Origin of the sequence: Hungatella hathewayi WAL-18680, assembly GCF_000235505.1 — a bacterium.
Lineage (GTDB): Bacteria > Bacillota > Clostridia > Lachnospirales > Lachnospiraceae > Hungatella_A > Hungatella_A hathewayi_A.
Genome location: NZ_JH379027.1, coordinates 543184 through 600854 on the forward strand (window position 1 = coordinate 543184; position 57671 = coordinate 600854).

The window sequence follows — 57671 nt, forward strand, 5'->3', positions numbered from 1 at the left end:
TTACAGAAAACTGTTTGTGGGATTTTTTGCTGTCATGCTCGTCTGCACCGTGATATCCAGGATTTATGACAGCGTAACCGTGCCTAAGGTGGTGACGGAGCGGATGAAACAGAAACCGGTGGATACCGTGGTTTACGGAAGCGGAACAATCCGGGAGAAGGAGACCGTTTCCCTGGATATCTATCCGGGAATCAAGGTGGAATCCGTGCCGGTGATACCGGGAACGGTGGTGAAATCGGGAGATGTGATAGCGTCCTACCAGCTGGAATCCCTGCTGGAAGCGAAGGCGGACTGCGCCGGGGAGCTGGAAAAGCTGAACCTGGAGCTGGAATCCCAGAAGGTTTCCGCCGAGGTGTATCCGGATGTGAGCCAGTCGGAGCTGGCGGCGTTTGAGGTACAGATGGCGGAGCGGGAGCTTTTGAAGGGGCAGCAGGAGTACACGGAGGCCCAGGCGGAGCATGACGCGGAACTTCTGCGGCTGAAGGAGGACTACGACAGGAAATCGGTTCTCACCCAGGATGAACTGTGGGAGCAGCAGAACCAGCAGTATGAAGCCGCGAGAAAGTCCCTGGCCCAGTCGAGGCGCTCCAGAGATTCCGAGGTCCGGACCGCCACCAGGAAGGTAGACGATTTGGAGAAGAAGATTGGCAAACTGACGGAGGAGGGCGGCCACGATGAGGAGGTGGCCCAGCTGGAGAGGGAACTGGCACGGGCCAGAGAGGATTTGGACGATTTGATTGACAGCTGGGACGAGGAAGTGGAGGACCAGGAGTATGAGGTGGACAGGATTGACAACCAGCAGGGGCGGATTGAAGCGGGAAAGACCACGTCCCTGGAGGCGCTGAAGGAATCCTATGACGCGGCTGTGAAACAGCAGGAGGAGAAACTGAAAAATGCGAAGAAGGAGCTGGAAAATCTGGAGACAGCCCTTGAAAAAGCCAGGTTCAGTGCGGGAAACGCAGCCAAAAGCGATGAGAATACAAGGCTGACCAACATACAGAAACAGCGCCTGTCTGACTTGACACAGAAGGGGCTTTTGCTGGATATCGAGAAGAAACAGAGGGAGCTTGCCCGCCTGGAGGAATTGATTGGGAAAGACGGGATTGTGGAGGCGGAGACGGATGGCACGGTAGTCAAACAGGAACTTGTGGCCGGAAAGAAGACCACGGGGGAGGAGCTTGTGACCATCGCCGCCGGGGCGCTGCAGTTTGAGGGCAGCTTTGTGAAGGAAGAACAGGAACTGGCGGTAGGGGATGTGCTGTCTATCGGAGTGCCTGGCACCTCCAGAAAGATAGAGGCGAAAATTGACAGACTGAATCTGCTGGGGGAGAGCGACGGCATTTTCCAGGCGGACATTGAGGAACTGGCCGGCTCTCTTGGGGCGGTGACGAGTTATGAGTGTAAAAAACAGTCGGATACCTTCAGGCAGGTGATTCCCCTTGGGGCGCTGAGAAAGGATATGAAGGGATATTACTGTCTGGCGGCCCGTGCCAGGTCTGCGATTCTGGGAGAGGAATTCCGGGCCGAGCGGGTGGATGTGCAGCTGCTCAGTAAAGGGAGTACGGAGGCGGCCATTGAGGGGCCGATTTTCGAAGAGGATGATATCATTGTGAAGAGCAACCAGGTGATCGGTGAGGGAGACCGGGTGAGGAAGGTGCCGGGGCTATGAAACGGTTTTGTGTAAAGTATGGGATGTTGATTGTGATAACTCTGTCCATGGCGGCGGCCGGATGGGGGCTGGCGTATGCCATGCTTGACGCGGATAAGACTGTCACCGTGGACTGCCGCGGCCGGAACATTGACGTGGAGGCGCTGCGCCGGATGGAAGAGCAGCAGAAGGACGGATACCTGGGCCTGGTGGGAATCGCCGGCTGGCGGGTGGAGGACCAAAGCGAGGTAACGTCTGTCAGCACCGGGAAGCGGCAGCGGACCAAAGTGACGGGGGTCTATGGCCCTATGGATATGGTGTATCCGGCGAAGATACTGTCCGGCAGCTACGGGCTGGCCGTGGAGAGAGGATACTGTGTGCTCAGTGAGGGCCTGGCCTATGAGCTGTTTGGCGACACGGATATCGCCGGGGAGCAGTGCCGGTTTGATGGGGAAATTCTGACGGTAGCCGGAGTGATTGAGAAGAAAGAAATGGTTTTGATGCGGCCGGTGACGGAGGGGCGGATGGAACAGCTGTCCCTGGAATTTAAGAGCCGGAGGAATCTGGAGAAAAAGGTGAAGGAACTGCTGGGGGAATTTTAGAATGGCGGTTCCTAAATAAGATGGGAATAGAGGTTTTAAGACAGTGCTGCCAGGAATGGCAGCATTTACTTTTAGAGGCGGTTATAGTACAATGGGACTAGTTTAAAATAAGGACAGGAGTGTTATAAGAGAATGAAACAATATGATTATGTGCTGGTTGGCGGCGGCCTTTATTCCGGTGTCTGGGCTTACAAGGCGGCCCAGGCGGGGAAGAAGTGTCTGGTTGTGGAGAAGAGGAATCATCTGGGCGGAAATGTGTACTGTGAGGATGTGGAAGGGATCCATGTGCACAAATATGGCGCCCATATCTTCCATACCAGCAACCGGGAGGTCTGGGATTTCGTCGGCAGTCTGGCGGAGTTTAACCGGTATACCAACAGCCCTGTGGCCAACTATAAAGGGGAGATGTACAACATGCCCTTTAACATGAATACCTTCAGCAAAATGTGGGGCATTTCCACACCGGAGCAGGCGAAGGCGAAGATTGAGGAGCAGCGGGCCAGCGTCACCGGGGAGCCGAAGAATCTGGAGGAGCAGGCCATCCGTCTGGTTGGAACCGATATCTACGAGAAGCTGGTGAAGGGGTATACGGAGAAGCAGTGGGGAAGAGACTGTAAGGAGCTTCCGGCATTTATCATCAAACGTCTGCCGGTGCGGTATACTTATGATAACAACTATTTTAACGATTTGTATCAGGGAATTCCCATTGGCGGTTACAATGTCATCATTGACAAATTGTTTGAGGGCTGTGATGTGGAGCTGGGTGTGGATTATCTGGCGAACCGGGAGCATTACGACAGTCTGGGTGAGACTGTGGTGTATACGGGGATGATTGACGCTTATTTTGGGTATCAGTACGGGAAGCTGGAGTACCGGAGCCTGCGGTTCGAGACGGAGGTTGTGGACACGGACAATTACCAGGGAGTGGCGGTGGTCAATTATACGGACAGGGAGACGCCTTATACCAGAGTGATTGAGCACAAGCATTTTGAGTTTGGGACACAGCCGAAGTCGGTGATAACCAGGGAGTATCCGTCAGACTGGGAGGAGGGAATGGAACCCTACTATCCGGTGAATGATGAGAAGAACCAGGAATTGTACGGCCGTTATGCCAAGCTGGCGGGGGAGGTTCCCCATGTGATATTTGGCGGACGGCTTGGGGAATACAAGTATTATGATATGGATAAGGTGATTGAGTCCGCGCTTGCGGCGGCAAAGAAGGAGTTTGGTAAATGATAACAGTTCTGGTGGCGGCGTATCAGGGGGAGAAATATCTGGAGGAGCAGCTGGATTCCATCCTGAATCAGACCGTGACGGATATTCAGGTCCTGATATCGGATGACGGCTCCACGGACGGTACCTGGGAACTGGCGAGACAGTATGCGGCTAAGTTTCCGGGGCGGGTGCATTGTATGAGGCATCCGCGGGCGGAGGAGGTCTCTGGCTTAGAACCATCGGATGCAGAGTCCCCGGCAGCGGAAAAGCTGAATCCGGCGGCCGCCAATTTCTTCTGGCTGTTGTCCCGGGCGGAGGGCGATTATATCATGCTCAGCGACCAGGATGATGTGTGGAGGGAAGACAAGGCGGAGCGGATGATGTTCCATATGAGGAAGGCGGAGAAGAAGTGGGGGGCGGATACGCCTATCTTGCTGTTCTCCGACGCGAAGGTGGTGGACAGGGAGCTGCAGGAGATTGCGCCCAGCTTTCTGAAATATCAGCATATCAATCCGTCCAGAACGTCTCTCAATGAGATACTTGTGGAGAATCCGGTCACCGGAGGCGCCGTGATGTTTAATGCGGCCCTGCTTCCTTATGTGTCGAAGGCACCCAGGCAGTGCATGATGCACGACTGGTGGATAGCGCTGGCGGCCTCCTGCTTCGGCCATGTGCAGTGCGTGAAGGAGCCGCTGTACAGTTACCGCCAGCACGGGAGCAATACGCTGGGGGCGAAACGGACCGGGAGTCTTGAAGATATGAGAGAGCGGATGAAGCGGGGAGAACAGGTGCGGGAGCAGTATGAGCGGATGTTTACCCAGGCTTCCTGTTTCTTGGAGCAGTTTGGACGCCAGCTGACGAAGCAGCAGAGGGAGGCGCTGAGAGCGTATCTCTCCCTGCCATGCCAGCGGCTTCGGGGGCGGATGAAGACGGTGAGGCGGTATCATTTTTACAAAAGCTCCCGGATTCAGACTGCGGCCATGTGTTTTACCATACCGAGGCGGTAGGGGCGCCGGCCAGGAAACATGTGCCAATCAGGAACATCACGCCAATAGAAATAATATGACAAGCAGCAACGCACAGAGAAAGGAGTCACAGGATGAATATTCTATATGCGTCGAATGACGGTTATGCGAGACATCTGGGAGTGTCACTGTATTCACTTCTGGAACATCATAGAGATACGGAGAACATTACCATCTACCTGCTGTCTGTCAACATGTCGGCTGAGAACCAGGGGCGGCTTCAGGAAATAGCCGGTCAGTTTGGGCGGAAGCTGGTGGCAGTGGAGATGGGGGACTTGAAAGAGCGGTTCCATGGCTCCGTGGACACCAGGGGATTTGATATCAGCGCCATGACCCGGCTGTTTGCGGCGGATGTGCTGCCGGAGACGGTGGATAAGATTCTCTATCTGGACTGCGATACCGTGATTCTGGGGAATCTGGAGCCGCTGTGGCGGATGGAGTTTGGAACTGCCCTGGTGGGCATGGTGCCGGAGCCCACGGTCTATGAGGAGATGAAGGCCTCCATCGATTTGAAAAAGGATGCCCCCTACTATAACTCCGGAGTCCTTCTGATGAATCTGAAGGGCTGGCGGGAGGAGAAGGTGTCGGAGAAGCTGCTGGCCTATTATGCAGCGAAGGGCGGTAATCTCTTTGCCTGTGACCAGGATACGTTAAACGGCGCATTGAGGGGAAGAATCATGACGCTGTCTCCCAAATATAATTTCTTCACCAACTATCGGTATTTCCGATATGAGACTCTGGCAGGGCTGAACGCCAGCTATGAGGCGGTGGGAAAGCAGGAGTATGAGGCGGCCAGACGCCATCCGGTTGTCATCCACTACGCGGGGGATGAGCGGCCGTGGATTGCGGGGAACCGGAATCATTACCGGAAGTATTATGAGATTTACTTGTCCCGGACCCCCTGGAAGGGAACGCCGAAGGAGACGGGGAAAGAACTCTATATGATGGTATACTGGGGGATGAACCACGTCACCTGGCTGTGTCCACCGGTCCGCATGTGGATCAGCAGGCGGTTTGGGATGAAGGTGATTGATTCGAGAAAGAAAGAGAAAAAGAGATAACGTCATGAGTCTGATGAAGATAAATTGTGTGATACTGAATTATAATGACGCGGATACCACGGGGAAGCTGGTACGGCAGATACGGGAGTATGACAGTCTGAATCAGATTGTGGTGGTGGACAACGCCTCCACGGATGATTCGGCAGAGCGGCTGAAGGAACTGGAGGACGAGAAGGTGGTGGTGCTGGCGGCGGAGTCCAACCGGGGCTACGGGGCCGGAAACAATCTGGGGGTAGAATACTCGTTTCAAATCAGCGGAGCCACCCATGTGATTATTGCCAATCCGGACACCTCCTTCACGGAGAACTGCATCCTGGGAATGAGCAAGGTCTTCTATCATGCCCCCGATGTGGGGGTGGTGGCGGCCACCATGGAGGACGCCGTGTACGGTACCCATCGAAACGGCTGGCCCCTGCGGAGTTTTACGAAGGAACTGCTGTCCATGGGGCCTGTCAGCCGGCGGCTGTTCGGGCGTCTGCTGGAATACCCGGAATCTTACTATCAGGATAAAACGGCCGTCTATGTGGACGCGGTCCACGGCTCCATGCTGATGGTGGACGGCGCTGTCTTCACGGACTGCGGCGGTTATGACGAGAATATCTTTCTGTACCAGGAGGAAGCGGTGCTTGGCTGGAAGATGAAACAGGCCGGCTACCGCACGGTCCTTCTTTTAAATTGCCGTTACCTCCACGAACATTCCGTCAGCATCGGCAAAACCTACCAGAGCCAGATTGCCAGACAACAGCTGCGCCACGACAGCACCATGTACTATTTCAAGCATTATCTTCACATCAACCGGCTCCAGGAATGGATAGCCAGGGCTTGGTTTTGGGTGATTTTATTGGAGATTCGGGTGGCAGGAATGGTGTTTCATTGAATATGGAGACAAAAAGAAAACCGGAGGCTGTCCTCCGGTTTTCCTGTTATGTAAGATTGCTTATTGTGCCTGAGCCATAATCGCTGCTGTGGCGGCTGCAATGCCCTCCGGCGTCGCATTGACGTCTGTCGGGTCCCAATTCTGTGCGAATGGTATCTCGGCAGCAATGACCGGACGTTCATAAGGTCCGGGTGTGTAATCATTGTACACGACTACCGTTGTTCCAACCGGGCAGTTGTCATAAATCCACTTGGCATCCCGGCTCAGCAGTCGGATACATCCGGCGGAGCGGGCCACGCCCATGTGGTTGTAGGTACTTGCCCATGCGGTATAGGTGTCCGGTCTGTCATAGATGATGGAGTGCATCAGGAAGGACAATCCCTTGCCAAGGCGGGTAGCGTACTGTGCGTACACGCCGCTGTTCATCAGACGCCAGCGGTATTTCTCCGGTGTGGAGAAGGTGCCAAGGGGGGTGTCATCTCCTGTGGACACTAAAAATGTCTTCAACGGGATAATAAATCCGTTGCCGCCGTCTCTGACATAGACGGTCATGCAGTTCATCTCTTTGTTAATCTTAATCTGGTAAGGTCCTTTCGCGCCGATAATCGGTTCCAAATCCTGTACCAGTTTTCCATCCTCCGCAAAATAATATTTGTACCCGTCAAGATACTGCCATCCGGTCACCGGATTGGAATCCACGAAGTAGTAACGGTCCATGTCGTCCCAGCCCCATCCCGTAAAGTTGGAGCCATCGCCGTGAATATAGCGGAGTGCGCCGTCAATGTTCTGGATGCCATCGGCATGTGCGGAAACAACCGGGTTCGCCGTGCGGTAAGGGAAAGCGTCTCCCTTGGCGAAGCAGGACATACGAAGACCTGTCAGCGCCAGCCCCTGGTTCATGGTTCCGGCTGTGCGGCCGTTCATGGCCCAGTCGGTCTCTTTCCCGTTGTTGAGAGTGGTGGTGTAATAAACATCATAGTCGTTATGTACCGGTCCGCTGAGGCGAATCTGAACGGCCTCAATCGGCGCCCACTGGGAATCCTCCAGAGTTGTAATGGTGGTCTGCTGACCGTTCATGGCCCATGGAGTCCATCCGCCTGCGGATGTGTAGGCACGGTAGTGGACATTACCGATAATCTCTGTCAGGAAAATGGAGATAGAGATAAAGGTTGTCCCCTCATTGTATATCTGCTCGTCGTTGACAAATGCTCTTGACCACTGCCCGTTCTGCAACAGGACCGTTGTCTGAAGATGAGGCAGACGCTTCGGCACGTTCATAGGATTGTTGGCCTGGGCGGCAGCTTCTGCGGCGGCCGCGGCGGCTTCCTCTGCCACATCGGCGGCAGCTTCCGCATTGCGGGCTTCCCCGTCCTCTCCGGCAGCAGCCTGGGTTCCTGTATTCTGACTGCCTGTATCCTGGCCAGCAGTGTTGGCATCGGACTGAGCATTGGCTCCGGTGTCAGCGGTATTATTCTGCGTCTGTTCCTGATATTGGACACCGGGACCGGAATCGGATGAACCTGCGAATGCAGGTACTGCGCTGCCAGCCACCATCACCGTTGTCAGAAGCAGGGCGAAACAATATCTTAATGACTTATTCATGGATAGTTCCTCCTACATTAAATACTTACCATGCTAATCTATCACATTTGTGGGGAAAATGCTATATATGATTTACAATTTATGGCTGTTATTGTAAAATGAAAGGTAATGGCAAGAAAAAAGTAAGGATTTTGTGGGAAAAGTGGGAGAAGGCATGAATCAGGGAAAACAGGAAATCATGGTCAGTATCTGCTGCATTACCTATAATCAGGAGTCCTATATCAGGGATGCGCTGGACGGTTTTCTGAAACAGGAGACGGATTTTGCATACGAGGTTTTGATTCATGACGATGCATCCACGGACAAGACCGGGGAGATTATCAGGGAGTATGCGAAGCGTTATCCTGAGGTGATAAAACCCATTCTCCAGACGGAGAACCAGTATTCCAAAGGGTTTACCAATATCAGCGGGACTTTTAATTTCCCCAGAGCGGCAGGGCGGTATGTCGCCATGTGCGAGGGGGATGACTACTGGACGGATGGGAAGAAGCTGCAGCTGCAGGTGGATTATATGGAGAGCCATCCGGACTGCGCCCTGTGTTTCCACAGCGCCGAGGTGGAGGTGCTGGAGCGGGCCATCACGGAGCGGGCTATGCGGCCCTACCGGGGGGACAAAACGGTCAGCCCGGAGGAGATTATCGGGAAACGTTCCGGTTATCCGACGGCGTCTCTTCTGTTTCGGACGGAGATGGTGAGGAATCTGCCGGAGTTTTATGTAAATGCGCCCATTGCCGACATTCCGCTGCAATTGCTGGCGGCGGCCAGAGGGTACGGGTACTATATGGACCGGCCCATGTGTGTGTACCGGCTGGGGGGAGCCGTGTCCTGGACATCCATGATGAAACAGGGCGATTATGAGGAAAAGCAGAGAAGGTATTTTACCCAGATGGAGGAAATGTACCGGGGATTTGACCGGGAAAGCGGCGGCAGATTTCATGAAGCTGTGGAACGGGCAATAAAACGCCTTTATTTCCTGACACAGGTGAATACCAGACATTATGATATCGTTCTCGCAAAAGAAAACCGGGAATTTTACCGGGAGTTAAATGGGAGAACCAGATTTTTCATCCGGCTGGAGACGGGGATGCCGTGGCTGTATCACTGGCTGCAGCGCCTGATGCACCGGGGATGAAACGAGACGGGATATGCGGCCGGGCGGCGGCTATCCTGATAGTGAGGACATGTTAAGTGGCAGAATCAGATATGAAGAGCAAGGTCGCCCACGGCCTGTTTTGGAAGCTGTTGGAAAATGGAGGCGCCCAGGGTGTGCAGTTTGTGATTGCCATCATCCTGGCCCGTCTGCTGACTCCGGCGGAGTATGGCGTGGTCGGCATTATTATGATATTTATCACCATCGCCAATGTGGTGGTGCAGAATGGGTTCAGCACGGCGCTGATTCAGAAAAAGCAGGCGGACAGCACGGATTTTTCTTCGGTGTGTTATTTCAGCCTGTTTGTGGCGCTGGTGATGTATGTGCTTCTGTATTTCGCGGCGCCGTCCATTGCGGAGTTTTACCGGATTGAGGAACTGCGGGCCATTGTGCGGGTGCTGGCGGTGGTTCTGTTTCCGGGGGCGGTGATCTCGGTGCAGACGGCCTATGTGTCCCGGAATATGGAGTTTAAGGGGCTGTTTTTCTCCACGCTGGCGGCTTCGCTGGTGTCGGGGCTTCTTAGTATCACCATGGCGTACCGGGGGCTTGGCGTCTGGGCTATGGTGGGGCAGCAGGTGGCGTACTATTTTGCGCTGATGCTGGTACTGTTCTTTACGGTATCCTGGAAGCCGAAGCTCTGTTTTGCGTTGGAGCGTGTGCAGGGAATGTTTGCGTTTGGCTGGAAGCTGCTGTGCGCCTCCCTTCTGGATACGATTTTTAATAATCTCTATGGACTTTTGATAGGAAAGATCTATAATGAAGAATTGCTTGGAAGTTATAACCGGGGGGAGCAGTTCCCGAAGCTGATAGCGTCCAATCTCGGCGCGGCGATTCAGGCGGTGCTTCTGCCTGCATTTTCGGCGAGACAGGATGATATCGGGCTGGTGCGGCAGATGGTGCGGCGGGCGATTCAGTTGAGTTCTTTTGCGGTGCTGCCCATGCTCATCGGACTGTTTGCGGTGGGGGATAACCTGGTGCTGGCGCTTCTGGGAGAGCAGTGGCTGATTTGCGTGCCGTTTCTTCGGATTATGTGTATTTCCTACTGCTTCTGGCCGATTCATATCACGAATCTCCAGGCGATTAACGCGGTGGGGAGAAGTGATATTTTCCTGAAGCTGGAGATTGTGAAGAAGGCGCTGAGTGTGCTGGCGCTGGTAATTGGGATGCAGTACAGCGTCACGGTGATGGTGGGGCTGAAGGCGTTTCAGGATTTCCTGTGTACGTTTGTCAATGCGGCTCCCAATAAGAAGCTGCTGGGATACAGCATTACCCACCAGTGGATGGATGTGATGCCGTCGGCGGCGCTGTCGGTGGTGATGGGCGTGGCCGTGTGGTTTGTGGGCAGGCTGATGCCGGGAGTGAATGTGTGGCTGACGCTGGTTGTGCAGATTGGGTGCGGCGTGGCGGTGTATGCCGGGCTGGCCTGGTTGTTTAAGATGGAGAGTTTCCGATATCTTTGCGAGATGGTGAGACGCCGGAGAGAATAGACGGTGCTGTGGCTGGAAAGGCTGGCAGATAGATGAAGACGCCGGCAGGAGGTAGATGATTGAAGACAATCCTTGTGACCGCGATTGGGTCATTTTCCGCGGGAGCGGTGATAGAGACGTATCGGAGAGAGGGATACCGGGTGGTTGGATGTGATATTTATCCGGCCCAGTGGGTGGTGAACTCCCAGGACGTGGAGGCGTTTTATCAGGCGCCTTACGCAACTTGCAGAGAGACATATGTTGAGTTTATCAGGCAGGTATGCGAGAAAGAAAATGTTGATTATGTGGTACCACTGACGGATGTGGAAGTGGATGTGTTCACGGAACTGGACAGGGATGCACTGGGGGCACGGGTGTGCATCTCCGGGCCGGAGGCCATTGGACTGTGCCGTGATAAATATAAAATGGAGCAGTTTTTAAAGCCCCTTGGCATCTGCCAGACCATTCCGGGGCAGCTGCTGTCGGAGACGGATGTGGAGCTTCTTAAATATCCGGTGGTAGTGAAGCCGTGTAATGGCAGGAGCAGCCAGGGACTCCGGATGGTGGAAAACCGGGAGCAGATGGAGCAGGTCCTTAGAGAGTGCGGGCCGGAGGCGGAGCGTTATCTGGTTCAGCCGAAGATGGATGGTTTTGTCGTCACCGTGGATGTGGTAAGAGAGCCAGGAACCGGGCGGACCGTGTGTCTGCCGAGACGGGAACTGCTGCGGACGCTGAACGGGGCCGGAACCTCGGTCTATGTGTTCCGGGAGGAACGGCTGGAGAGCCAGTGCCGGAAGATTGCGGAGGCCATCGGAGTGGAAGGCTGTGTGAATCTGGAGTTTGTGGAAGTGGTGGAGTCGGACGAAGAAAAGACCGGATGCGGCAATTCCCTGGCAGAATCAGGTCAGGAGGCAGACAACAACCGGACCTGGTATTTCCTGGAATGCAACCCAAGATTTGCCGGCGGGGTGGCATTTTCCTGCGTGGCGGGTTATGATATGGTCAGGAACCATATGCGGTGCTTTGAGGGAAAACCCATCGACGAGATGGGAGCGGTTGAATCCCAGTACATTGCCCGCAGATACCAGGAATATGTGATGAAATAGTTGGGAATAGTCGGAATAGGACAGTAAAGAAGGTAAAACAGATGAAAAAGCATGAGAATCCGATACTGGTGACGCGCTCGTCACTGCCGCCGCTTGAAGAGTACACGAAAATGCTGGAGCCGCTGTGGGAGAGCGCCTGGCTGACCAATATGGGGGCTTACCATGAGCAGTTTCGGGAGGAATTAAAGTCATATTTAGGAGTTTCCCAGCTGGAACTGTTTGTCAACGGACATATGGCGCTGGAGCTGGCGATTCAGGCTATGGGGCTTAAGGGTGAAGTGATTACGACGCCGTTCAGCTTCGCGTCGACCACCCATGCCATTGTGAGAAATGGGCTGGAGCCGGTGTTCTGTGATATCAATCCGGAGGATTACACCATGGATGTGGACCAGCTGGAAAGCCTGATTACGGAGAAAACCTCAGCGATTGTGCCGGTTCACGTGTATGGCAATCTCTGTGATGTGGAGCGGATTCAGGAGATTGCCGACAGGCATCACCTGAAAGTGATTTACGACGCGGCACACACCTTCGGGGAGGCGTTTGACGGCGTTGGCGTGGGAAAGTTTGGGGATGCTTCCATGTTCAGTTTTCATGCGACGAAGGTATTTCACAGCATTGAAGGCGGGGCGGTGGCGTTTCGGGAACCGGAGATGGCGGACCTGCTGTACCAGCTGAAGAATTTTGGAATTACCGGCTATGAGTCGGTGGAATATGTGGGCGCCAATGGGAAGATGAACGAGTTCCAGGCGGCCATGGGAATCTGCAATCTGAGACATGTGGATGAGGAGATTGCAAAGAGAAAGGTTATTATGGAGCGGTACCGGGAGCGGCTTTGCGGGATAGAAGGCATTCATATGACCAGGGAGAATCCCAGAGTGAAATACAATTATGCCTACATGCCGGTGGTATTTGACGGATACCGGTTGGACCGGGACCAGGTGTTTGACGCGCTGAAGGAGTGGAATATTATTCCCAGAAAATATTTCTATCCGTGTATTAATGCCTATGACTGCTACAAAGACAGGTTTGACGAAAACGACACGCCGGTGGCGAAACGGATATCCGAACAGGTGCTGACTCTGCCGCTTTATGCGGATTTACCCCTGGAGATTGTGGATGAAATCTGTGACGTGATAATCGGCCTTGGATAACGCCCGCAGGTAAGTTTTTCGGGTTATTTCGGTAAATGATTGACGTATGGGAGAACATATATGGATAAAGTGCTGGTGATTATTCCGGCGTACAATGAGGAACAGAATATCGAGATGGTGGTGGAGGAGCTGATTGCCAAGCACCCGGAACTGGATTATGTGGTGATCAATGACGGCTCCACCGACAACACGGCCAGAATCTGCCGGGAAAAGGGATACAATCTGGTCAATCTTCCGGTGAATTTAGGGCTGGCGGGATGTTTCCAGACAGGGATGAAATATGCCTATCAGGAGGGCTATTCCTATGCCATCCAGTTTGACGGGGACGGACAGCACCGGCCGGAATACATCGGGGATATGAGACGGAAAATGGAGGAAGGCTACGACATTGTCATCGGCTCCCGGTTTGTGGACAAGCCGAAGGATTTCAGTATGCGGATGATAGGAAGCCGTCTGATCGCATCGGCGATCCGGCTGACCACGGGAGTGAGGGTGGCGGACCCGACTTCCGGCATGCGGATGTTCAACAAAGAGATGATAAAAGAGTTTGCCCTGAGTTTAAACTATGGGCCGGAGCCGGATACCATATCGTACCTGCTGAAGCAGGGGGCGAAGGTGGCGGAGGTGCCGGTGGTGATAACCGAGAGGGCCGGCGGGGAGAGCTATTTGAAACCGATGGTGGCCGTGCGGTATATGGCCAGAATCCTGATATCGATTCTGCTGATACAGAATTTCAGGAAACGGAGCCGGTGAGCCATGAAATGACATTACAATAGAGGACAGAGATTGAGGACGCTGCATGAATAAATTGACAGGAGCGCTGCTGAAAACAGGCGGCAACAGGGAAAAACAGAATATGCTCTGGAATATGGCGGGGAGCTTCTGCTATGCGTTTGCCAGTATGGTGCTGGCATTTCTGGTTATGGGGATTATCGGTGATGAGGAAGGCGGTATTTTCTCCTTCGGATTCAGTACCCTGGGCCAGCAGATGTTTATCCTGGCCTATTTTGGCATCCGCCCGTTTCACATTACGGACGGGACCGGGGAGTATTCCTTCGGGGAATATTTACACCACAGGTATCTGACCTGCGGTGCGGCGCTGCTATGTGGAATCGGTTACCTGACGCTGTTTCACAGCCGGTATACCGGTCGTGAGATGACGGTGCTGTTTCTCCTTATCTGCTATAAGGTTGTGGATGGTTTTGCGGATGTTTATGAGACGGAATTTCAGCGCAGCGGCCGTCTCTATCTGACTGGTAAATCCAATACCTTCCGTGTGATACTGAGTGTGGGAAGTTTTCTGACGGCGCTGACAATATCTCACCGATATTACTTATCCAATCCGGTGGGGACGGACAATTCCCTTATCATCGCCTGTGCCATTGCGGTCGCGGCCCAGGTGCTGGGCGTGCTGCTGTTTGACATCCCGGTGCTTCGGGAACTGCCGACAGTGGCCTACGAGTGGGGACGAGGAAAGATAAAACCGCTGTTTTGGAATTCGAGTCTGCTGTTTGTGTCCGTATTTCTTGACTTTTATATCTTTTCCGCAGTAAAATATGCTATCTATGCCCATATGAACAAAGCGGCATCCGGCTATTTTAATATTATATTTATGCCAACATCGGTGATAAATCTGGCGGCCGGATTTGTGATTCGGCCGTTTCTCACTTATCTGACTGAATACTGGACGGAGAAACGTTACCGGGATTTCAACACAACGCTGAAAAAGCTGACGCTGGTTATCAGCGGTCTGACCGTGCTGGCGGTAGGCGCCACCTGGGCCATCGGCGGGCCGGTGCTTGGAATTCTGGAAACCATTTTGGGGGATGCTTATCAGGGGAAACTGACGGTCTATCAAATCCCGTTTATCTGGATTGTGCTGGGCGGTGGTTTCTACGCGGTGCTGAACCTGTATTACTATGTGCTGGTTATCCTGCGCAAGCAGAAGTTGATATTTGGTATTTATGTGGTAATGACGGCCATTGCGGCCGCGACGGCTCCTTACCTGGTGAAAACAGGCGGAATCCCTGGGGCCGCGGCTGGCTACCTGTTGTTGATGATATTGATGACAGCCATGTTTGTGGCAGGCGCGCTGGTGAGTTACCGTAGAGAAATGGAGAGCAATACATGAGAGAGACAGCATCATGGCGGGTAGATGTGATTATTCCGGTCTATCAGCCAGGGCGGACGTTTAGCGGCCTTCTGGAAATGCTGAAGCGGCAGACGTACCCAATCGGGAAAATCATTATCATGAATACGGACAAATCCTACTGGAATGACGGCGGCTATCAGGGCATCCCTGGGCTGGAGGTCCACCATGTGACGAAGGCGGAGTTTGACCACGGCGGAACAAGAAACCTTGGCGCCGGTTACTCCGACGCGGATATTATGGTGTTTTTAACGGACGATGCAGTGCCGAAGGACGAGCGCCTTATCGAGCGTTTGGTGGAAGCATTGTCCTGGACGGGGGATGATGGGGAGACGGTGGCTGTGGCCTATGCAAGACAGCTTCCGGCTGCTGACTGCCGCTATATTGAGCGTTACACGAGGTCCTTCAACTATCCGGAGGAGAGCCGGGTAAAGACGGCGTCGTCCCTGCCGGAGCTTGGCATCAAGACCTACATGGCTTCCAATGTGTGCTGTGCCTACCGGAGAGATATTTTTCTGAAACTGGGTGGATTTATCACCCGGACGATATTTAATGAAGACATGATTTACGCCGCCAATGCGGTCAAGGCAGGCTACGGAATTGCCTATGCGGCCGAGGCCCGGGTGATTCATTCCCATAACTTATCAGGCGGGCAGCAGTTTCACCGGAATTTCGATTTGGCCGTATCCCAGGCGGACCACCCGGAGATATTCGAGGGGGTTCCGTCGGAGGGCGAGGGCATCCGTCTGGTGAAACAGACGGCGTCCTATCTGGTGAAAACAGGTCATTTCTGGCTGCTGCCGTCCCTGGTATACGGCAGTGGCTGTAAATATGCAGGGTACTGGCTGGGAAAACGCTACCGCCGTCTTCCGTCATGGCTGGTGAGAAAATGTACCATGAATCAGGATTACTGGAACCGGAAAGGAGTTGAGGGAAAATGATGACGATGACACTTCGCGTGGCCCTTGTGCTGGTATCGTTCATGACGCTGTTTCTGATGATGAGGAAAATCCGTCAGGCAAAAGTACAGATCGAGTCTGCCATTTTCTGGATTGTGCTGGCCCTGGTGCTGGTGGTGTTCAGCATTTTCCCATCGGTGGCCGATTTTGCCGCCAGGATGCTCGGCATCTATTCCACGGCAAACTTCCTGTTCCTGTTTGCCATCTTTTTGTTAATCGTGAAAGTGTTTTATATGACCATTCATATCTCGCAGCTGGAGACGAAGGTGAAAGATTTGGTGCAGCAGATGGCGTTGGAGGAGAAGAAGCATGAAGACGAACAGCCTGAAAAATCTGGGAAAACAGAATAAAGTGACCGTTGCCGGTCTTCTGCTGCTGGTATTTCTGGGAGTGAAACACTATATGGATACCAGGGCGGGGGCCATCGGGAGCGGCGATAGCTGGCTGACCGGACAGTATATGGTCCTCTTTGTGGTCTGCCTGTTGGGAGCCCTGCTGTTTGGATATCTGCTGTACGGCGGATGGAAGCTGGAGCATGTCTTCGTGGCGGCCGGATTATTCTTCGGCGGCCTGTTTCTGTGTGTACTGCCGCCCCTCTCGGCGCCGGATGAGGTGAGCCATTACATCAGCGCCTACCAGCTGTCCAGTCACATCATGGGAAAACCGGCCAACTATAAGACCGGTCATGTGCTGGTGAGGGCCGAGGACTGGTTTTTGGAGGATGTAAACGGGGAATACCAATATGAACTGGACGGCGATGCACTGGTGGCGGTTCATCAGGAGGAGACGGACGCCACGGTTCTGGGGCAGACGCTGACGGAAGATACTTATAAAAAGATACATGAGCTGGGACTGTTTCATCACGCGGCGGTTCCTGGCGTGGAGGGAGCGGACCAGACTCCGGTCTACGCGGTGTCCACCTATCCCCCGGTAGTGACTACACCTCTGGCCTATGTGCCTCAGGCGGTCGGCATCACGCTGGCAAGGCTTCTCGGGATGAACAGTTTGGGACTGGCATATCTGGGACGGCTTTTTAATTTATTTTTTTATGTTGGAATTACTTTTTTTGGCGATGAAACGCCTGCCTTTTGGGAAAGAGGCGCTGTTTGGCGTGGCGCTTCTGCCCATGACCCTGCATTTGACAGGTTCCATGTCCTATGACGCCATGATTCTGGCCCTGGCCTTCTATTTTACGGCGGTCTGTCTGGATTTGGCGTATGAGAAGGAAAATGTCCGGGTGCGCGACATTGTGGTATTGGCGGCTGTTGTCGCTGTGATGGGACCCTGCAAGATGGTCTATGCGGTGCTGATGGCCTTCTGTTTTTTAATCCCGGTCCGGAAGTTTGGCGGCTGGCGCAATTATCTTCTGTCCGCGGCGGCGGTGCTGGCGGCCTTTGTCATCGCCATGGTTCTGGTCAACAGCCAGACGATTGCCATCTATACCTCCGAGTCAGAGACTTATGTGACCTGGGCGGAGGAAGCCGGGTACAGCTTTGGACAGCTACTGTCCAACCCGAAACTGTTGTTTCAGATGTTTTACAACACGTTTGTCTGGCAGGCGGAGTATTACCACCTGACCATGATAGGCGCTTATCTTGGAAATGTGGATGTGGTGCTGGACGTGCCATATCTGGCAGTGATGTTTTTCAGTCTCGGACTTCTTGGTTTATCCTTCCGCAAACCGGGGGAAACTCTTAAGATATCCATGGGACAGAGATGTTTTATCTGGATTGTCTGCCTGGGATGTGCCGGGGCCGTCATGTTCTCCATGCTGCTGGCCTGGACTCCTGTCAGCTCCAAAGTCATTACCGGCGTGCAGGGAAGGTATTTTCTCCCATTTCTGCCGGTGCTGCTGATGAGCCTGAAAAATAACACGGTGGTGTTGACAAAAGACGTCAACCGGACTCTGCTCTATCTGATGTGCGTGGCGGACTGCTATGTGATTTTGCGGCTGTTCAGCATTGTCAGCATGCGGCTGTAATGGGCTGATTTTCGGTTGTAGTGGAAAAATATCGCGGTTTGTGTTAGAATCTTGGTGAACTTCGTCGAAAAGGAAGGAAAACCTATGAGTTATCTGATTTCGTTAATGAAAGAAATCATTAAAAAAAGAAAATTAATTCTGGATTTGTCAAAGGCGGATTTTAAGAAACGCTTTGTCGGCTCCTATTTTGGTATTATATGGATGTTTATCCAGCCGATTGTAACCGTGCTTATCTACTTCTTTGTGTTCCAGATGGGCTTTAAGAGCGCGCCGCCGGTGCCCGGCTATCCCTATGTGCTGTGGCTGATTCCCGGTATTGTGCCCTGGTTTTATTTGAGCGAGGCCATGAACAGCGGAACCAACTGCCTCCAGGAGTACAACTACCTGGTGAAGAAGGTGGTGTTCCGGGTGGAGATATTGCCGATTATCAAGGTAATGTCCTGTCTGATGGTACACCTGATATTCGTGTTTATCATGCTGGTGGTATTTTTAATTTACGGCAGAATGCCTATGTTTTCCTGGATTCAGATTGTGTATTACACGTTTGCGGCCAGTGTGTTCTCGCTGGCGATTGTGTACTTTACCAGCGCTGTGAATGTGTTTTTTAAGGATATGGCCCAGATTGTCAACATTTTTCTGCAGTTTGGAATGTGGCTGACCCCGATTATGTGGGACCCTATCATGTTCCCCAACAGTCCGGCCTGGCTGACTACGGTTTTAAAGATTAATCCGGTGTACTACATCACCACCGGGTACCGTGACAGTATGCTGACGGGAGATGCGTTCTGGCAGAGGCCGTCGCTGACTGTCTATTTCTGGGTGGTGACAATTCTGCTGTTTTTGTGCGGGCTGAAGGTATTTAAAAAGTTGAGACCGCATTTCTCAGATGTGCTGTAAGGAGATTTTTCATGGATAGAGTAGAGACGGATTATGCAATCCGCGTAAAAGACGTGACAAAAATATACCGTTTATATGACAAGCCCATCGACAGGCTGAAGGAATCGCTGCACCCGCTGCACAAGGAGTATCATAAAAAGTTTTATGCGCTGAACAGCATTTCCTTTGATGTGAAAAAGGGCGAGACCGTGGGCATTATCGGCACCAACGGGTCCGGGAAGTCCACGATTTTGAAGATTATAACGGGCGTTTTATCGCCCACCACCGGGGAAGTGGAGGTAGTGGGAACGATATCGGCTCTGCTGGAGCTGGGCGCCGGGTTTAACATGGATTATACCGGAATTGAAAATATCTATATGAACGGCACCATGATGGGATTTTCCAGAAAGGAAATGGACGAGAAGCTCCAGGATATTCTGGATTTTGCGGACATCGGGGATTTTGTGTACCAGCCGGTGAAGACGTATTCCAGCGGTATGTTTGTCCGCCTGGCATTTGCGCTGGCTATCAATGTGGAGCCGGAGATCTTGATTGTGGACGAGGCGCTTTCCGTGGGCGACGTGTTCTTCCAGTCCAAGTGTTATCGGAGGATGGAGGAAATCCGCAAGAAGGGGACCACGATTCTGATGGTTACCCACGATATGGGAAGCATTATCAAATATTGTGACAAGGTGGTGCTGCTGAACCGGGGCAGTTTTGTGGCCGAGGGAAGCGCCGGACATATGGTGGACTTGTACAAGAAGATTCTGGCCAACCAGATGGACGCTCTCAATGAGGAGCTGGAGGAGATGAATGATTTTTCCGGCGAGGGAGAGCGAAAGACTTCACCGGTCCGGAAGTCGGAAGTAGGACTGATGAAGGATAAACTGACCATCAACTCCAACCGTACCGAGTATGGGGACGGAAGGGCTGAGATTTATGATTTGGGACTGTTTGATGAGAGAGGGAATCTGACGAATCTGCTGCTGAAAGGGGAATCATTTACCATTAAGGAGAAGATTCGGTTCCATACGGCGATTCAGTCGCCTATTTTTACTTACACCATCAAGGATAAGAAGGGGACGGATTTGACCGGAACCAATACTATGTTTGAGGGAACGGAGATAAAGCCGGTGAAGGCCGGGGATGAGTATGAGGTATCCTTTACCCAGAAGATGACGCTTCAGGGCGGGGAGTATCTGCTCAGCATGAGCTGTACCGGATTTGAGCAGGGGGAACATGTGGTGTACCACCGACTGTATGATGTGGCGAACATCACGGTGATTTCCAACAAGAATACGGTGGGCGTGTATGATATGGAGTCTCAGGTAGAGGCGAAGTATGTGAAGGCATAAGTGAATGGAACTGTGCGGCGTCAGTGGCGGCAACAGGAAAGGAATAAACAGATGAGTGATATCAGCAGGGAAATCATGGATTTGCTGGAGCGGTACGGGGCGGACAGGAAGCTGGCACTGCGGGAGCACAGCAGGCTGGATTATCTGTATGCATTGTCGGATATGAGGGAAAATCTGCTGGAGTGGTATCCCTTCCGGGCGGAGGGACGGCTTTTGCAGATTGGCTCGGATTACGGGGCCATGACGGGGCTTTACTGCCGGAGAGTGGCTGAGGTTGTGGTGCTGGATGAGTCCCAGGACAATCTGGAGGCCAACCGGATGCGCCACCGGGAAGAGGAGCATGTGACTTACGTCCATGGGACGTTGGAAGATTATGTAAACCAGTCCAGGCGGGTGGAATGTTTTGATTATGTGGTATTTGTTGGCTCCATGCGGCCGGATTATGAAGCATATATGCATGGAGTGAAGCGGATGCTGAAGCCGGGCGGGGAATTGATTGTGGCGGTCTGCAATCCCTTTGGCATGAAGTACTGGGCCGGAGCGCAGAAGGATGAATTCAGCTATTCAAGAAACGCGCTGGTGAAGCTGCTCGCGGAGACGGAAGATGGAATGGATGATGGGAACCAGCTGGAATTCTATTATCCCATGCCGGATTATAAGCTGCCAATCTCCATCTATTCCCAGTCGTATCTGCCGGGAAAGGGCGATTTGACCAACACGCTGACGGCTTACGATTATCCCAAGTATCTGCTGCTGGATATCGGGGCGTCCTACGATGCGGTGTGTGAGGATGGACAGTTTGAGAATTTTGCGAATTCCTTTTTAGTGATATGGAGAAAATATGGTGCAAATTAAGTTTGTAAAGTATAACAGCACAAGGCGAGAGCGGTTTCAGATCAAGACAACGATTCTGGAAGAAAATGGGACCCGGTATGTGGAGAAAGCAGCCCTGAGTATGGAAGGCGCTCCCCATATCTGGTCTTTTGCGTCTAATTATGGTCTGCTGTCGGGACAGCACCGGGTGTTAAAATTCGCGGAGCCGGTGATTCATGAGGACAGGTCCCGCGCCAGATTCCCCTATTTGACAGGGGAGACACTGGCGGAACGGTTGGGCCGGGAGATTCAGGGAGGCAAGGCCCCGGTGGATGCCATACGGGAAGCCTTGGACCTGGTATTCGATGTGGCGCCGGAGTGCGTGGAGCCGTTTCGGGTGACGCCGGAGTTTCTGGAGGTGTTTGGAGGGGACGAAAGTTCCTTTGAGGACATGGAGGATGACTCCTATGTTATCTCCAATGTGGACGCCCTGTTTGAAAATATGATGCTGACGGAGGACGGGCTGTACTGTCTGGATTACGAGTGGGTGTTCCAGTTTCCGATTCCGGTTCAGTTTTTGAAATACCGGACGTTGTACTATTTCTACCAGCAGTACCACAGTCTGATGGAGTATGAGTCCAGGGAGAGTTTTCTGGCGGAGTTTGGAATCAGCGTGGAGATGGCCGGGAGATACCAGGCCATGGAGCAGTGTTTCCAGGAGTATGTCCATGGGGAGAACCAGAGAATTTATCTGGAAAACTTCATGATACGGACCAAGACCGTCAAGGAACTGGCCCAGGTGGATGGCGAGCTGGAGAGGACGAAAGAACGTCTGGAGCAGTTAAAGCTGCAGGTAAAGGAGCGGGATTTGAATATCCGCAAGCTCCAGGAGGTCCAGCGTCTGACCAACAACCATGTGACCAACTTGGAGATTATGATCAAGGATTTGCGGGCTGAAATCGGGGAGATGGGGAAGACTCTGTCCTACTTGAACCGGCATGAGGCTTTGATATTTAAGGTAAGGAGAAAGCTGGGGCAGAAGTTCAATGAGCGGTATCCGAAGGGAACCGTAAAGAGGAAAAAACTGTCCTATCTGAAAGAATATATTCTCCATCCATTCCGCTCTCTGAAGTTATATACGTCTGAGGAGGGGAAGAATTTAAAGGATGGGGATTTCAATATCGGTGAGGAGTACCGGGTGCATGGGAAACTGAGATTTCCGAAGGTGGAGTCTCCCATGGTTTCCATTGTCATTCCGGTTTACAATCAGATTCATTACACCTACGCTTGTCTGGTGTCTATTTTGGAGCATACCACGGATGTGAGCTATGAGGTGATTATCGCTGATGATGTCTCCACGGATGCCACCTCCCATTTGAGTGATTATGTGGAAGGGCTGGTGATCTGCCGGAACACCACCAACCAGGGATTTCTGCGCAACTGCAACAATGCGGCCAGGTCCGCCCGCGGGAAGTATGTGATGTTTTTAAACAACGACACCAAGGTGACGGAAGGGTGGCTCAGTTCGCTGGTGAATCTGATTGAGTCGGACCGGACGATTGGAATGGTTGGCTCCAAGCTGGTCTACCCGGATGGACGCCTTCAGGAAGCGGGAGGCATTATCTGGAGCGACGGCTCCGGCTGGAATTACGGGCGGCTGGATGACCCGGACAAGCCGGAATATAACTATGTAAAAGACGTGGATTACATCTCCGGGGCGGCAATTCTGCTGTCTAATGAGCTTTGGAAGCAGATAGGTGGGTTTGATACCCGGTTTGCACCGGCTTACTGCGAGGATTCGGATTTGGCGTTTGAGGTGCGAAAGGCCGGTTACCGGGTGGTATATCAGCCGCTGTCCAAGGTGATTCACTTCGAGGGCATTTCCAACGGAACCGACGTGGAGGGCTCCGGCCTGAAACGGTATCAGGTGGCCAACAGCAAGAAGCTGAAGGAGAAATGGGCGGAGGAGATCAAAAAGCAGTGTGAGAATAATGGGAATCCCGACCCCTTCCGCGCGAGAGAGCGGAGTGTGGGGAAGGAGATTATCCTGGTTGTGGACCATTATGTGCCTACCTATGACAGGGATGCCGGCTCCAAGACCACGTACCAGTATTTGAAAATGTTCCTGAGCAAGGGTTATGTGGTAAAGTTTTTGGGAGATAATTTCCTCCACGAGGAGCCGTATTCCACGCAGCTGCAGCAGATGGGCATTGAGATTTTGTATGGGCAGGAGTACCAAGTGAGAATCTGGGATTGGCTGAAGGACCATGGGAATGATATTTCCTTTGCCTATTTGAACCGGCCTCATATTGCGACGAAGTATATTGACTTTATCAAAGAGAATACCAATATCAAAGTGATTTATTACGGCCACGACCTGCATTTCCTGAGAGAAGGACGGGAGTACGCCCTGACGGGGGATGTGGAGAGACGGCAGGCGGCCGAGTACTGGAAATCCATCGAAATGTCGCTGATGTACAAGGCGGATGTGTCCTACTATCCGTCCTATATTGAGCGGGACGCCATCAAGGCGGTGGATGAGGACATTCCGGTGAAGGACATTGTGGCATACGTGTACGAGGAGTTCCTGGACAATATCCAGGACGACTTTGCCATGAGGGAAGGACTGCTGTTCGTCGGCGGCTTCGCCCATCCGCCCAATGCCGACGCCGTGCTGTGGTTCGCCAGAGAGATTTATCCGTTGATCCGGGAGAAGCTGGATATTCCATTTTATGTGGTAGGCTCCAAGGTAACGGATGAGATTAAGGCGCTGGAGCAGCCGGGCAATGGAATCGTGATCAAAGGATTTGTCAGCGAGGAAGAGCTGGCTGAGTTATACTGCACCAGCCGGATCGTGGTAGTGCCGCTGCGCTACGGCGCCGGCGTAAAAGGAAAAGTGATAGAAGCTCTCTACAACGGAGCGCCAATCATCACCACCTCCATCGGCGCCGAGGGAATCCCGTCCGCCGGTGACGTCATGCTGATACAGGATATGCCCCAGGGCTTCGCCGACGCTGTGGTAAACCTGTACCAAAACCCGGATGAGTGCCGCCGCATGTGCCACAGGACGCAGGAGTATATCAAGCAGTATTATAGTGTGGATGCGGCTTGGAGTGTGGTGGAAGAGGATTTTAAACGAGAATAAAGTCAAGAAAGACAGTCATTTCGCGGATAAGACGATTGACTGTCTTTTTGACTTATTGGACTTGGAGTGTACAAAAATGGCCGAATTTATGACAATTTTTTCCCTTTTTCACACAAAAACGAAGAAATATGTTAGCCTGACAGTATAAATGTCAGGGAGGTGAAGGGTATCATGTTCAAATTTTACTTAGTAAAAGCGGTGAAAACTGCCGGAGTGAGATTGAACAGTCAGTTTTGGAGAGGCGCATAAGATTCCGAAGGGGGAATTATGCGCTTTTTGCTTGTGTAAAAATGGGCTGTTCAGGCAGGTAAAAGATGAAAATGACAAAGGAGATTTGAGATGAAAAAGAAATATGGTTTTATCTTGAAAAAGGCATTGAGCTGTATGTTGATTACGGCAATGTTGACGCCAAATGTGACGCCAATTGCAGCGTATGCGGCGGAGACCATACGTAACAGACCGAGGTATGTTGATTTTTCACGCCCGGAGGCGCTGCGTCTGGAGGATTTGGGACTTACGAATGGTACGTTGCTTGAAACCACAGGGGGAACCACGACGGAATCCTCCACAGGTTCGTCTAATGAGGGAAGCGGTACGGAGGGGAACGGCCAGGAAAACCCGGGCGGCAACTCTCAGGAGGAATCGAAGGAAGAGACGAATGCTGGCACGGAGACCTCAAAGCCAGCCGGGGAGGAAACAGGGGGACAGGGAGGCTCCGGGGAGGAATCCAAGCCAGGAGAATCCGGGACTGAGGAATCTAAGCCGGAAGAATCCAAGCCGGAGGAATCCAAACCAGGGGAATCCAAGCCGGAAGAATCCAAGCCGGAGGAGTCCAAACCGGGAGAATCTCAACCGGAGGAATCCAAGCCAGGAGAATCCAAACCGGGAGAATCTCAATCAGGAGAATCCAAACCGGGAGAATCTCAATCAGAGGAATCTCAACCGGAGGAATCCACTCCCGGTACCGGTATCGACGAAAGTCTGCCGGAAGAATCCAAACCGGAAGCCGGCCTGTTGGAGAAGCCGGAGATAGCCACTCCGTCAGAAGCCAGAGAGCCGGAATCTTACTACAATTATGACGAGTACATCGATGAACCGGACGGAGTTTTGGTTCAGTTCAATGAGGCGTATCGTACTTACCAGACCGGGGACGGCGAATATGTCACCATTGCTGGCGGTTATTCCGGTCTTTACAAGGATGAGGACGGAGTAGTCCGGCAGACCAGCAACACTTTGGTGGAGTCAGCTGCGCCAGCCCGTGCCAGAAGTGCGGTGAGTTCGGTAGAATATGAGAATGAAGCCGGCAGCAGCCGGGTTGTCATTCCGGAGAAACTGTCCGCTTATAAAGGCATTCACATAGAAAAGGGAGACTATCAGGTAGATTTGACGCCGGATGGCGGCAATTTTAAAAAGAGTGTCGTAGCAGGCAATGCCATCCGGTACAGTGACGTTTATCCGGGGATTGACTATCAGTACACACTGGCAGGCAATACCCTGAAAGAAGACATTATCCTGTTGGAAAAGACCAGCCGCAATGAATTTTCCTTCCGGATAAAAACGAACGGGTTAAAGGCCGCCCAGTCCGGCAATACCATTATCCTGTATCACACGGATAAAAAGAAGCCGGAGTTTGTGCTGGAGGCCCCTCTGATGATTGACGATGCAGGGGAGACCAGCGAAAAATTGAAACTTACTCTGAACGGGGAGGAAGGCGCCTATAAAGCTACCGTGACAGCCGATAAAAAATGGCTGGAAGAGGAGGACCGCAGCTATCCTGTCCGCATTGACCCGTCCACCGTCAATATGGTTCCCAGCAAATTTGTGCTGGTTCACGTGGCTGACGGCCAGCCCTCCAAATTCCTGGGAAATATGGGCCCCATGTATGCAGGATGGCGGGACGGCTACGGTAATATGAGAACCTACGTGGCGATCAACGGTGACTGGAGCCAGGTGATTGGACAGGCCCTCTGCACCAGCGCCACGTTCCGGATTGGCGTCCAGTCCGGAAATGGCGTCGGAAAAACCGAAATCGAACTGCGTGCGCCAAACAGTGAGTGGAATGCCCTGTCACTGACCTGGAACCAGATTAAGGAGCCGCTATCCGAGCTTCAGGGAGTGTTGGATTCACCGGGAAAAGATGGGACGCTGGAATATGATATTACGGAATTAATGCAGGCATGGATTTCTTCCACCCGCCTTCAGGCCGGCCTTGTGCTTCAGGCGGCCAGTGAGCCAAAATCAGAGGCTCAGGCGCCTTTGAGAATGCCAGCAGAGAGCTTCTACAACCGGGATAACCCGGCGATGGGGCCGCGGATTGACATCTCATGGGAAGGAGAACTGACCGGTGACCTGGACAGTCTGGATATCGATGCGCTGACAGCCAAGGTGAGCCCTGCCATCACGGACAGCGGTTCCGGTGGAAAGACAGCCATGGGAGTCCTGGGCCACGGCATTTCCCAGGGCGGTTCTACTGTGACCTGGAAGCTGATAGAAACTGAGAATGGAAATGAGGCGGCAGAGGGCGAGACCACGGCGGACAGCTCCTATACCTCCCCGGATTTCTCGAAAGATATGGCATTCAACGGTGCGTTTAACAGCCAGGCCAAAAGCGGAAACTGGCAGAGCAGTCCACTGGTGACCGCAGACGATTTGGAGACAGATACTATTTACCAGATTGTGGCTGAGGCGGAAGGAAAAGCCCTGGAGGAGGACCCGGAGACCGGCGAGATGGTTCCTGGAGAGGAGACGGTCACGAGCGATACGGTGGAAACCGATGAGTTCCTTCTGTATGAAGTCCAGTCTCTGGATTTGCTGATTCGAATTGCAGACCACTACCAGGTGGACAAATCTACAATTCTGCGGGATAACCGTTTGGCAAACGGTCTGACCTTCGAGGGGGATGTGCTGTTTATCCGGAACCCGAAAGTCAGCACGCCTTACACGCCAAAACAGCTGACAGAGTCGGAAAAGATGATGATTGACATGCTGTTAAACGGTATGGGCATGTCCTGTGTCTTTGACCATGAGCCAATCAATATGAACACCGGTGATTTTTACATGCAGCAGACCGATGCAAGCGTGGAAGAACTGGGAGGAACTTCCAAGATTGAGAGAAGCTACAACTCCATCGCGGCCTTTGCCCGCTCTTACTTCGGCATTGGCTGGAGCAGTCCCTTTGGCGAGCGGCTCACCGTCCGTCACAATGGAGATATTCTCTATCGCAAAGCGGATGGAGGGGCCATCAACTTCAAGAAGCAGGCAGACGGAACTTACAGAGCGCCTGACGGCTATGATATGGTCATCCGCACCACGGATACGATTGAGATTGAGACACCGGATGGAGAGACGAAGAGACTGAATGTGGCCAGTCCATCCAATGCGGAACCGGAATCCGCTGGGAATACATCATCAGTCCATGAGATTGCAACACCGTCCGATGCACAGCCAAAATCGGTAAAGAGACCTATGTCCGGCACAAACACGGCAACGCCATCCAACGCGGCCCTTCAGGACGATGAAGGCCAGGAAGACGACAGCGAAGAGCCGGATGAGGATACGGAAATCCCGGCCGCGACGGCATGGGAGCTGGAGGATAAAGAGGGGACAGTCAAGACCTTCGATGCCAGAGGACTTCTCTACTATACCACGGACAGAAGGGGATACCGGACCACTCTGATATACGATGAAAATGATGATGTCTGCCAGATTAAAACCCCTTCCGGGAAACGTTTCGATGTAACGACAGATGAACTGCACCGTATCACAGCTATCACACTTCCAAACGGGGGAGAACTGTCTTACGTCTATGACGACAACAACAATTTGATATCTGCCACAGACGCGGAGGGCGGCGTGCGCAGATATGAATATGACGACAATCATCATATGACAGCGTGGTACGATGAAAACGGAAACCGCATTGTGGAAAATGTTTACGACAGCGACGGCAGAGTGACAAGACAGACCGATGCCGAGGGGAATACCGCAGTTCTGGAATACCTGGACGGATGCACCGTGTCAACCGATAACCGGGGAAATGTGACCAGGTATTACGTGGATGGACAGAAACGCATTTCCAGAATCGAATATCCTGACGGAAGTCAAAAGAGCTACACTTATACTGCCGACAACCGGAGAGCCACGGAGACAGATGAGCGGGGAATCGAGACGTCCTATACCTACGATGAGAATGGAAATATCCTCACACAGACCCGTGGGGACGGCACTGTCTCCCGATTCACCTGGAACCAGTGGAGCCAGCCGTTGAGCGTCACCGATTATGAAGGGAACACCACGGTCTATACCTATGATGAGGTCGGGAATCTGCTGAGTGTCACCGACGGGGAAGGCAACCGGGTTACTTACAACTACGATGAGCAGAACCGTATGATATCCATGACAGATGCCAACGGAGGTACCAGCGTCTTCACCTACGACGGCGCGGTTATCACTTCCATGAAAGATGGAGAGGGACATGTCTGGGAGTTTACCTATGATTCCATGAACCAGGTGCTTACGGCCACTGACCCGCTGGGAAATACACAGACCTATGAATACAATCGGAAGGGCTGGAATATTTCCGTAACTGAGAAAGACGGGGGAACCAGCTATCACGAGTATGATGCGGTTGGAACCGTGCTTTCCATCACGGATGCCATGGGGGTAAAAACCACATTTACTTATGACAAGATGTACAATATCCTGTCCGGTAAGGATGCCCTTGGACAGACGCTGACCTATGAGTACGATAAAAACTATAATAAGATAAAAGAGATTGACGCCAAAGGAAACCAGACCGGTTATACCTACGATGCCAGAAACCGTCTGGTGAAGATAACGGACGCCCTGGGCCAGGAGATTCGCTATGAACTGGATGGCCGAGGCAACATTGTAAAGGCTACAGACCGGCGCGGTAAAACGGTGGAAACGCAGTATCATCAGGTTTTGAATCTTCCGGTCCTGACAAAAGATGCTTTGGGCCACGAAACCTATTATCAGTATGACGGCAACGGCAGATTGAAAAAGATAACCTATCCTGACGGAACTGCACTTACCTATGCCTATGACAAGGCGGGACGCGCCGTGAAAATGACAGCACAGAATGGTCTTGTGACGGAGATTGGTTACGATGGCAATGGCAATATTGTGCGGATTACGGACGACGCCAGCCGTGTTTACCGATTTGAGTATGACAAGAATAATCGTCTGCTGAAATCGACAGATCCGTTGGGAGGGGAGACGGTCTACACCTATGACGAGGTGGGAAATCTGACAGGCGAGACAGATGCCAACGGTCACAGCACCGGGTATGCCTACGATGCGGCAGGCCGTCTCACTCAGATAAAAGACGCGCTGTCAGGCACCGTAACTTCGGAGTATGATTTGAACGGAAACCTGCTGAAATCTACGGACCAGAACAATCATACCACTACCTGGAACTATGATGTGATTGGCCAGCTGCTGGCTCAGGTGAACCCGGCGGGCTATATCACGGCCGTGGAATACGATTCCCTGGGCAATGTGAGCAAGGTGACAGATGCCTTAAAGGGGGAGACCACTGCCCAAATGGATGCCCTGAGCCGTACGGTTCAAAAGACAGATGCGCTTGGCGGTGTCTATACGTATGAGTATGATAAAAATGGCAATCTGTTAACTATTACCATGCCGGACAGCGACACGGTTGCCATGTCCTATGATGGGGCCAACCGGATGACCTACTATCGGGATGAGGCCAGTGTGGTGACGCGGTATGAGTACGACAGTATGGGCCGGATTGTGAAGGCGCAGGATACTGCCGGCAATGTGATGAACTACGAGTATGATGTCTCTGGCAATCTGGTAAAGCAGGTTGATACCATCGGACGGGAAGCCGTATACGAGTATGACAAATTTAACCGTTTGATATCAGTGACCGGAACAGACGGGGCGTCTACTGCCTATACATATGACCCGCTGGACCGCCTTACATCCGTAACCCAGGCAGATGGAACCGTGACCACTTACGAGTATGACCCGGTGGGCAATCTGATAAAGACGACAGAGCCGGGGGAGGCTGTCTATACCTATGCCTATGATGCGATTAACCGCCTGACCGGCAAGGTCAATCCTCTGGGGGCGTCCACCCAGTTCCAATACGATGCCAAAGGCAATCTGCTGTCGTCCACCGATGCGAATGGGGTGCAGAAGACATTTGTCTACGATGAGATTGACCGGATGATTTCCCTCACAGATGGCAACGGCGGAACGACCGGCTACGGCTATGATGAGCTTTCGCGTCTCATTTCCATGGTGACGCCGGAGGGGAATACGCAGGAATACCGTTATGACGCACTGGGACGGATGACGAAGGAAAAGGATGCCAACGGGCTGATTACCGAGCATCAGTATGACGTGATGGGAAATCTGGTCAAATCGATTTCTCCGAAGGGTGCCGAGACCAGCTATACCTATGACAAACACGATGAATTGACGAGCGTTACTGACGCCATGGGCCATGTGACTGCGTATGAGGTTGATTTAAACCGCATGGTCACAAAGATGATTCAGAAAAATGGCGGCGAGTACAGCTACACTTACGATGCGGTACACCGGCTGACGGAGATGACCACGCCTCTGGGTCATAAGCGTGTGTTCACCTATGATTCAGCAGACAACATCGTAAAAGAATCCGACAATTTAGGCCGCACCAGCACCTACCAGTACGACATCATGCACCGGATGACGAAAGCAGTCAATGCCAAGGGCGGTGTGACGACCTTCGGCTATGATATCCGTGGTAATCAAAACGAGTTGATCAACGCCATGGGATATACCTGGAAGTATCAGTATGATTTGATTGACCAGTTGACGGCCGGCGTGGACCCGGAGGGGAAAGCGACACAGTTTACCTATGATTTGGTTGGAAATCTGACTGCCGTGAAGAAGCCGGGAGAGCGGACTACCAGCTATCAGTATGACAACAACTACAATCAGACGGCTTGGACAGACCCGAAGGGATATGTATACCAGGTTTCTTATGATAAGGACAACCGCATGGTGGGAACGGTGGACCCATTAGGACAGACTCAGGCAGTGAATTATGATGCTGGAAGCCGTGTGACGGCCATCCGTGACAAGATGGGGCTCAGCCAGGAATTCACCTATGATGCCCACGGCAATATTCTGACCAGAAGAGCCACAGACGGGCTGATGACCGGTTACCAGTATGATATTCTGGACCGTCTGATTAAGGTCACGGACCCCATGGGATATGAGACACAGTATGGTTATGATGAGATGGGAAATATCACCAGCATGACCAATCCTCAGAAGCATGTGACGAAGTACACCTACGATTTGGAGAACAACATGACGTCCCTGACGTCGCCGATGGGACGGGTGGAGCAGTTCACCTATGATGTAGCCGGAAGGCTGGAAAGCCGTCTGACTCCGAAGGGTGATACAATTCGTTATGACTATGACAAACTCAACGGTCTGGCAGACAAGACCTATGAGAATGCCAAGGGGGAGGAGACGGACCACCCGGTACAGATGGGTTACAATGCCATGGGCCAGAGAATCTCCATGGAGGACATTACCGGGGAGAGCAGTTATACCTATGACGGGCTGGGACGGCTGAAAACGGCCGTGAATGGCTCAGGAAAGAAAGTGGAGTATGTCTACGACGAAGCCGATAACCTGGCGGGAATCATTTATCCGGATGGATATGAGGTCAAGTATGAGTATGACAAAAATGATAACATCACGAAGCTGACGGACAGAGATGGGCGGAGTACCGGATATGAGTATGACGCACTGAACCGGCTGACCAAAGTGACACGTCCGGATGGAGGCGTCAGCAGATATACTTACAATGCCAGAGACCAGATTGTGGAGGCGGAAAACCTGTGTTCCTGTGGATTTGTAATCTCCGATTACAAATATACGTATAATGATGCAGGATTGATTACGGCCGAGACAGCCAAAGAATGTTTATTCACCTCTGCACTGGATACGGGCCACAAGGGCGGTGCCGGCGACAAATGTGCCCATGTGACGGAGAACCCGTGGCAGAATCAGAATCCGGAGTGGCAGACAACCAAGCGGACCTTCAAGTATGACAATAACGGCCAGCTTCTGGAGTGTAAGGAGGATAAGGGGCAGTTTGACAAACTCACCTACACTTATACCTATGACGAGGCAGGTAACCGGACATTGGCGAAGCGGCAGGATGTATTTGGATATTACGAGAGGGACCAGAGGACTTACACCTACAATGCGGACAACCAGATGGTCAGCGCGGTGGTGTGCGAGGGAAATCTGACAAAGAAGTATACCTTTACCTATGACGCCAACGGAAACCTGACGGCGGAGTGTTATAAAAACTGTGCCGAAGTCCGTTACCAGTATGACACGGAGAACCGTCTGGCAGCGGTATATGATACCCAGAGACTGTTGATGGCAGCGGCCTACGACGGAGATGGAAACAGGACCTTCCAGCTGAATTACAATCCGGATGCGGTTTGCGGCTATGGAAAAAATGTGAGCGGAGAAATCTTCATGCCGGCTCACAGCAAAAACGAGGACGGAAGTCTGACGGCAGAAGGAGAGCTGTTCAGCTACATCTGCTCCGCCACAGGACGTGCCTATGATTTGACCGAGTATGTCAATGACACAAACCGCCAGTACACGGAGGTGCTGACGGCATATACGGTAAACAGTGAGGCGACGGATTCGTACAGCTATGCCGGAAACCAGAGGAATTCCCGCAACAGCATCTGGACCGAGGCAAGGGATGTCATTCAAAATGAGACCAGTTTTTATTTATATGACGGCCGCGGAAGCGTAACAGGAGTCACCTGGGACAAATCCAGGGTAACAGCAGTCTACCAGTACGACCCCTACGGCCAGGTAACGCTTGGAACCACAGACCATGTAGATTTCTACGGATACAACGGCGAGAGCTACAATCCGAATACAGGACTTGAATACCTGAGAGCCAGGTATTATAATGCAAACCAGGGAAGATTCTTCCAGGAGGACACCTATCTCGGAGATATCACGGACCCGCTGACATTGAACCGGTACGCGTATGTCAAGAACAGCCCGCTGAATTATGTGGACCCGAGCGGACATTGGAGTATCCCGAAAAGCTGGCTTCCTCCGACAGAGAGCAACATTGTCCGAAAAGATGATGGGATTCCGATTGCCAATGACAGTAATGCACAATTTGATTGGGATACGTGGGTTAACGAAATTGGAGGGAATTTAAGCACCAGGCAGAAGAAAGAACTCATAGCTGCTATGAAAGAGGCTGAAGACAGCTCCTATACTATTTCGTGTGGCAATATAATAAACATAGGGGATTCAGCATTAAACTTTATTAACAGTTTCTTTATCGGTGCTGCTACTGCAGTGATAGAAAATACAACTGCATTTTACAACCTGCCAAGAGAATGGATAACATTGGCGCAGGGACGTGATTTCACCTCTTTATCTGATATAATGGAAAATTACGTACCAAATCGAGCAGCATTTTACGCAGGAAAGTTAGTAGGAGACCTGGCAAGTTTCGCTGAAGGTATTAAATTTGCGTATTTAGGTGCCACTGGGGCTATCGGAGGAGTTATTGCTGCAGCGCCTTCAGGGAGCACATCTTTAATCATTACTGCTGCAAGTGTTACGGCAGTAACCGAAGGTATGTTAATTTCAGCAAATGCGCTAGGGGATATATTTATTTCTGTAAAAGCACTTGGTGTTGAAATATCACAGTCTTCTAGTGGTGGTGGGGCTTCTAAGGGGGATTCTGAGACTGATAATGTGACAAAAGGCAAATCAAGAGCACCCGAAAAAGGGACTCCAGGTTCCGTATATGAACAGATAGATGATAAAGGGAATGTCATGTCAAAGACTAAATATGGTGAGAACGGTAAACCAGAGTATCGGGATGATTTGATGGGTAAACCACATTACGATAAATCAACAGGACAATACCTTGACCAGCATCGTCATGAATTTAAGTATAATGAGAAAGGGCAACCAATTGGCGAAAAAGTATCGCCGATTCCAGATTAGGAGATAGCAGATGGACAATTTAGAATGGCTTCAAAATTGGTATCAGCAAAATTGTGATGGAGGATGGGAACATTCATATGGCGTTGAAATTGGAACGTTAGATAATCCGGGCTGGTATGTGAATATTGATTTAAAAGACACTCAATATGCGGATTTACAAAGGCCTAAGATAAGCCAAGATAGGGGTGAGAATGATTGGTTTAACTGTTCAATCGTTGATGGAGTTTTTAAAGGAGTTGGGGATAGCTTAAAATTAAATAAAATCATACAAACGCTTAAAGAATGGATACAGGAGGATTAATTGCCCATTAGTGACAATCAATAAAAGTAAGGCGTTTATATCTTGTAGTTTTACAATATGCTGTTGGAAGAAAAATGGTAGTGATGGTAGAATAAGCTTTTATTGCTTGGTGTCAAAGGGTGATATCTCTCTAGGTTGGGTGGCGTTAAGCCACCCAACCTAAGAAGTTGCACACATTTTTCTCTGATTATTCTGTCTGAATGGTGTTTGCAGTAAGTCTGGAAAAAATACGTTGTGTATGGACCCGGGTGAGATAGCATTATCCATAGCCAGTATGTCAGACAGCGAGTACGAATATGCGGTAAGATACTTAGATGGAGAAGCCTATTACAAAGGAAAAGCCCTGGTGGATGAAATGTATGCAAGTGTGGGAGAAGTGATGTCGTCCCCATTAGGCATGCTGGCAGAAGCGCTGGGAATGTTTGGCACAGGCGGAGGAGGAAGCGTCAGCTATGGAATGGCAGGAAATTCCGTAGCGGGAATCCAAATGGGAAGCAGTTTGGAACTGTCAAACGGTATAGTAATAGGAGTAGGAGTACTAGCTGCCGCAGGAGAGGCTGGTTCCATCATGGAGTCCGATGGGAATGCCAGAGCGGAGGAGAATCGGAAGAAGGCGGAGAAGGCTGCTGAGAGGGATAGTGAGACTCAGCATATGCTCGGAGAAAATGGAACTGACTTCGAGAGTAAAACAACATGGCAAAATGGAAAAACAGAACGTTTAGATGTTGAAAATCCAGCTCCAGGTGAACGACCAGGGCAAATTCATTATCACGATGCTAAAAATAATAAATGAATGTATGATGTGGAGGGTGAGTATTTTTATGATGGGGACAGTGGAGAATTAGCTCCCAACAGTGTTCAAAAATTACTTAAAGATTCCAAATTTAGCAAAGCCATTGATAAAGCATTGAAATATTTAGGAGAAAATTAATGTTAAAGATGAATCAAAAAATGGAGAAAATATTAAAACAAAAAGGAGGAATGAATAAAAAAACTATAGTTGCTATCTGTGAGGATATAGTTTCACAGGTAAAATGTATTAATGATTGTGTGTTGTATGATGAAAACGGCAATTTAGAACAAAAAAAATAAACTGGAGTATTGTCTTAAAAGTAAATAAAGACTTCACAGGTTATGAAGTTAGCCATAACGAGATATTGCTTCCTAATGAGCTTTTTAATGAGTCCTTATTAATTTTTTTAGATGAAATAAAATTCCAGTTACTAAAGAAGTTTCCTAACAGAAAATTTTGTATAATTTTATCAGATAGTGATAGAGCAGTCTTAAGATTTCATACGTATAGACCTCAAGAGGGATTATGGTTATCGCAGGACCTCGAGAAATATAAGGCCCCCATTTTATTTGATGTGTGCTGATGAGAATAGACATTGATTTTATTCGCCCTGCTTTGCCGGGCGATGTTTCTCGAGGTTATGCCTCCCTATGGCATAAGCTCTTTAAACAGCCCACATTTCGAACCTGATTATTTAGAGCATAAAAAGATGGTGTTCTAAATCGGCCCAACGTAATATCAGCGCTGTGGTATTGCTTCCAAAGGTGAGGTTAAAATTGGCATACGTGCTGTCACAATGCATCTCAGGGGCAAGAGAACGCCTGGGGAAATTGAATCAAATTCAAGGGATGAATTATTACTAAATATTTTATATACGTGGTCTAATTTAAGAAGACATCGTCCGGCACTTTTGGGCGATGTCTTTATACTTACAACATGGACAATCAGATGAAGAGAAGTATACCTTTACCTATGACGCCAACGGGAACTTGACGGCGGAGTGTTATAAAAACTGTGCCGAAGTCCGTTACCAGTATGATACGGAGAATCGTCTGGCGGCGGTGTATGATACCCAGAGACTGTTGATGGCAGCGGCCTACGACGGAGATGGAAACAGGACCTTCCAGCTGAATTACAATCCGGATGCGGTCTGCGGCTATGGAAAAAATGTGAGTGGAGAAATCTTCATGCCGGCTCACAGTAAAAACGAGGACGGAAGCCTGACGGCAGAAGGGGAACTGTTCAGTTACATCTGCTCCACCACATGACGTGCCTATGATTTGACCGAGTATGTCAATGACACAAACCGCCAGTACACGGAGGTGTTGACTGCATACACGGTAAATAGTGAGGCGACGGATTCGTACAGCTATGCCGGAAACCAGAGGAATTCCCGCAACAGCATCTGGACCGAGGCAAGGGATGTCATTCAAAATGAGACCAGTTTTTATCTATATGACGGCCGCGGAAGCGTAACAGGAGTCACCTGGGACAAATCCAGGGTAACGGCAGTCTACCAATACGACCCCTACGGCCAGGTAACGCTTGGAACCACGGACCATGTAGATTTCTACGGATACAACGGTGAAAGCTACAATCCAAATACAGGACTTGAATACCTGAGAGCCAGGTATTATAATGCAAACCAGGGAAGATTCTTCCAGGAGGACACCTATCTAGGAGATATCACGGACCCGTTGACCTTGAACCGGTACGCGTATGTCAAGAACAGCCCGCTAAATTATGTGGATCCGAGCGGACATACGTCGGTTGGGGTTGATAAAGGAAACGAAGGGAAGTTCAACGGACTGAAAAAAGCTGCAATGAAAGTTGCAGGTAAACTCCTTGATAGTTCCAAGGACATGCCGCTTAGATCATCAACAGGAGCAGTATTTGGCATCATATCGAGCCATATAATGATTGCAGTTGCACTCAGTGAAGATACGCTTTGTATTGATTGGGAGGAAGTCCAGTTAAGTGTAGGCAGCTACTTGCTGGGAATGTATACGGAATCGCTTTACTATAGTGGTGTTAATCTTATTGGCCAGGATAAAATGGATATGCTTGAATTGTTGCAAGCAATACTAGGCACTGACAGAGAATATAAATATGCTGTCGAGAATTTGGATGCCAGTGCTTACTATTATGGGAAAGCACTGGTAGATGATATGTACGCAGGCCTGGGAGAAATCATGACGTCACCACTGACCATGCTGGCCGAGCTGTTAGGGATGCTGGGAAGCAGCGGAGGAGGAAGTGTCAGCTACGGTGCTATCAAAGGTTCAGCATCAGGACTTGCGCTGGAAGGCGGGGTAGTATTATCATCAGGTGTAGTGATAGCAGTAGGCATAGTAGCAGCAGGCGGTATAGCGGGTTCTATCATACAGTTTTCCGGGAGCGCCAGGGGTGATGTGAACCGGGAGAAGGCGGAACAGGTTGCTGAGGGGGATAGTAATACTAAGTATGAGGGACAAAAATATCTCGGAGAACGAAAACGGGAGAATGATTTTGTAAATGACAAGGGTAAAAGTACCTTAGATAAACATGCAGGTAAACGCGGTTATGAATCACCAGAAGATTACTTAAATGATGCACGAAATTTTCTGGAAAAGGATCCAACTTCAACTACTCAATCTTTTGTATCAAAGGCAGGGACGTACTTTAGATACGATACAAATACCAATGAGTTTGGTATTATAAATGAGTATGGAGGGATTTCTACATATTTCAAACCAGAAGAGGGACTGACATATTGGTTAGAGCAAATAGAATTATATGCTCCTTAATGAGATGGAGGTGAATTATTTGAAAAAAAAGTGCCCTTGTTGTGGATTTTATACGATTGAAAATGATGAAGAAATAATTACAGATATTTGTGAGGTGTGTTTTTGGCAATTTGACATGGTAGCACAAAAACATCCAGAAAAAAGTATAGGACCTAATAAGATATCGTTAAATGAAGCTAGAGATAATTACAAAAAGTATGGTGCATGTAAGAAAGAATATGCGGATAAAAAAGTAGTACGTAAACCATTAAACGAAGAATTGCCAATGCTGTTTGAGTAGAAAAATTACCGGTTTTGTTGGGCGATATCCTAAGAAGTTATGCTGTACTTTGACATAACTTTTTTAACTAGCATATATTTCACCCCTGATTGTTTCGGATGATTTGGAGAGAAATACCTTTGTTTCAAATTAAACCGACAGGCTAATTAATTTGGGTAATGTTTTCAGGCTGGTGGCGTTAAGCCCCCAGCCTTTAAACATCGTACATTTCGACTCTGTTTTTTGGGACTTAATGGTGTTTACAAAGAATACATTGTGCATTGACCAGGATGAATTAGCATTATCCATAGTTGGTATGCTTTTGGACGCTTTAGTGAGGATTAAAGAAAACTGAGATTTGGTTAGTTTATATTCAGGTGCAGATAGTGGAAGTGTAACTGATGCTGCCAAGAATGGAGGTGTTATATGGCCATAATATTGGAATTCAATTTAATATGCAGAAGATTTATTGATTTGGAACGTGTATTACAGAATCCTAAAATTCACAAGTTAGAGATTACAATGGAAAAAATTTCTACAATTGATGATTGGACGTGGACGAATCAGAAAAAAATGCAAGATTTATTTTCGATTAGCAAATCATTAGAAGAAGCAAAGATTGCCGTCATCAATTTAAAAAGTAATTATTTTAAAGATGCAGGAATTTATATTGAAAAAATCAATGAAGAGTATGTTTACAATCTATGGATTAATACGGAGGGATATCCAGATTTAGATGCGGATGAAATTAATTCAAGAAATAAACATTATTTTCAAAAGTTTTATCAGATTTTTGAGGAGGTGGAGGGACAACTAAATATAGAATTTCGAATTTTAGGTATTGGATTAGAAACAAATTTTCAATACGAAAAAGAAAATTCCGATGTAATTAAAAAGTCCCAAAATATTATTGCCTGGGTAGTATATAAAGATTACCTAAATGATATGGATTTTATTAATTATAGAAAAAAGAAAGATGTTGAAACAAATATTGTTATATTTGAAAGATAGTTTTGCTCGGCTTTGTAAGGCGATGTCCCAAGAGGTTATGCCGTTTTTTAGTTAGAGCAAGAAATCTGGGACGTCAAGTTGGACAAGAACAGAAGCAACTGCTGATATTGCTAAGTTATTGTTAAGTTAAATCGAATAATTAGAACCACGTTCTCGTTTAGTTATTTATTTCAATAATGGAGGAAGTATGAGTTATGCAACAAAAAAGGCCGTTGAAAGGCTGGCTAAAGAATTAAATTTACATAGTGGAGATGTTTTTACTCAAGATTGGGAATATGAGGTGGCTGACCCAAATAGATTAGAGGATTTTTTTGATTATTACATAAATAATAAGTTGAGTTCAGATGAGAAACGGACATTAATGCAACTAATTTTAGAGTCATATAATGATTATGTTGGGAAAGAAGGATTTAACTCTGATTATTCAAGTAAGTTACGAAATATTCTAAAAAAGGATTTAAATCTATATATGGATTTAATTGATGACTGGTCTTGTGATAAAGAAGATTTAGAAGATTGTTATGAAATAACCCCTTTAATTAGGGAAATAAGAAAAAATTAGTTATTGTCTCAGATTTCCGGGAGTATTATCTGCGGAAAGTGGAAGAAGGAAAGCATAAACAGCAGGCACTGATCTGTATTGCGAGATGTTTAGTAAATATTGTGTATGGGATGCTAAAAAAACATATGGAATACCGGGAGCCAGGGCAATAAAGGTTATCGGTTACGAACAGTATGTGTTAAGTTCGCATATTAGGGATAATGATGGAACAATAAGGAGTAGAATAGACCCACCTGATAGCGCAACAACATATCCGCATAAGCACTATTATGATGTTAATAAAAAACCATTAGATTTGAATGGGAATATTATTAATTCGAAAAGTCAGGGCGCACATATACCTTTAAAATAACTGTAAACTGTGAATGGAGATCAGCTATGAAAAATGAAGATTTGCAAAAACAAATTAATATGATGAATTATTGGGACTGTGAAGTTTTGGATTTTTCTATTAATTATTTTGGTGACGAGGTAAAGATAGTAATAGATAGCGGAGATTATTGCGTAGATAACAATAATTCGAAACGGACATGTTACATTGTTAAATTTTTGTTGTGTTATCAGGTGGACTATAGAACAGATTCAATGGATACAGAGCGGAGAAAGGGATTAGAAGTTAAGGATATGAAAAGAGTTCAATTAGGACATTATGTACAAGAGATAACGGTGAATAATCAAACAATGAACAATTTTATGGAAGTAAATCTAAACACCAGTTTATTATTTGCAAAAATTATTTGTCAGAATATCTCTATACAGAAAACGGAATATGATGATAAAGACTTTTTTTGGGGCAAAAACTGAGAATAATGCCTAGTACACATTGCCCGGCTTTGCCGGGGGATGTCTCCCAAGGTTAGGCCGTCTTTGGTATAGTCTTTTTAACCAGCAGATATTTCACCCTGGTTATTTTGACTAAGTAAGGAAATATCATATGCCATGCTCCTTGGGAAGATGAATTGGAGATGGTTGAAGAAGTTGGTGTCCAGTAGAACAGTTATTAGACGCATTTCATGTATATTTATGCAGTTTGTTGTAATGTTTTTTAGTAATTCACAGCTAAGAGGTATAATAAATGAAAACTAGTTACGAAATAGAAAAAATTGCTAAAGCCAATAAAATTTCTATAGAGATACTTTCATTAGAGCAGGCCCAAATGATTAAAAATAGAATTTTGCAAAAATATTCTAATAAAAATAAAAGTACTTTTTTATGGGAAAGTTTTTTGGATTTTTCAATAGTTAATAACAAAGATGGCTGGACTTTAATTGCAGACTATGTAAATGCAAAAAAATGTTTGATGTTTTTTGATGATGATGATTCTATTATAGTATTTAAAGGAGGAAATGATTTATATAAATTACTCTCAGAAATGTATGGATTTGAATTTTATATCACCAATTTTACGACAGAGTATTTGATATGTTTTAATCATCATGATTGCCTGATGGGATGCGGAACTGCAAAAAATTGGGTTAACAAATTACAGAACGATTTGACTACTAATAAAGCAATTAACTTAGGGCCAGATACGAGCGTTATAGTCCCATATATTCGAATATAGAGGTGATATATGAAAAATATACAGGCTATTATAAATTCATTAAATGCAACAGAACTTTCTAATGGTGAAGTGCTTTATAGTCTTGTAGGATTCTATGAGGAAATTAAAAAAATATGTGAGGCTTATGTAAGCGCGGACGATTGTATAATAATGCCATATTACGTATTGGGTGAAAGAAGAATGGAACTATATGAGTATGAATTAAAGATTCAAGTGGTTGAAAGCCCTAACTTTGAAAAATATTTACTTGGAAGAACAGGCAAATTTAAAGTAGATGATATTCCAAAAGAAGTAATATTGTTACAAAGAAATTGTTACTTTGAAGTATTGGAAGCGGAGCAAAAAATTTCTGTCAAAAAAATAAAGCAATACATAGAATTTTTGTACAATAATAATTGCCTTAAGCATCAAATTGAACAAGCGTTTGGAGAATTTAAAAAAGAGCAATTATTGTTCGAGTTTTATTAAATTAATTCGTTCGATTTAATTGATTTTAATGGAGTAGTTTTATTGACTCTAGTAATTCGTAAATTTGATTTTTAAAGTATTCACAAAAAAAGTGGGGAAAAGGGAAGTATGTTTGTTCATCGGATGTACGGCTAGTTAATGACAATGTGTATATGCTTGAAATTGAATTAAATTCGGGGGATAGAATTATTACTGAATATTCTAAATGAGGGGTCTAATTGAATAAGGTATGGCTATGTCTGCACTTAATTCAGAACTATTAACTTTATAATATTTAAAGAGGGCAAAAGTACTTTACGCTTTTGTCCTTTTTCTTAAAAAAACTTTAATATCCGACAATCTAGTGGTAAGGAGATACGAAAAATGGTATACTTACACCGAATATGTCTATTTTTACGAGCGTTGGAACGGAGGAGTTAGGATGCAGGCGATTTTGTTGGCCGGGGGGCTGGGGACTAGGTTGCAGAGTGTGGTGAGTGACAGGCCGAAGCCGATGGCGTTGATTGGGGATAAGCCGTTTATGGAATACGTGGTTCATGAATTGGCGCGCCATGGAATCCAGGATATTATCTTTGCGGTTGGTTATAAGGGGTCTATGGTGGAGGAGTATTTTGGGGACGGGAGCCGGTTTGGGGTGATGGTGTCCTATGCCTATGAGGAGACTCTGCTGGGGACGGCGGGGGCGATTAAGAATGCGGCCCGTTTTATGAACGAGGACAAGGCGTTTGTGCTGAATGCGGATACCTTCTATCAGATTGATTATACAAGACTGGTGAGACTGGGGGAGGAGAAGGCGCTTGATATGGCGCTGGTGCTTCGGGAGGTGCCGGATGTGTCCAGGTATGGGCAGGCGACTCTTCAGGACCATCTGCTGGTTGGATTTAATGAGAAAGTGGCGGAGGCAAGACCGGGAACGATTAACGGCGGGATTTATCTGCTGTCTCGGGGGCTGATTGATGAGATTCCGGAGGGAAAGGTGTCTTTGGAGCAGGAGATGATTCCGAAGTGGCTGTCGGAAGGCAGACGGCTTGGCGGGATTGTGAACGACGGGTATTTTATTGATATTGGAATCCCGGAGGACTACTATCGGTTTATTGAGGATGTGGAGAAAGGAGTCGTAGTATGGTAATCAGAGGAAGGGCGCCCCTCCGGGTTAGTTTCGGCGGGGGCGGCACGGATGTGGCGCCGTTTTGCGTGGAGCAGGGGGGAGCGATTATCGGAAGCACCATCAACAAGTATGCGTACTGCTCCATTGTACCCAGGATGGATGACCAGATTATTGTACATTCTCTGGATTTCGATATGACTGTAAAGTACAATACCAGGGAAAACTATGTGTATGACGGCCGCCTGGATTTGGTGACGGCTGCATTGAAGGCGATGGATATTAAGGAAGGATGCGAGGTGTACCTCCAGTGTGATGCGCCTCCAGGGTCCGGACTTGGGACTTCCTCCACGGTGATGGTATCTCTTCTCATTGCCATGGCGAAATGGAAGGGCGTGGAGCTGGATGCCTACGCACTGGCGGATTTGGCCTATCAGGTGGAGCGGGAGGATTTGAAGATTGACGGCGGTTATCAGGACCAGTATGCGTCCACCTTCGGCGGCTTTAATTTTATTGAGTTCCACGGGAGAAATAACGTGGTGGTGAATCCTCTGCGGATTAAGAAGGATGTCATCCACGAATTACAGTATAACCTGCTGTTGTGTTACACCGGCAAGATACACGTGTCGGCCAATATTATCAAGGACCAGGTGAATAACTATACCAAGAAAGACGCCTTCGACGCCATGTGCGAGGTGAAGGCCCTGGCCTATGCCATGAAGGACGAGCTGCTAAAAGGCAACCTTCACAGCTTCGGCAAGTTGTTAGACTACGGCTGGGAGAGCAAGAAGAGGATGAGCAGCAAGATAACCAACCCACAGATCGATGAGCTGTACGAGGAGGCCAAGAAGGCAGGAGCCCTTGGCGGGAAGCTGCTGGGAGCCGGCGGCGGCGGATATCTGTTGATGTACTGCCCTTACAATGTGAAGCACAAGGTGGCGGCCCGGATGGAAGAGGTGGGCGGCCAGCTGGCGGACTGGAATTTTGAGCTGCGTGGCGCGCAGGCGTGGATAGCGGATGAGGAGCGCTGGACCTACGATAAGGTCAGCGTGAAAATGCCGGACAAATCCTATGAATTCAAATTTTAGAATTGGTGGACGACATGGACAGAGTTGTATTTTTGGACAGAGACGGGACGATTAACCAGGAGGTGCATTACCTGCATAAGCCGGAGGACTTAGTGCTTCTTCCGGGTGTGCCGGAGGCCATCCGGGCGCTTCGGGAAGCCGGATTCCGGATTGTGGTGGTGACGAACCAGGCGGGGGTGGCCAGAGGCTACTATACCTGCCAGGAGGTGGAACATCTCCACGCATACTTAAATGAGCTGCTGGAAAAAGACGGGGCGCACATTGATTACTTCTTTTACTGCCCTCATCACCCGGAGCACGGGATTGGGGAGTACAAAATCGAGTGTGACTGCCGCAAGCCGGGAACCGGGATGTTCAAGATGGCGGAGCAGTATTACCAGATTGACAAGGCGCATTCCTATATGATAGGGGACAAACTCCTGGATGTGGAAGCGGGAAGAAACTATGGCGTCCATAGCATCCTGGTGGGCACCGGATATGGCGCCGCCATTTACAGGGAACAGGAGGCATCAGCCTATGATTTTTACGCGGAAACTCTTATGGGCGCAGCCAGGTACATTATTGACAGAGAGCAATAGAGAAGGGGAGAGGACAGAGATGGACGGAAACGGTTATTTGGAAGAACTGATAGTGAGATACCCGGTGCTTGCACCGCTCAAAACGGAAATCCAGGCGGCCTATGAGCTTTTGGAGGCCAGTTACAGGAATGGCGGCAAACTTCTGGTGGCCGGCAACGGCGGCAGCTGCGCCGACGCGGAGCACATCGTGGGAGAACTGATGAAGGGCTTTGTAAAGAGACGCCCTCTTCCCGATGATTTACAGGAAAAACTCAAATCCATCGGCGGCGAAAAAGGAGAAAAACTGGCGTCAGGCCTGCAGGAGGCGCTTCCGGCCATCGCATTGACCGGCCACCCTGGCCTTGCCACCGCATTTTTAAATGACGTGGACGGGGAAATGATATACGCCCAGCAGGTGTGCGGCTACGGCCGGGAAGGCGACGTCTTCCTGGGCATCTCCACCTCCGGCAATGCGAAAAATATCGAGTACGCCTGCATGACGGCCAAAGCCAAAGGCATGAAGGTCATAGGCCTGACCGGCAAGGACGGCGGCCGCCTGAAAGCAAATTCGGACGTGGCAATCGTGGTTCCGGAGCAGGAGACCTTTAAGATTCAGGAATTACACCTGCCCATCTACCACGCCCTCTGCCTGATGCTGGAGGCCAGATTCTTTGTATCATAGACATTAGAGAAGGACGAGCAATAAGTGACAGAATGGAAAGTATTTCAAAATAAAAAACTGATAACAGGAATTCAAACGGGGGTGGTACTGCTCACCCCCTGTATCAGCTACCTCTGCTTCGAGTCCATAACAGGTAACCTGACGGATATCCGGGGCGCGTATCTTGCGCTGAATCTGATCCTGTTTGCCCTCCTGTACTGGACCCTGGCAGCCATCATCAATTCCGTGCGGATTGCCTATACCATATGGAATGTATCGTTATTAATCCTCGCCATGGCGGAATACTTCGTGGTATCCTTCCGGGCAAGGCCGATTCTCATCTGGGACGCGCTGGCCCTTCGCACAGCCATGAGCGTATCCGGCAACTACACCTATGAGCCCACAGCCGCCATGTTTGTGGCCGTGGCTGTGATGACAGTACTCACGATTCTGGCCTGGTTATGGCCTGTCAAACTCCGCACCAGGGTATACCGCTTGACGGCCGCCGGTGCCGCCGTAGTCTGCTTCACCGGATTTATGGGCCTGTTTTACCTGAAACTAGTGCCGGCTCTGAACATCGAAATCAGCATGTGGGACCCGGATGAGTCCCTGAGCGAAACGGGCTACGTGCTGGGAACGCTCCGCTCCATCGAGTATCTCCGCGTAAAGAAGCCGGAGGGCTACTCCAAAACGGTTCTGGCTGAGATCGAGCAGGAGACGGAAGATGCCCGTGCTTCCCAAAACCTGCGGTGGGCAGCGGACACGGATGTGGTTCCCACCAACATTATCTGTATTATGAATGAGAGTTTTTCGGATTTGCAGGTGATTGGAGAATTTGAGACGGATGTGCTCTATCTCTCCTATTATCACAGCCTGGAAGAAAACTGTATCAAGGGGAATCTGTACGTGCCGGTGTTCGGTTCCATGACCTGCAACTCGGAATATGAGTTTCTGACCGGCAATTCCATGGCATTTGCCCCTGAGGGCTCCGTGCCATTTCAGGTGTATATGAACAATCCCGTCTACGGGCTGACAAGAACGGTGAAAGCCCAGGGATACCGGACCATAGGCATGCACCCCTATCCGGCGGCCAACTGGAACCGGGACGAGGCTTACCGGAAGCTTGGATTTGACGAGTTTCTGGCAGGCGATTACTTTGAAGATTCTCCTCTTATCAGAAAATATGTGAGTGATAAGGGGAATTACGATAAAATCATTGAACTGACGGAGCAGAAAGAAGACGGGCAGCCCCTGTTTATCTTCAACGTGACCATGCAGAACCATGGCGGATATGAGGACGATTACGAGGCATCCGTTCATTTGACGGACTATGCGGACATGCCTATGACGGAGCAGTATCTGTCTCTGATAAAGGAGTCCGACGAGGCGTTACAATATCTGCTTGAGTACTATTCCCAGGTGGAGGAGCCGACCATGATTGTGATGTTCGGTGACCACCAGCCCAGCGTGGAGGAGGAATTTTATGAGGCGCTGTACGGCGGTCCGCTGGATGAATTGAGCCCGGAGAACTACTTGAGACGCTACATCACCCCATTCCTGGTGTGGACAAACTACGAAACCCCGTCGGAATCGGTGGATAAACTCAGCGCCCAGTATCTGTCCAACATGGTGCTGGAGCGGGCCAACCTGGAAATGACGGATTACAACTATTTCCTGGAGCAAATGCGGGAGATGGCACCGGTGGTCCACATGATGGGATATTACAACTCCGACGGCGTCTGGGAGAGCTGGACCAACTGGAAGAGCAAGAAGGAATACCCACTGTTTCGCAAGTTTGACTATTTACAGTACAACCACATGTTTGACCAAAAAACATTGCTGTCGTTTTTTGCGATTGGCGAAGAATAAAGAGGATTTACTATGAATGCACATACTTTTGCAATCTGTGCCTACAAGGATTCCCCCTACCTGGAATCCTGCATCAAATCACTGAAAAAGCAGACGGTCTCCAGTACCATCATCCTGTGCACCTCCACGCCCAGCCCCTATATCCAGGGGATGGCGGATAAGTACGGGATTCCTGTGTTTGCGAGAGACGGACAGAGCGACATCCAGGCGGACTGGAATTTTGCCTATCATATGGCGGATTCCAGGCTGGTGACCATCGCCCACCAGGACGATATGTACCACCGGCAGTATGCCGCCACAGTACAAAACTGCTGGAAGCGCTATCCAGACACGTCGGTGATGACCACGGATGCCGTGATTGTGAAGCACGGCCAGCTGCAAAAGCCGGATCAGGTGGAGTTTGTGAAGAAAATGCTTCGGCTTCCCCTTCGCGTCCCGGCCCTCAACCATCTGACTGCGGTCAAGAGAAGCGCCCTGCGGTTTGGCAACCCCATCATGTGTCCTTCCTGCACCTACAATAAGGAAATGCTGGGAGAACCGCTGTTTCAGTCGGACTACAAGTTTGCACTGGACTGGGATACCATGACCCAGCTGGCGGAGCGGGACGGGCGTTTTATCTGTATCGAAAAACCGTTATTGTACTATCGCATCCACGAGGAAGCGACCACCAAGAGCTGTATCAAAGACCACCGGCGGGAGCGGGAAGAGGCCGATATGTACCGGAAATTCTGGCCTGACTTTCTGGTGAAGCTGCTGATGAAGGGATACCGCAGGGCTTACGACAGCTATGATGAAGCGTGAGTGGAGTATCGGAAGCGGTCGGGAAGGAGTGACTACATGGAAATAAACACAAACAAGAAACAGGTGGACATTTGGAAAAATCATATGATAGCGGCTATTCTGCTGATGGCATTCGCATTTTTCATCAACCGTGGAATTGAGATTAAGGGCCTTTACATGGACGACTTGTACATGTGGTCCTGCTTTGGCGAGCAGTCGTTTTTTGAGTATGTCTTTCCCATCGGGGGGAGCAGATTCCGCTTTCTGTTTTATCTGGTATCCTGGCTGGAGATGGCATTTATCGGGACCCATGTGGGGTGGATGGTGCCTATCAATATCATATTAAATGGTCTCGTGGCGATTACCCTGTATGGTATGGCCTGGAAATTGAGCCGTTCCAAGCTGATTGGTTTCCTGGCCGGTATTGCCTATCTTCTCAGCAATCTGTCCTATTATCAGATATCCCAGGGACTGGGCGTGATGGAGACCATGGCGCTGTGGATGGGAATCGGCATTCTTTACTGTCTGTTCCAGTTCCTTCACGACGCGCCCAAGAGCCGCACATATTATATGACGGCTGTGGGACTGTATTTTGGAGTCTGCTTTGTCCATGAGCGGTATATGGTGCTTCTGCCGCTGTTCTTTATCGTGCTGCTGCTAAAAAAGAACCGGGATATCCGCCAGTGGATCTACCCCTTTGCCAGCTTTGTGCTGGTGCAGGTGATACGCCTGCTCACCATCGGGGGCCTGTCTCCGGCGGGGACCGGCGGTACCCAGGTGGCGGATACATTTTCCCTGAAACAGAGTATCAAATATGCGCTGTCCCAGGTGGCTTACATGTTTGGAATCAACGCGGGGCCGGAGCATTTAAACGGAATTCCGTGGAAGGATTCTCCTTTCTGGATTCACGGCCTGGTGTACGGGACGCTGGTCTTTGTGCTGGCGATGGTGGTCTGCTTCCTGGTGACAGCTATCCGTCATAAGGAGGACCGTTTTCCGGCGCTGGCCAGCAGTATCCTGTTTATCTGCTTTATTGGGGCCTGCATTGTGTCTTCCAGCGTCACCATCCGGGTGGAGATGCGCTGGGTCTATATCTCCTACACCGCCGCGCTGTTGTATCTCTCCTATATGTATGGGGTGATTATCAGCCATGTGGAGGTGACCAAGGCGATACAGAAGTTTGTGCCTTACGGGGCAATCCTTGTGGCTTATGTGGTATTGATGTTCCCGGTACAGACCTATTACCGGAGCTTTTATCCGAAGCTGTATTACTGGCCCAACCAGATGCGCTACAACTCCCTGGCGGAGGAGACCTACGAGAAATACGGGGATGCTTTGTTTGACAAGACGGTTTACATTCTGGGAAATACGTATGAGATGAGCGAGTTCACCGCCGATACCTTTTTCAAGGTGTACGACAAAAAGAAGGCATTTACAGGCCCGGAGGTGGTGTTCATCGACAACATAGACGAGGTTGGACTTGTCCATGACAATATGCTGATTCTGCGGGAGGACACAAAGTTCGACGGATTCCAGGACATCACCCAGTTTGTCCGGGATTTGAAATGCCAGCGGGTGTACGGCTACTATGAGGATACCTGGATGGACGAGGAGGCCGTTGTCAAGGTGATGGCGGGCGCCGATGGAATCATATCCATCGAGATGATTTATCCCGGCAATCTGGAAGGGCATGAGACTTCCATCATCTATGTGGACGGTGAGGAAGCCGTCACGGTCCATCTGACGGAAAATGTGATGCACGAGGAAATCCGGGTAAAGCCGGGAAATATTGTGGAACTGAAATTCGTCAACAACTTCTATATGAAGGATGCCATAGAACAGCGCGGGGAGAAACGGTTCTCCATGCTGGTGAATCTGGGGACCAGCTGACGGGCCCCGGGGCAAAGATTGTTGAAGAAAGTCGGAACTTGCGATATACTTACCCTTATATGGAAATTCTGAAGCTGCAAGGAGAACCTTCATGAAGAAAAGATGGCCTTATATAGCCGTTCCCGTGCTGGGGGTGATACTCTGCCTTTGGTACGTGAAATGTGCTACTTATGATATTGTATACACGGACTACATCCGCCTGGTCAATACCTACCTGCCGGATGTGATGAATCCGGACAAATTCTTTGTGCCGGATGTCCTTACCAGAATTCCCATCAATTATCTGGGCAGAATGATTAATGTATTGTTCTTTCATTACAGCACCACCTTTGATATGGTGCTGGGAGTCCTGGGATTAGGACTTGCCGGCGGAGTGCTGGCCTGCTACTGCCGGAACTATTCGCTGAACTGGTTTTGGCTGCTGTTACTGTCCATCCTGATGTTTGGACTGAATAAATGGGAAATGCTGACCAACGGAACCGGCTGGGTGCATTTCCTGGCAATCGCCTGTTTTCTCTATCACTATCTGGTTCTGGACAGAGTCTGGTATGGGACGGAGAAGAAGTATGACAGGGTGAAGCTGATGGTTCTGCCCTTTGTCATCACCCTGGGGGTGGCCGGGCCTTACTGTGCCATCTACACGGTGGTGCTGGTGTTGAGCTACGGGTACTGCATGATAGGGAAGGCGAAGCACAGCCACATGAAGAAACCGGATTACCGGTATCTTCTCTATATAGTCTGTGCCCTGATTCCGCTGTTTTTGTATCTGTGGAGCAATTCCTACGCGGTGGAGGACCACGCGGATATGCAGAATCTGCCACTGATACCGACCCTGCTTGACATACCAGGATATTTCCTTCATTTCTTCTTAAAATCGCTGGCCAGCGACGTGCTGGGCGGGGAGATGTTGAAAACGTGGATCGAACACGGAGTGATATCGGACGGGACTGTTTATATGCTGGGTATCCTGGTGCTGTTTGCGGCGCTGCTGGCCCTGTGGATGAACTTCCGGTACCATCTGTACAAGAAGACCATATTTCCGCTGATGCTTCTGGTGGGAGGCGGACTGAACCATCTGTTGATTCTGTATTCCAGATGGGGATTTATGAATGAAAATTACGGGATGAGTTCCCGATACGCGCTGCAATTCCAGTTTGTGACTTTGGGAATCGTGCTGACCACGGCGCTGGCCTGGGAGCAGATTAGGCGCCAGGTGACCGGCGTGCTGGCAGGACTGTGCTGCGTGGCGGTCATGTCTGGAAGCATGATAACGACGGCCAAGGAAATCGAGACCGCGCCCTACCGGGAAGAGTATGGGCAAAAAATTGCAATAGTGGCGCTTCAATATAAGGAAGTCAGTGACGAGGTTTTGCAGGAGACCTTTGATTATCGGAAAACGCAGGAGGGCAGTGGCGCGAAGGTGAGAGCCGCCCTGGAAATCCTGGACGAAAACGGTTTGAATATTTACAGGAGGAATACGAGATGAAGGTAGTAATTTTAGCGGGCGGCCTTGGCACCAGAATCAGTGAGGAGAGCCATTTGAAACCGAAGCCCATGATTGAGATTGGGGGAAAGCCCATTCTCTGGCATATCATGAAGCATTATTCCGAGTACGGATTCCATGAGTTTATTATCTGTCTGGGGTACAAGCAGTATGTGGTGAAGGAGTTCTTCGCCGACTACTTCCTTCACACCTCGGATGTGACCTTTGATTTGGCCAACAACAAGATGGAGGTTCACAACAACTACTCCGAGCCGTGGAAGGTGACCCTGGTGGATACGGGGCTCAACACCATGACCGGCGGCCGTGTGAAGCGGATTGAGCGCTACACGGACGGGGAGCCGTTTATGCTGACCTACGGCGATGGCGTGAGCAACGTGGATTTGCAGGCGCTTTTAAAGTTCCATCAGAGCCACGGGAAAACCGCTACTATCACCACGGTCAACATCGGCCAGCTAAAGGGCGTTCTGGATATCGGGGAGGACAACACCATTCACTCTTTCCGGGAGAAGGAGGACAGCGACGGCAGTCTGATTAACGGCGGCTTTATGGTGATGAATCCGGAGATATTCGGCTACTTAAAGGATGACACCACGGTGTTTGAGAAGGAACCCATGCAGCAGCTGGCCCAGGCGGGCGAACTGATGTCCTTCCGCCATAACGGATTCTGGCAGTGCATGGACACCCAGAGAGAGATGCAGAAACTGGAAAGTTTATGGCAGTCCGGAAACGCGCCATGGAAAGTGTGGAAAAACTGATGAGAGAACTGGAATTTTACAAAGGAAAACGGGTGCTGGTGACCGGCCATACCGGATTTAAAGGGACCTGGCTGTGCCGGATTCTGGCGCTTGCCGGGGCGGAGGTGACGGGATATTCCCTGAACCCGCCGACGAGACCCAGCATGTTTCATATTATCGGGTTGGAGGATATGGTGGAGCACGTGACTGGCGACGTCCGGGATTTGGAGCATCTGATGCAGGTATTTCGAAAAGCCCAGCCGGAGATTGTGTTTCATCTGGCGGCCCAGCCCATTGTCCGGGATTCCTACAAGGACCCGGTATACACTTACGAGACCAATGTGATGGGGACGGTTAATGTGCTGGAATGTATCCGGCAGAACCCTTGCGTGAAATCATTTGTCAATGTCACCACGGATAAGGTGTACGAGAACCGGGAGTGGGAGTACGGATACCGGGAGTGCGATCCTCTTGACGGGTATGACCCCTATTCCAACAGCAAGTCCTGCTCGGAGCTGGTGACCCACAGCTATCAGAAGTCCTTTTTCCAGGACGGCCGCTGTGCCATTTCCACGTCCCGTGCCGGTAATGTCATCGGCGGCGGCGATTTCGCCAACGACCGCATTATCCCGGACTGTATCCGGGCGGCGGCGGCCCACGAGAGAATCATGGTGCGCAACCCTTACTCCACAAGGCCCTACCAGCATGTGCTGGAGCCGCTGGCCGTGTATTTAAAGATTGCCAGGGTGCAGTACATGGATATCTCCAAGGCCGGTTACTATAATGTGGGGCCGGATGACTGTGACTGCATCACCACCGGGGATTTGGTGACCATGTTCTGTGACGCCTGGGGCGGAGGACTGATATGGGTCAATGCCAGCGACGGCGGCCCTCACGAGGCCAATTTCCTGAAGCTGGACTGCTCCAAGGTGAAGAAGACCTTTGGCTGGACGCCGAGATACCACGTGTCCGAGGCCATCTTAAAGACGGTCGAGTGGTCCAGGGCCTACCTGGATGGGGAAGACATGGTGGAGCTGACCGACAGGCAGATTCGTGAATTTTTTAGCTGAGTAGAATAGAGAGATAGAGAGGAAGAACAGTGATGTTTGAGGACAAGACGCAGGAGCAGGCGAGAGAGCAGATACTTGATATGGTGGCTGCCTATTGCCGGACTTACCACAAGAAGAAGGACTATGAGGAGGGCGACAGAATACCCTATGCCTCCAGAGTGTACGATGAGCAGGAGATGGTAAATCTAGTGGACAGCTCCCTGGAATTCTGGCTGACCTCCGGGCGGTATACTGATGAATTTGAGAAGAAGCTGGCGGCATATCTGGGAGTAAAATACTGCTCTCTGGTAAACTCCGGCTCCTCCGCCAATTTAAATGCCTTTATGGCGCTGACTTCTCCCTTACTTGGAGAGCGTCAGGTGAAACGGGGGGACGAGGTCATCACGGTGGCGGCCGGATTCCCAACCACGGTGACGCCTATGATTCAGTATGGGGCGGTGCCGGTGTTTGTGGATGTGACGATTCCCCAGTACAATATCGACGTGAGCCAGCTGGAAGCGGCTTACTCGGAGAAATGCAAGGCGGTCATGATTGCCCACACCTTGGGAAATCCCTTTGATTTGAGTGCTGTGAAGGCATTTTGTGACAAACACAACCTGTGGCTGGTGGAGGACAACTGCGATGCCCTGGGAAGCCGTTACACCATCGACGGCGTGGAGAAATTCACGGGAACCGTGGGGGACATCGGAACCTCCAGCTTCTATCCGCCTCACCATATGACTATGGGCGAGGGGGGCGCTGTCTACACGGACAACCCGCTTCTGCACAAGATTATCCGCTCCTTCCGTGACTGGGGACGCGACTGTGTCTGCCCGTCCGGGCGTGACAATATGTGCGGCCACCGGTTTGACAGACAGTACGGGGAGCTGCCGCTGGGATATGACCACAAGTATGTCTACTCCCACTTTGGATATAATTTAAAGGCGACAGATATGCAGGCCGCTATCGGCTGTGCCCAGCTGGAGAAATTCCCCTCCTTTGTGGAGCGGAGACGCCACAACTTCGACCGTCTGCGGGCGGGGCTGGCCGGCTGTGAGGAGAAACTGATTTTGCCGGTTCCCTGTGAGAACTCCAGACCCAGCTGGTTTGGTTTCCTGATTACCTGCAGGGAGGGCGTGGACAGAAACCAGGTGGTTCAGTACGTGGAGAGCAAGGGCGTTCAGACCAGAATGCTGTTTGCCGGCAACTTGACGAAGCATCCCTGCTTCGATGAGATGAGGGCGGCAGGCACGGGCTACCGCGTTGTGGGTGAGCTTTGGAATACGGACAGAATCATGGCGGACACCTTCTGGGTGGGCGTGTACCCGGGAATGAGCGATGAGATGATTGACTATATGGCGAAGACCATCAAAGAGGCGATAGAGGCATGACCTACGATTTGACAAAGGTTCACGAGGCCGGTTTAAAGATACTGTGTGAGGTGGACCGGATATGCAGGAAATATAAGATAAAATATATGCTGGATTCAGGTACCCTGCTAGGGGCTGTGCGCCATCATGGCTTCATTCCCTGGGATGATGATGTGGACATTGCATTTACCAGAAAGAACTATGAGGCGTTTTTGAAGGTTGTAAAGAGGGAGCTGCCGGAGGGCATGAGCTTTCTGGACTGTGCGGACATAAAAGGCGGGAAGGTGTTCTATGACTTTGTGTCCAGAATCATTTATGACAACAGCCGGATGCACGAGGATACGCCCATGATGCAGTATTACGATGGAAAACTGAATCATCTCTGGGTGGATCTGTTTGTGATTGAGGAACTGCCGGCTGGAAAAGTGGCGGGGACATGGACGCTGCTGCTCCATAAAGTCATCTATGGTCTGGCTATGGGCCATAGGTTTAAACTGGATTACAGTAAATACAGCCCGTTTTACAAGCTGGCGGTAGGCGGTCTTGCCGCAGTGGGGCGGCTCGTGCCTATGCGATGGCTGTTCCGGTTAGAGGATATGGTGGCCAAGAAAGACGGAAAGGGCAGAAGCAGCCGATTGTATTACAGCAATTATGCTCCGGATTATCATTATGTGATTCTTGATAAAGAGTGGTGCGAGAATACGGTAGATATGGAGTTTGAAGGGGTGAAACTGATGGCTCCGGCCGGGTATCATCAGGTCCTTACTTTGGTGTATGGCGATTATATGAAGCTGCCGCCGGAGGACAAGCGGGTTCCGGCCCATTCCAGCATGGAGATACAGATATTTGGCTGATAAGAGGAGAACGGTAATGAAGAAACTATCGGTGGTGGTGTCTGTCTACAATGAGGAGGCGGCGCTGGAACAATTTTATCTGGAGACCAGCCGGGTGCTGGAGCAGATAGACTGGGAGTATGAGCTGCTGTTTATCAATGACGGAAGCCGGGACAACAGTCTGGGGATTCTGCGGGATTTATCGGAGCGGGACTCCAGGGTGGAGATTGTCAGTTTTTCCAGAAATTTCGGCCACGAGGCGGCCATGATAGCCGGGATTGACTATGCCACGGGGGACGGTATCATCTGTATGGATGCGGACCTTCAGCACCCGCCAGCCTGCATCCCGGAGATTATCCGGAAATTTGAGGATGGCTTCGAGGTCGTCAGCATGGTGCGGACGAAAAATGACTCCGCCGGGTGGTTCAAAAATCTGGCGTCCTCCGCCTTTTACCGTCTGATTAACGTACTGTCCGATGTGAAATTCGAGAGCAACGCCTCCGACTTTTTTGCCATCAGCGGCCGGGTGGGCAAGGTGCTTCGGAATAATTACCGGGAAAAGGTGCGGTTTCTTCGCGGCTACGTGCAGAACGTCGGTTTTCGCAAAACCACCCTGGAATACGAGGCCAGGGCCAGAGTGGCCGGGCAGAGCAAGTATAGCATCCGCAAGCTGGTGACGTTTTCCGTCAACACGATTCTGTGCTTTTCCAACCTGCCGTTAAAGCTGGGAACCTTTGCGGGAGTGTTTGCGGCGCTGTTCGGTATCTTTGTCCTTGTCTACACGCTGTTTACCAGAAACGGGGCGCCCAGCGGCTATGCCACCATCGTGGTGGTGATGTGTTTCATGTTCTCCCTGCTGTTCCTGGTTGTCGGTATCATCGGCGAGTATATCGCCATCCTGTTCTCGGAAATGAAGGACAGACCCATCTATATCGTGGAAGATACCGTAAATCTGGAAGAGCGGTAAAATTTTTTAAAATTTGACAAACATTGACAAGCCTTGATAATACAAGGGTTTGGGGCGTAAAATAGACCAGGCGATATTTGGTACCTGTTTTATCCTCCTAATTCCATTTAAAAATCGGATACACTATGCAAAAGGAGTGGTTGACGATGAAAATTTATGAAGCAACAAATAAGAGAATCCAGGAACTGCGCAAAGAGAGAAGATTATCTGAATACGCTCTGATTTATCAGGCGGCGATGCCGCCATCAACCGTGAAAAGTATCCTTCACGGCAAGAGTACCAATCCAGGTATCGTGAACATCAAAAAGATAGCCGAAGGACTTGGCGTGACAATCAGAGAATTTTATGATTCCGAAATCTTTGATGACCTGGAGCAGGAAGACTAATTATTAAATGGATTCTAACAGACAAAAAAGAACTGGCAGCAGACAGCAGCCGGTTCTTTTTTTGTTTCGATTAAAGTGTCTTATTTGTCTCCTCCAGATAGGCCCTGGCATCCTTGAAGAAGCTGAAGATAATCAGCAGGATGATAATGCCGATGGGGAAGGCGGCTATGATGGATACTGTCTGTAAGTTCGCCATGGAATTATCGGAGAAAATCAGGGCGATGGGCAGCAGCATCAGCAGGATGCCCCAAAACAGCTTCACGTTCTTGTGTGGCTCCGCACCGCTTGGAAGCTCCTTGCAGGAGTAGGAGGCGGCCACCAGGGTCAGAGCGTCAAAGGAGGTGGCATAAAAGGCAATCATGGTGACGGCCAGCAGGATCAGCACCAGCTGGGGCAGTGGCAGGGTATGGATGACTGTGATGATAATCTCATACAAATCGCCGGATTTCTCATAGAGCGAAAGTAAGTCTACCTTGCCGGTCATCTGGAGATTCAGCCCGTAATTTCCTAATATAATAAACGAAGTAAATGTTCCCGACAGTCCGAAGAAGTATCCGCCCAGTATGGTCTGGCGGATGGTCCGCCCCTTGCTGATGGTGCCGATGAAGAATGGGGTCGCCACGCACCATACCATCCAGTAAGCCCAGTAGAAGATGGTCCAGGTCTGCGGGAAGGAGGAGGTGCGCAGGGCATCCGTCCAGGTGGACAGCCCGATAAAGTTCTGGGCCACATTTCCCACCGCGGTGATGCCGGTCTCAATGATATAGCGGGCTTCCCCGCCGCCAATCAGCACATAAGCTAACAGAAGACCGAATAAATACACACAGGAGGCCGCCAGCTTGGCGATTCCCTTCATACCGAAATATACCGTTACCGTGTAGGTAATACAGATGACTACCA

At 50.0% G+C, this 57671-nt stretch carries 50 protein-coding genes (2 of these 50 only partly in view); 48 read left to right on the top strand and 2 right to left on the bottom strand.

Going from position 1 to position 57671, the window contains the following annotated elements; genetic code table 11:
* From HMPREF9473_RS02560 to HMPREF9473_RS02585, 6 genes are all read left to right on the top strand, one after another.
* Window positions 1-1669, top strand: the 3' portion of a protein-coding gene (locus HMPREF9473_RS02560; RefSeq protein WP_006778490.1) for a hypothetical protein. 26 nt of this gene lie to the left of the window's left edge; 1669 of the gene's 1695 nt are visible here — the last part of the coding sequence; the start codon falls outside the window, past its left edge; it ends in the stop codon at window positions 1667-1669.
* The gene (locus tag HMPREF9473_RS02565) at window positions 1666-2250 is read left to right on the top strand and encodes an ABC transporter permease (RefSeq protein ID WP_006778491.1); all 585 of its coding nucleotides are present in this window, start codon (window positions 1666-1668) and stop codon (window positions 2248-2250) included. Before HMPREF9473_RS02560 ends, HMPREF9473_RS02565 begins: the two co-directional genes overlap by 4 nt.
* Window positions 2251-2382: 132 nt before the next feature.
* The gene (gene glf, locus HMPREF9473_RS02570; protein ID WP_006778492.1) at window positions 2383-3486 is read left to right on the top strand and encodes a UDP-galactopyranose mutase; all 1104 of its coding nucleotides are present in this window, start codon (window positions 2383-2385) and stop codon (window positions 3484-3486) included.
* Window positions 3483-4472 carry a glycosyltransferase family 2 protein gene (locus HMPREF9473_RS02575; RefSeq protein ID WP_006778493.1) on the top strand — a complete coding sequence of 330 codons (990 nt, stop codon included), beginning with the start codon at window positions 3483-3485 and terminating at the stop codon, window positions 4470-4472. The genes glf and HMPREF9473_RS02575 overlap by 4 nt, the downstream gene beginning before the upstream one ends.
* A 92-nt stretch (window positions 4473-4564) precedes the next feature.
* The gene (locus HMPREF9473_RS02580) at window positions 4565-5551 is read left to right on the top strand and encodes a glycosyltransferase family 8 protein (protein ID WP_006778494.1); all 987 of its coding nucleotides are present in this window, start codon (window positions 4565-4567) and stop codon (window positions 5549-5551) included.
* A 13-nt stretch (window positions 5552-5564) separates the two neighbouring features.
* Window positions 5565-6428, top strand: a complete 864-nt coding sequence (locus HMPREF9473_RS02585) for a glycosyltransferase family 2 protein (protein WP_034858638.1) — start codon at window positions 5565-5567, stop codon at window positions 6426-6428.
* 60 nt (window positions 6429-6488) lie between these two features.
* Here the strand turns inward: HMPREF9473_RS02585 and HMPREF9473_RS02590 are convergent, their stop codons facing one another.
* Window positions 6489-8030 (bottom strand): L,D-transpeptidase, encoded by a 1542-nt coding sequence (locus tag HMPREF9473_RS02590; RefSeq protein ID WP_006778496.1) that lies wholly within the window; start codon window positions 8028-8030, stop codon window positions 6489-6491.
* A 154-nt stretch (window positions 8031-8184) separates the two neighbouring features.
* On the opposite strand from HMPREF9473_RS02590, the gene HMPREF9473_RS02595 reads away from it, so the two are divergent.
* The 42 genes from HMPREF9473_RS02595 (at window position 8185) to HMPREF9473_RS02780 (ending at window position 56771) form a co-directional block, all read left to right on the top strand.
* Window positions 8185-9162 carry a glycosyltransferase gene (locus HMPREF9473_RS02595; RefSeq protein ID WP_006778497.1) on the top strand — a complete coding sequence of 326 codons (978 nt, stop codon included), beginning with the start codon at window positions 8185-8187 and terminating at the stop codon, window positions 9160-9162.
* A 56-nt stretch (window positions 9163-9218) separates the two neighbouring features.
* Complete coding sequence (locus tag HMPREF9473_RS02600; RefSeq protein WP_006778498.1) at window positions 9219-10667, top strand: lipopolysaccharide biosynthesis protein; 1449 nt, start codon at window positions 9219-9221, stop codon at window positions 10665-10667.
* Between the two features lie 59 nt (window positions 10668-10726).
* Complete coding sequence (locus tag HMPREF9473_RS02605; RefSeq protein WP_006778499.1) at window positions 10727-11752, top strand: ATP-grasp domain-containing protein; 1026 nt, start codon at window positions 10727-10729, stop codon at window positions 11750-11752.
* Between the two features lie 41 nt (window positions 11753-11793).
* On the top strand, window positions 11794-12903 hold the full coding sequence (locus HMPREF9473_RS02610) for a DegT/DnrJ/EryC1/StrS family aminotransferase (protein WP_006778500.1): 1110 nt from the start codon (window positions 11794-11796) through the stop codon (window positions 12901-12903).
* 60 nt (window positions 12904-12963) lie between these two features.
* On the top strand, window positions 12964-13656 hold the full coding sequence (locus HMPREF9473_RS02615; protein ID WP_006778501.1) for a glycosyltransferase family 2 protein: 693 nt from the start codon (window positions 12964-12966) through the stop codon (window positions 13654-13656).
* Window positions 13657-13702: 46 nt separating this feature from the next.
* Window positions 13703-15034 carry a lipopolysaccharide biosynthesis protein gene (locus HMPREF9473_RS02620; RefSeq protein ID WP_006778502.1) on the top strand — a complete coding sequence of 444 codons (1332 nt, stop codon included), beginning with the start codon at window positions 13703-13705 and terminating at the stop codon, window positions 15032-15034.
* Window positions 15031-15993, top strand: a complete 963-nt coding sequence (locus tag HMPREF9473_RS02625) for a glycosyltransferase family 2 protein (RefSeq protein WP_006778503.1) — start codon at window positions 15031-15033, stop codon at window positions 15991-15993. Before HMPREF9473_RS02620 ends, HMPREF9473_RS02625 begins: the two co-directional genes overlap by 4 nt.
* Window positions 15990-16361, top strand: a complete 372-nt coding sequence (locus tag HMPREF9473_RS02630) for a DUF2304 domain-containing protein (RefSeq protein ID WP_006778504.1) — start codon at window positions 15990-15992, stop codon at window positions 16359-16361. The genes HMPREF9473_RS02625 and HMPREF9473_RS02630 overlap by 4 nt, the downstream gene beginning before the upstream one ends.
* Window positions 16321-17172: a DUF2142 domain-containing protein gene (locus HMPREF9473_RS28350; protein WP_006778505.1), complete on the top strand. Its 852-nt coding sequence runs from the start codon at window positions 16321-16323 to the stop codon at window positions 17170-17172. Before HMPREF9473_RS02630 ends, HMPREF9473_RS28350 begins: the two co-directional genes overlap by 41 nt.
* The gene (locus HMPREF9473_RS28355; protein ID WP_278245530.1) at window positions 17084-17992 is read left to right on the top strand and encodes a DUF2142 domain-containing protein; all 909 of its coding nucleotides are present in this window, start codon (window positions 17084-17086) and stop codon (window positions 17990-17992) included. The genes HMPREF9473_RS28350 and HMPREF9473_RS28355 overlap by 89 nt, the downstream gene beginning before the upstream one ends.
* 84 nt (window positions 17993-18076) lie before the next feature.
* The gene (locus HMPREF9473_RS02640; protein ID WP_006778507.1) at window positions 18077-18889 is read left to right on the top strand and encodes an ABC transporter permease; all 813 of its coding nucleotides are present in this window, start codon (window positions 18077-18079) and stop codon (window positions 18887-18889) included.
* A gap of 11 nt (window positions 18890-18900) precedes the next feature.
* A complete protein-coding gene (locus HMPREF9473_RS02645; protein ID WP_006778508.1) occupies window positions 18901-20223 on the top strand; it encodes an ABC transporter ATP-binding protein in 1323 nt (440 codons plus the stop codon).
* A 51-nt stretch (window positions 20224-20274) separates the two neighbouring features.
* Entirely contained in the window at window positions 20275-21078 is an 804-nt protein-coding gene (locus HMPREF9473_RS02650) for a class I SAM-dependent methyltransferase (protein WP_050810004.1), read from the top strand.
* On the top strand, window positions 21065-24181 hold the full coding sequence (locus HMPREF9473_RS02655; protein ID WP_006778510.1) for a glycosyltransferase: 3117 nt from the start codon (window positions 21065-21067) through the stop codon (window positions 24179-24181). Before HMPREF9473_RS02650 ends, HMPREF9473_RS02655 begins: the two co-directional genes overlap by 14 nt.
* 339 nt (window positions 24182-24520) lie before the next feature.
* Window positions 24521-34234 (top strand): RHS repeat-associated core domain-containing protein, encoded by a 9714-nt coding sequence (locus HMPREF9473_RS02660; protein ID WP_006778512.1) that lies wholly within the window; start codon window positions 24521-24523, stop codon window positions 34232-34234.
* A 10-nt stretch (window positions 34235-34244) separates the two neighbouring features.
* Window positions 34245-34535, top strand: coding sequence for an immunity 53 family protein (locus HMPREF9473_RS02665; protein ID WP_006778513.1), 291 nt, complete (start codon window positions 34245-34247; stop codon window positions 34533-34535).
* A gap of 274 nt (window positions 34536-34809) precedes the next feature.
* Window positions 34810-35328: a hypothetical protein gene (locus HMPREF9473_RS25910; RefSeq protein WP_138669848.1), complete on the top strand. Its 519-nt coding sequence runs from the start codon at window positions 34810-34812 to the stop codon at window positions 35326-35328.
* Complete coding sequence (locus tag HMPREF9473_RS27890) at window positions 35329-35466, top strand: hypothetical protein (RefSeq protein WP_187388683.1); 138 nt, start codon at window positions 35329-35331, stop codon at window positions 35464-35466.
* Window positions 35466-35627 (top strand): hypothetical protein, encoded by a 162-nt coding sequence (locus tag HMPREF9473_RS27170; protein ID WP_006778515.1) that lies wholly within the window; start codon window positions 35466-35468, stop codon window positions 35625-35627. Before HMPREF9473_RS27890 ends, HMPREF9473_RS27170 begins: the two co-directional genes overlap by 1 nt.
* Before the next feature lie 618 nt (window positions 35628-36245).
* Entirely contained in the window at window positions 36246-36596 is a 351-nt protein-coding gene (locus HMPREF9473_RS28005; protein WP_006778516.1) for an RHS repeat domain-containing protein, read from the top strand.
* 57 nt (window positions 36597-36653) lie between these two features.
* Window positions 36654-38114 carry an RHS repeat-associated core domain-containing protein gene (locus HMPREF9473_RS28010; RefSeq protein ID WP_242830766.1) on the top strand — a complete coding sequence of 487 codons (1461 nt, stop codon included), beginning with the start codon at window positions 36654-36656 and terminating at the stop codon, window positions 38112-38114.
* Window positions 38115-38124: 10 nt separating this feature from the next.
* Window positions 38125-38394, top strand: coding sequence for a CPCC family cysteine-rich protein (locus HMPREF9473_RS02685; protein WP_242830822.1), 270 nt, complete (start codon window positions 38125-38127; stop codon window positions 38392-38394).
* A 405-nt stretch (window positions 38395-38799) separates the two neighbouring features.
* Window positions 38800-39384, top strand: a complete 585-nt coding sequence (locus tag HMPREF9473_RS02690) for a hypothetical protein (protein ID WP_006778519.1) — start codon at window positions 38800-38802, stop codon at window positions 39382-39384.
* Between the two features lie 187 nt (window positions 39385-39571).
* Window positions 39572-39946, top strand: a complete 375-nt coding sequence (locus tag HMPREF9473_RS02695) for a hypothetical protein (protein ID WP_006778520.1) — start codon at window positions 39572-39574, stop codon at window positions 39944-39946.
* A gap of 85 nt (window positions 39947-40031) precedes the next feature.
* A complete protein-coding gene (locus HMPREF9473_RS27895; protein WP_207636778.1) occupies window positions 40032-40298 on the top strand; it encodes a hypothetical protein in 267 nt (88 codons plus the stop codon).
* Window positions 40299-40324: 26 nt separating this feature from the next.
* Window positions 40325-40750 (top strand): hypothetical protein, encoded by a 426-nt coding sequence (locus HMPREF9473_RS02700; RefSeq protein WP_006778521.1) that lies wholly within the window; start codon window positions 40325-40327, stop codon window positions 40748-40750.
* A gap of 271 nt (window positions 40751-41021) precedes the next feature.
* A complete protein-coding gene (locus HMPREF9473_RS02705) occupies window positions 41022-41510 on the top strand; it encodes a DUF6756 family protein (RefSeq protein WP_006778522.1) in 489 nt (162 codons plus the stop codon).
* Window positions 41511-41519: 9 nt separating this feature from the next.
* Window positions 41520-41978, top strand: coding sequence for a hypothetical protein (locus HMPREF9473_RS02710; RefSeq protein WP_006778523.1), 459 nt, complete (start codon window positions 41520-41522; stop codon window positions 41976-41978).
* Window positions 41979-42399: 421 nt separating this feature from the next.
* Entirely contained in the window at window positions 42400-43107 is a 708-nt protein-coding gene (locus tag HMPREF9473_RS02715; protein ID WP_006778524.1) for a nucleotidyltransferase family protein, read from the top strand.
* The gene (locus HMPREF9473_RS02720; protein WP_006778525.1) at window positions 43101-44171 is read left to right on the top strand and encodes a GHMP kinase; all 1071 of its coding nucleotides are present in this window, start codon (window positions 43101-43103) and stop codon (window positions 44169-44171) included. The genes HMPREF9473_RS02715 and HMPREF9473_RS02720 overlap by 7 nt, the downstream gene beginning before the upstream one ends.
* A gap of 14 nt (window positions 44172-44185) precedes the next feature.
* Complete coding sequence (gene gmhB, locus HMPREF9473_RS02725; RefSeq protein WP_006778526.1) at window positions 44186-44749, top strand: D-glycero-beta-D-manno-heptose 1,7-bisphosphate 7-phosphatase; 564 nt, start codon at window positions 44186-44188, stop codon at window positions 44747-44749.
* A 19-nt stretch (window positions 44750-44768) separates the two neighbouring features.
* Window positions 44769-45410, top strand: a complete 642-nt coding sequence (locus HMPREF9473_RS02730) for a D-sedoheptulose-7-phosphate isomerase (RefSeq protein WP_034857852.1) — start codon at window positions 44769-44771, stop codon at window positions 45408-45410.
* Window positions 45411-45434: 24 nt separating this feature from the next.
* Window positions 45435-47258: an LTA synthase family protein gene (locus HMPREF9473_RS02735; protein WP_006778528.1), complete on the top strand. Its 1824-nt coding sequence runs from the start codon at window positions 45435-45437 to the stop codon at window positions 47256-47258.
* 12 nt (window positions 47259-47270) lie between these two features.
* Window positions 47271-48059 carry a glycosyltransferase family 2 protein gene (locus HMPREF9473_RS02740; RefSeq protein WP_006778529.1) on the top strand — a complete coding sequence of 263 codons (789 nt, stop codon included), beginning with the start codon at window positions 47271-47273 and terminating at the stop codon, window positions 48057-48059.
* Window positions 48060-48095: 36 nt separating this feature from the next.
* On the top strand, window positions 48096-49928 hold the full coding sequence (locus HMPREF9473_RS02745) for a hypothetical protein (RefSeq protein ID WP_006778530.1): 1833 nt from the start codon (window positions 48096-48098) through the stop codon (window positions 49926-49928).
* Window positions 49929-50019: 91 nt separating this feature from the next.
* A complete protein-coding gene (locus HMPREF9473_RS02750; RefSeq protein WP_006778531.1) occupies window positions 50020-51414 on the top strand; it encodes a hypothetical protein in 1395 nt (464 codons plus the stop codon).
* Window positions 51411-52187: a glucose-1-phosphate cytidylyltransferase gene (gene rfbF / locus HMPREF9473_RS02755; RefSeq protein WP_006778532.1), complete on the top strand. Its 777-nt coding sequence runs from the start codon at window positions 51411-51413 to the stop codon at window positions 52185-52187. Before HMPREF9473_RS02750 ends, rfbF begins: the two co-directional genes overlap by 4 nt.
* On the top strand, window positions 52187-53236 hold the full coding sequence (rfbG, locus tag HMPREF9473_RS02760) for a CDP-glucose 4,6-dehydratase (RefSeq protein ID WP_434059286.1): 1050 nt from the start codon (window positions 52187-52189) through the stop codon (window positions 53234-53236). Before rfbF ends, rfbG begins: the two co-directional genes overlap by 1 nt.
* A 29-nt stretch (window positions 53237-53265) precedes the next feature.
* Entirely contained in the window at window positions 53266-54606 is a 1341-nt protein-coding gene (gene rfbH, locus HMPREF9473_RS02765) for a lipopolysaccharide biosynthesis protein RfbH (RefSeq protein WP_175422912.1), read from the top strand.
* Window positions 54603-55439, top strand: a complete 837-nt coding sequence (locus HMPREF9473_RS02770) for a LicD family protein (RefSeq protein WP_006778535.1) — start codon at window positions 54603-54605, stop codon at window positions 55437-55439. The genes rfbH and HMPREF9473_RS02770 overlap by 4 nt, the downstream gene beginning before the upstream one ends.
* 16 nt (window positions 55440-55455) lie before the next feature.
* Window positions 55456-56385 carry a glycosyltransferase family 2 protein gene (locus tag HMPREF9473_RS02775; RefSeq protein ID WP_006778536.1) on the top strand — a complete coding sequence of 310 codons (930 nt, stop codon included), beginning with the start codon at window positions 55456-55458 and terminating at the stop codon, window positions 56383-56385.
* Between the two features lie 146 nt (window positions 56386-56531).
* Entirely contained in the window at window positions 56532-56771 is a 240-nt protein-coding gene (locus HMPREF9473_RS02780; protein WP_006778537.1) for a helix-turn-helix domain-containing protein, read from the top strand.
* Between the two features lie 70 nt (window positions 56772-56841).
* Here the strand turns inward: HMPREF9473_RS02780 and HMPREF9473_RS02785 are convergent, their stop codons facing one another.
* Window positions 56842-57671, bottom strand: partial view of a BCCT family transporter gene (locus HMPREF9473_RS02785; protein ID WP_006778538.1) — the 3' portion only. 733 nt of this gene lie beyond the right edge of the window; 830 of the gene's 1563 nt are visible here — the last part of the coding sequence; the start codon falls outside the window, past its right edge; the stop codon is at window positions 56842-56844.

Bases quoted from the DNA above. Each gene is read 5' to 3' on its own strand.
- HMPREF9473_RS02565 (WP_006778491.1), top strand. From the start codon at position 1,666: ATGAAACGGTTTTGTGTAAAGTATGGGATGTTGATTGTGATAACTCTG.
- glf (WP_006778492.1), top strand. From the start codon at position 2,383: ATGAAACAATATGATTATGTGCTGGTTGGCGGCGGCCTTTATTCCGGT.
- HMPREF9473_RS02575 (WP_006778493.1), top strand. From the start codon at position 3,483: ATGATAACAGTTCTGGTGGCGGCGTATCAGGGGGAGAAATATCTGGAG.
- HMPREF9473_RS02580 (WP_006778494.1), top strand. From the start codon at position 4,565: ATGAATATTCTATATGCGTCGAATGACGGTTATGCGAGACATCTGGGA.
- HMPREF9473_RS02585 (WP_034858638.1), top strand. From the start codon at position 5,565: ATGAAGATAAATTGTGTGATACTGAATTATAATGACGCGGATACCACG.
- HMPREF9473_RS02590 (WP_006778496.1), bottom strand. From the start codon at position 8,030: ATGAATAAGTCATTAAGATATTGTTTCGCCCTGCTTCTGACAACGGTG.
- HMPREF9473_RS02595 (WP_006778497.1), top strand. From the start codon at position 8,185: ATGAATCAGGGAAAACAGGAAATCATGGTCAGTATCTGCTGCATTACC.
- HMPREF9473_RS02610 (WP_006778500.1), top strand. From the start codon at position 11,794: ATGAAAAAGCATGAGAATCCGATACTGGTGACGCGCTCGTCACTGCCG.
- HMPREF9473_RS02615 (WP_006778501.1), top strand. From the start codon at position 12,964: ATGGATAAAGTGCTGGTGATTATTCCGGCGTACAATGAGGAACAGAAT.
- HMPREF9473_RS02620 (WP_006778502.1), top strand. From the start codon at position 13,703: ATGAATAAATTGACAGGAGCGCTGCTGAAAACAGGCGGCAACAGGGAA.
- HMPREF9473_RS02625 (WP_006778503.1), top strand. From the start codon at position 15,031: ATGAGAGAGACAGCATCATGGCGGGTAGATGTGATTATTCCGGTCTAT.
- HMPREF9473_RS02630 (WP_006778504.1), top strand. From the start codon at position 15,990: ATGATGACGATGACACTTCGCGTGGCCCTTGTGCTGGTATCGTTCATG.
- HMPREF9473_RS28350 (WP_006778505.1), top strand. From the start codon at position 16,321: ATGAAGACGAACAGCCTGAAAAATCTGGGAAAACAGAATAAAGTGACC.
- HMPREF9473_RS28355 (WP_278245530.1), top strand. From the start codon at position 17,084: ATGAAACGCCTGCCTTTTGGGAAAGAGGCGCTGTTTGGCGTGGCGCTT.
- HMPREF9473_RS02640 (WP_006778507.1), top strand. From the start codon at position 18,077: ATGAGTTATCTGATTTCGTTAATGAAAGAAATCATTAAAAAAAGAAAA.
- HMPREF9473_RS02645 (WP_006778508.1), top strand. From the start codon at position 18,901: ATGGATAGAGTAGAGACGGATTATGCAATCCGCGTAAAAGACGTGACA.
- HMPREF9473_RS02650 (WP_050810004.1), top strand. From the start codon at position 20,275: ATGAGTGATATCAGCAGGGAAATCATGGATTTGCTGGAGCGGTACGGG.
- HMPREF9473_RS02655 (WP_006778510.1), top strand. From the start codon at position 21,065: ATGGTGCAAATTAAGTTTGTAAAGTATAACAGCACAAGGCGAGAGCGG.
- HMPREF9473_RS02660 (WP_006778512.1), top strand. From the start codon at position 24,521: ATGAAAAAGAAATATGGTTTTATCTTGAAAAAGGCATTGAGCTGTATG.
- HMPREF9473_RS02665 (WP_006778513.1), top strand. From the start codon at position 34,245: ATGGACAATTTAGAATGGCTTCAAAATTGGTATCAGCAAAATTGTGAT.
- HMPREF9473_RS25910 (WP_138669848.1), top strand. From the start codon at position 34,810: ATGTCAGACAGCGAGTACGAATATGCGGTAAGATACTTAGATGGAGAA.
- HMPREF9473_RS27890 (WP_187388683.1), top strand. From the start codon at position 35,329: ATGTATGATGTGGAGGGTGAGTATTTTTATGATGGGGACAGTGGAGAA.
- HMPREF9473_RS27170 (WP_006778515.1), top strand. From the start codon at position 35,466: ATGTTAAAGATGAATCAAAAAATGGAGAAAATATTAAAACAAAAAGGA.
- HMPREF9473_RS28005 (WP_006778516.1), top strand. From the start codon at position 36,246: ATGTCTTTATACTTACAACATGGACAATCAGATGAAGAGAAGTATACC.
- HMPREF9473_RS02690 (WP_006778519.1), top strand. From the start codon at position 38,800: ATGGCCATAATATTGGAATTCAATTTAATATGCAGAAGATTTATTGAT.
- HMPREF9473_RS02695 (WP_006778520.1), top strand. From the start codon at position 39,572: ATGAGTTATGCAACAAAAAAGGCCGTTGAAAGGCTGGCTAAAGAATTA.
- HMPREF9473_RS27895 (WP_207636778.1), top strand. From the start codon at position 40,032: ATGTTTAGTAAATATTGTGTATGGGATGCTAAAAAAACATATGGAATA.
- HMPREF9473_RS02700 (WP_006778521.1), top strand. From the start codon at position 40,325: ATGAAAAATGAAGATTTGCAAAAACAAATTAATATGATGAATTATTGG.
- HMPREF9473_RS02705 (WP_006778522.1), top strand. From the start codon at position 41,022: ATGAAAACTAGTTACGAAATAGAAAAAATTGCTAAAGCCAATAAAATT.
- HMPREF9473_RS02710 (WP_006778523.1), top strand. From the start codon at position 41,520: ATGAAAAATATACAGGCTATTATAAATTCATTAAATGCAACAGAACTT.
- HMPREF9473_RS02715 (WP_006778524.1), top strand. From the start codon at position 42,400: ATGCAGGCGATTTTGTTGGCCGGGGGGCTGGGGACTAGGTTGCAGAGT.
- HMPREF9473_RS02720 (WP_006778525.1), top strand. From the start codon at position 43,101: ATGGTAATCAGAGGAAGGGCGCCCCTCCGGGTTAGTTTCGGCGGGGGC.
- gmhB (WP_006778526.1), top strand. From the start codon at position 44,186: ATGGACAGAGTTGTATTTTTGGACAGAGACGGGACGATTAACCAGGAG.
- HMPREF9473_RS02730 (WP_034857852.1), top strand. From the start codon at position 44,769: ATGGACGGAAACGGTTATTTGGAAGAACTGATAGTGAGATACCCGGTG.
- HMPREF9473_RS02740 (WP_006778529.1), top strand. From the start codon at position 47,271: ATGAATGCACATACTTTTGCAATCTGTGCCTACAAGGATTCCCCCTAC.
- HMPREF9473_RS02745 (WP_006778530.1), top strand. From the start codon at position 48,096: ATGGAAATAAACACAAACAAGAAACAGGTGGACATTTGGAAAAATCAT.
- HMPREF9473_RS02750 (WP_006778531.1), top strand. From the start codon at position 50,020: ATGAAGAAAAGATGGCCTTATATAGCCGTTCCCGTGCTGGGGGTGATA.
- rfbF (WP_006778532.1), top strand. From the start codon at position 51,411: ATGAAGGTAGTAATTTTAGCGGGCGGCCTTGGCACCAGAATCAGTGAG.
- rfbG (WP_434059286.1), top strand. From the start codon at position 52,187: ATGAGAGAACTGGAATTTTACAAAGGAAAACGGGTGCTGGTGACCGGC.
- HMPREF9473_RS02770 (WP_006778535.1), top strand. From the start codon at position 54,603: ATGACCTACGATTTGACAAAGGTTCACGAGGCCGGTTTAAAGATACTG.
- HMPREF9473_RS02775 (WP_006778536.1), top strand. From the start codon at position 55,456: ATGAAGAAACTATCGGTGGTGGTGTCTGTCTACAATGAGGAGGCGGCG.
- HMPREF9473_RS02780 (WP_006778537.1), top strand. From the start codon at position 56,532: ATGAAAATTTATGAAGCAACAAATAAGAGAATCCAGGAACTGCGCAAA.